Here is a 57,671-nt window from a genome sequence, read left to right as displayed (position 1 = left end):
TAATTTACATAAATTTAAAGTATAGTGGTTACAATGTATTAAAGTCAATAATATTATAATTATGTACGAAATATTAAACAATAGAGAGGTTATTAAAATAGCGGGTTCGGATTCGTTAAAGTTCCTGCAAAACCTTACAACTAATGATATCAATAAGAGTAATTATTGTTATACTTATTTACTTAATAATCAAGGTAGATATTTATTTGATTTCTTTGTATATATACATAACCTTGAAGAAATTTATATTGATATTGATGAGAAAAGTAAAACTGCCTTAATAGATCACTTAAATTTTTATAAGTTCCGCTCCAAAATAGAAATAATAGATTGTAAAGAGGAATATAAAATTGCTTATTCTCATCAGGAATTAAATATGGATTCGTTAGTCACAGCTCATGATCCACGATATAATTTATTAGGATTTCGTTCTATAACACTAAGCCCCTGCGTAGCTGGGAATCCAGATGAAAAATTATATTTGGAGGATAAATATAATTTTGCCATAGTAGACGGAGTAGATGATTTGGCTTCAGGTGAGTCAATTCCAGTTATTTATGGTGCTGAAGAATTGAACTCTATTAGTTATGATAAAGGTTGTTATGTAGGTCAAGAAGTTATATCAAGAGCTAAATATCAAGGTGTTATAAGAAGAAAAATATACAAAATTATAGCTGAGGAAGATTTATCATCCTTGATTAAAGATGAGGAAATACTTGCAGGAAATGATTCAATAGGCATAATATGTTCTAGCTATCAAAATAAAGCTATCGCCTTAATTAGAGAAGAGAAGTATTTGGCTAATAAGGGAGAAGATATTACTGCGGGGGGGATTAGGGTAGGCTTATCTCTTGCTCCTTGGTATGGTTAAGATTAAACCGTCATGAGTTACCCGAATTTTTGTGTTATTCCCGCGTAGGCGGGAATCCAGCATAAAGCGAGATACATCGAGCTTTTAATTTTAAAAACTTGTTGTATTTGTGTTTTTATTACTGGATTCCCGCCTACGCGGGAATGACATTATGGATGATGAGATGACACAATAATTAAAATATAAACATGAATAATAATTCTCCAAAAATATCAATAGTTTTACCAGTTTATAACAGAGAGAAGTTATTGCCGAGAGCTATTGAGAGCTGTCTTAATCAAATATTTAAAGATTTTGAGCTTATTATAATCGATGATTGCTCTAAAGATAAAAGCTTTGAAATAGCAAAGGAATATGCAAAGCAGGATCAGCGTATTAAAGTAATAAGAAATGAGCCTAATAAAAAATTGCCAGCTAGTCTTAATATTGCTTTTAAAGAGGCTAAGGGCCAGTATTTTACTTGGACTTCCGATGATAATTTTCTGCACGAAGATGCTTTAGCAAGAATGAATAATGTTTTAGATAATTCACTGGATATAGGGCTTGTTTATACCGATTATACTTTAATTGATGAGCAGGGCAAAATAGGGGCAAGGCTCTATCAAGAATCTCCGGAATTTTTGCCTATTCGTGATTGTGTTGGAGCATGCTTTTTATACAGAGCAGATATAGCAAAGAGAGTAGGTGGATATAACGAAAACATGTATTTAGTTGATGATTATGAATATTGGCTTCGGTTTGGGCTTGTTACGAAATTTGCTCATATACCAGAGTCGTTATATTTTTATATGGTGCATGATCAGAGTCTAACAACTGAACGTAAAGCAGAAGCACAAAAAGCTAAAAAAGCTTTAAAGGAATTATTTAAGGATAAATATATTATTCCCAATAAGATTAAGCCTATAGATGATTTATATAGCTGGTTTATTGAGGATAAAAATTTAAATTCTTATCTCAAATTATTAAAAATAATAATTTGTAATCCTATCATTACCCTTTCTTATATTCTAAAAAACCTTAAAAGAATTAGATAAATTTTTATTGATAAAAGCAAAAATGAGGGTATTATTCTATGGTGTCATTCCTGCGAAAGCAGGAATCCAGCATAAAGCGAGATACATCGAGCTTTTAATTTTAAAGGCTTACTGTTTTTATGTTTATTTTTTCTGGATTCCTGCTTTCGCAGGAATGACACTAAAAGCTTTGTTCAAGCCCTGGGATTGACACCCACACAACAAATATATCCATATATGCCAAATCAAGACTTCTTACATTCATTAAATGTGCAGCAACAAAAAGCAGTTCTTCATACCGAAGGACCGCTTCTTTTGCTTGCAGGGGCAGGAACTGGTAAGACGAAAGTACTAACCTCAAGAATTGCAAATATTATTCATCAAAATTTAGCATCCCCTCAAAATATTTTAGCTGTTACTTTTACGAATAAAGCAGCAAAAGAGATGCAGGAAAGAGTCCATAATTTGGTTAGCTCTTACGGTCTTAATATTGGTACTTTCCACTCAATGGCAGCAAGAATATTGCGTGATCAAATAGAGCATTTAAATCTCGGTTTAAATAGCAGATTCACTATTATTAGCCAAGATGATCAACTAAGATTGATTAAGGATATAGTAAAGCTCAAAAATATTGATACTAAAAAATATGCTCCTAAATTAATACATATCGTAATCTCACGTTGGAAAGATCAAGGTTTATTGCCAAATAAGCTTTCAAGCTCTGATACTAATTTACCGCTGCAACGTGTAGCAAAACTTGTTTATGAAGAATATCAGCAAAATTTACTTATCTCTAACGTAGTGGATTTTGGGGATTTACTACTTTATAATAATGAGCTTTTCATTAAAAACCCTGAGATATTAAAATATTATCAAGAAAAATATCGTTATATTTTAATTGATGAGTATCAAGATACTAATGTCGTGCAATATTTGTGGGCAAGAATGCTTGCGAGCTTAAGTAAAAATATCTGTTGTGTTGGTGATGATGATCAGTCTATTTATGGTTGGCGTGGTGCAGAAGTTGGTAATATATTACGTTTTGAAAAGGATTTTTTAAACGCCACAATTATTAAATTGGAGCAGAATTATAGATCAACTCTGCCAATTCTTGCGGCTGCTTCAAATGTTATTAATAACAATAAAAATCGTCATGGCAAAACCTTATGGACTGATAAGGAAAGCGGCGAAAAGATCAAAATTATATCTTGTTGGAACGATAAAGAGGAAGCAAGATATATTGCCTCCGAAATAGCTAGGTTAGTGCGAGAGGGAAGATATAGTGCAGGAAATATTGCTATATTAGTGCGAGCAGGCTTTCAAACTAGAAGCTTTGAAGAAGCCTTTATAAATAGTGCTATGCCTTATAAGATTATCGGAGGTCTTAGATTCTATGAACGTATGGAAATAAGAGACGTGCTTGCTTATATTCGTATTGCCTTAAATCAAAATGATAATTTAGCCCTTGAGCGTATTATTAATGTGCCGAAAAGAGCAATAGGGGCAGTGACTTTAAATAAAATTAAAGCATATGCTATAGAAAAAAATATTTCTAATTTTGTTGCTATTAAAGAAATGCTAGAGGATGGTGAGATAAAAACAAAATCCTATGAAACTTTGAAAGATTTAGTTACTAAAATCAGCAATTGGCATGAAAGGTTTAGTTTCGATGCTCCAATAAATGTAACTAAAGCAATACTCGATGATTCTGGATATTTAGAAATGCTTCAGGAAGAAAAAACTGAAGAAGCTTTAGGCAGGATTGAGAATATCAACGAAATGCTAAGAGCTATTGCTGAGTTTAACGATATTCATGATTTTATTGAGCATTCTAGCTTAGTTATGGAAAATGAAGTTTTAGAGACCAATTATGGTGGTTCTGTAACAATAATGACACTACACGGTGCTAAGGGTCTTGAATTTGATGTAGTATTTTTGCCAGGTTGGGAAGAGGGGGTGTTTCCGTCTCAAAGATCTTTAGATGAAGAGGGTGAAAAAGGTTTGGAAGAAGAACGCCGCATTGCTTATGTTGGTATTACTAGAGCTAAAAAAGAGCTTTATATTACCCATGCTGAAAGCCGTAAAATATTCTACGAAATAGTCAGATCATACCCATCAAGGTTCTTAGCTGAAATACCAGAGGAAATTATTATCCGCACATCTTCTATAAAAAAATATGATTCTTTTTACAAATTTTAACTATTTTTTTGTCTAGAATTTAAAATGGCACCGTCAAGTTAGGGTCTGTCAGATTTTTTGTGTAAGTACGATTTCTCCATTTTCCCAATTTTGTAAATTAGTATCACAAAGTATAGCAAATTGATTTAAAGCCATCGCCCAATTCTTAATAGGCATTGTCCATTTTTTAGAGGCATTTGTCAACGCCAAAAAGATTATTTTCTGAATCGATTTGTCATCTGGAAATACTCCTTTATTTTTAATAATTTTACGAATTTGACGGTTAGTGGATTCAATAGCATTAGTAGTGTAAATCGCCTTCCTAATGTCTTCCGGAAAGCTAAAAAATGGAGCTATGCCAGACCAATTTCGTTGCCATATGTCAAAAATAACTGGATATTTTTCATCCCATTTTTTGGCAAAGTTTTGTAATTCTCTTAATCCCTCTGCTTCATTTATTGCAGAATAAACTGCTTTTAAATCAGCTGTTACCGCTTTTAGATCTTTGTATGATACGTATTTTACAGAATTTCTTACCATATGAACAATACACAACTGCACTATCGTCTTTGGAAAAATGCTATTTATCGCCTCTGGAAAACCCTTAAGACCATCAACACATGCAACATATATTTGTGCAACTCCTCGATTCTTCAGTTCTGTTACTACCTGCATCCAAAATTTACACCCTTCATTCTTGCCTATCCAAATTCCTAATAGCTCTTTCTTGCCCTCCATATTCACTCCAATAGCTAGATAAACCGCTTTATTTATTATTACATGATTATCTCTTGCCTTAACATGAATACAATCTAAGTACATTATAGGATATACATTATCAAGTGCTCTATTCTGCCAAGCAGTTACTTCCTCTAAAATACCATCAGTTACCTTTGATATTAACTCAGATGATACCTTGGTGGCATATAGTTCTTCTAAGTGCCCTTGTATTTCCCTAATGGTCATTCCCCGAGCATATAAGGATATTACTTTATCATCAAATCCTTCAAATTTACGCACTCCTTTTGGAATTAGTTGAGGTTCAAATTCTCCATCCCGATCCCTTGGCACTTCTACTGTCAATTTACGACCTTCTGGATCTATTAGAGTCTTTTCATAATTACCATTACGTCTGTTATCTGAGTATTTCTCATTTTTAGAATGTTTCTCATAACCTATATGAGATTCCATTTCTTTCTCTAAAATCTTATTTACTATCTGCTTTTTAATTCCCTGAAATATCCCTTCTTTACCAAATATTTCAGATGGATCACTTTGTGATAGTATTTCTGATACTAATTTTTCTATAGCTGGATTTGATACTTTGTTATTGTTCTTCATATTAGCTCCATGTAAGTTGTTTATGTTATTTTTATTCTTAACTATTTTTACAACTTACACAAACTTCCTGACACCCTCTCAAGTTAAGTAAATTAGTGTCACAAAGTACTATATTTTTAGATTTCAGACAGCAAGAAGTCTTTGAGTAGCTTCATCCCAAATGGATTTAGCGGACGCAAATGCAATTCTTTGCTCAGATGCTGTTTTAGTATATCTTCCAACATTTACAGCAAATATATTTCTGACTTTTCCCATCAGTGATAATGTACATTGTGCTGAATTAGGATGCTTAAATTTAATCAGTATCTTCTCTTTTCTCCTAGTTGGCTGATGGGCATTCTCAATCCGATTATTTAGTCTTTTATCGGTACGATGCTTAGTCCTAGGACACATATACCTAACTGGTTTAATGTAGCTTTTTAGCTTATCAGTCACAATAACCCTTGGACATGGATAATTACCCAATAATCTTGATAAAAAGCGAATAGCTGATTTCTTGTTACGACGCTTCTGCAGTAATACTTCTAATTCATGTCCCTCAGAGTCAACAGCTCTCCATAATATGAATACTTCACCTTTGATCTTGATATTCATCTCATCCAAATGCCATTTATCAGTTGGCTTTCGCTCTCTCTTACTAATAACATCTTGAAAATAAACTACAAACTTATAACACCAAAACCTTACAGTCTCATGACTTAATATAATACCTCGATAAGCCATCTGCTCTTGAACATCTCGGTAACTATTATTAAAGCGATGATATAACCATACTGTATGGCTAATAATGCTTGCTGGAAAACGATGTCTATTCGGGGCTTGAGTAATATGCATAGCGGTAAAATCTAGGATAAATTGTTACTGCTATTCTATAAATCATTCCCTGTAATTGCTCAATACTTAATTTATACCTCCCTTAACTTGACGGTGCCTACGAGATTAATGTCCGATTTACTTTGCACTCGGATCAAAACAGACAAAAATACTAAAGCAGATATAGAAGCCAAGGTCGTCGATAGAATAGCAAATACCATAGTACCTTCTGGTTTTTCAGTTAAGTCACTATTAGGTGGTGCATCAACTCTTCTTAACGCAGGAAAAACAACAAACTTTGTTTTTGAGATTAAAGACTTAAATATAAATTATCTTAATGAAATTAATGCAATTTCAACAAGGTCAAAAGTTCAGGATAGAATTAAAGCAATTAAAGAACATGGTGGTACATTAATATTCAAAAATCTTCAAAGAAAAGAATTTGAATCAAATCTTAAAAAGATAGATACTGCCTTCCCTGTATTTATAGCCCAAATGTTATTTGATTTCTTTTCGTGTAAGGCTGCTAAAATTTCAGATTTAACAAGTCTTCTAAGTAAAAATAGAGATTTATGGGAACTGTATGGATTATCTTACTCGGACTACGAATTTAAGATTAAAAATTTCCTTCAATCCGCTGCTCTGGGAATGATACCAAGCAAAGTATGGGACGGTTTTACCAAGGTACATGGAGGTTATATTGTCGTACGCAATGACGGTGTCGTAATTTGTTACCACCTTTATAACAGAGATGAATTTCTTTCTTATCTATATGAAAATACAAAATTTGAAAGTGCAAGCACAAAGAGACATGAATATGGTAGTGTATATCTGAGTGGTAATAAGCTGCTCTTTAATTTAAATTTGCAAATAAGATTTATTAGGTAAGCTCTATTGCAATGGAGCTTACATCATGAGATCTTGGCGTAAAAAAATCATGCAACATTTATCAATGTTCATTATGGAGTTATCCGTAAGTTTATTGCAAAAAATGGTATTATAAGCAAGACTATGGTATTATAAGCAAGACTATAGAAATAGCAAAACCACTGTAGATATTTTATATAATCTATAGTCTTATAGTAAATATCCAATCAAGAAAAAACATATGACAGCATCAGTATTACTAGTATCAAAGGATCGTGAAAGAATTAGCTCGCTAGAGGCAAGATTGTATAAAGAGTATTATACGGTGCATATAGCAGAGAACTCTAGTCAGACCATAGAGCATATTGCTAAGTACAAAATTGATGTAATAATACTTGGAATTGATTTAGAGGAGGTAGACGGCATTAAGATTTGTACTAGATTAAAGCAGAATCCTTCTACTACTTATATACCTGTCGTCATGATAGCAGAAAAAGAAGATACTGATATAAGAATTCAAGCTTTTAATGCAGGTGCAGATGAATTAATAACATATCCAATAAATATTATAGTGTTATTAGTTAGATTAACAGCATTATCAAGAACCAAGAAGCTAATAGATGAGTTGATGATAAGAAATAGTAGCAATATAATTCTTGATATAGCTGCTATGAGTATGGAAGAGGAAGCTGAGAGGAGCATAGCAGTAATTGATGATCAAGGCAAAACAGAAAGAATTAGTGATATCCTTTATAATATCACTAAACATATATACAAATTTACTGGAGACGAAGAGGATATTAAGGCATCAGACAAAGATATTGACATAGTACTTATCAGCTCTCTTTTAGAACATCAAGATCCATTAAGGGTTGTATCCTATATTAGGAGTCATAAATTATATAAAGATAGCATAATCGTTATGCTTGTTGATAAAGTTGATGAGGAGCAAGTAACGCAGTGTATAGATATAGGGATAAATGATTTCTTCTTATATAATATTGAGGAGGTGGAATTAGTAATAAGAGTTAAAACATTATTACAAAGAAAACTATATAAAGATAATTTGAAGAGACAGCTACAGGAGCAAGTAGAATTATCTATAAAGGATGGACTTACTGGTATATTTAATAGACATTATTTTGATGTACATGCAATACAAGTAGTAAGAGAAACGCATGGGAATTTACTAATGTGCGATTTGGATGATTTTAAAAACGTAAACGATCAGTATGGGCATCAAGCAGGGGATGCAGTTTTAAAAACATTTGCAGAAATATTAAAAGATAATTTTTACGTAACGGACTTAGTAGCAAGGTATGGAGGTGAGGAGTTTGTGATATTGCTTGGTTGTGTTACATTAGATCAAGCAGAGCAGTTAGCAGAAAGGTTACGAAAAAAGGTAGAAGAAACAGAGTTCATAATACCATTAACAGATAAGATTCTTAAGAAAACAGTCAGTATTGGTGTTACAGAATATAAGCAAGGAGAGCCCATTGAGCAGTTTATAGCAAGAGCAGATAAAGCAATGTATATGGCAAAAAGGAATGGCAAAAATCAAGTGGTCAGGATTCAGGATTAGCAAAAAGCAACTCAATGCTAAAAAATGAGTCTATCATATATTTTGTGTAAGTTGTAAAGCAACAGAGAAAGAAATACTGTTAAAATACAACTAGAACAAAGGTAAAAAATATGGCTAAGAAAATAGAAGCTGGTGTTAGAAGTGCAGATATAAATAATAAGTTAGTAGAGGAAATATTATCCCAATCTAATCCTAAAGAGTTATTTGGAAAGGATGGATTGTTTTAGCAATTAAAGAAGAGGTTAGTAGAGAGAATACTAGAGGACGAGCTAAGTCATGAATTAGGTTATTCGAGGCATAGCAAGGCATCAAAGCAAGATAGCAATCGTTGTAATGGTACGAGCGAAAAGACAGTAATAGATGACAGTGGTCAAAAGATAGTACTTGATATTCCAAGAGATAGAGACAATAGTTTTGAGCCTCAATTAATTCCTAAGGGAGTTAGAAGATTCACTGGATTTGATGATAGCGTTATTTCACTTTATGCAAGAGGTATGACCATGAGTGAGATTCAATCCCATTTAGAGGAAATGTATCATACAGAAGTATCTAAGGAGCTTATCTCGACTATTACAGATGGAGTTATGGAAGAGGTAATAAGATGGCAAGCCCGAGCATTAGATAGAATATACCCAATTGTATATTTAGATTGCATCATGGTAAAAGCAAGAGATAATAATATAGTTATAAATAAGGCTGTTTACCTTGTTATTGGTATAAATATAGAAGGCAAGAAAGAGCTTTTGGGTATTTGGATTAGCAAGAATGAGGGTTCAAAGTTTTGGATGCAGGTTGTAAGCGAATTAAAGAACCGAGGTGTAGAACAAATTTATGTAGCATGTGTTGACGGTCTTAAAGGTTTTAGAGATGCAATAAACAGTGTTTTCCCAAATACCATAGTACAACTTTGTATAGTACATATGGTACGTAATTCTTTAAAGTACGTTTCTTACAAAAATCTTAAAGAAGTAGCAGCTGACTTAAAACAAATCTATACAGCAAATAATGAGAATATGGCTAATTTAGCATTAGAAGAGTTTGCTAAAAAATGGGATAGTAAATACCCAGTTATTTCTGATATATGGATACGTAATTGGAGTGGTATAGTACCTTTCTTTGCGTTCCCTAAAGATATTAGAAAGGTAATCTATACTACCAATACGATAGAATCGGTAAATAGACAAATCCGTAAAATTATCAAAAATAAAGGGGTTTTCCCAGATGATAAATCTATCACAAAAATTGTCTACTTAGCTCTTAAACATGCTGCAAAAAAGTGGACCATGCCTATTAAAGAATGGTCTCTTGCTTTGAATCAATTTGAGATACTATGTGGAAATTTTAAATATGAATTATTAGAAAAGAGGGTGTCAGGAAGTTTGTGTAAGTTGTAAAAATAGTTAAGAATAAAAATAACATAAACAACTTACATGGAGCTAATATGAAGAACAATAACAAAGTATCAAATCCAGCTATAGAAAAATTAGTATCAGAAATACTATCACAAAGTGATCCATCTGAAATATTTGGTAAAGAAGGGATATTTCAGGGAATTAAAAAGCAGATAGTAAATAAGATTTTAGAGAAAGAAATGGAATCTCATATAGGTTATGAGAAACATTCTAAAAATGAGAAATACTCAGATAACAGACGTAATGGTAATTATGAAAAGACTCTAATAGATCCAGAAGGTCGTAAATTGATAGTAGAAGTGCCAAGGGATCGGGATGGAGAATTTGAACCTCAACTAATTCCAAAAGGAGTGCGTAAATTTGAAGGATTTGATGATAAAGTAATATCCTTATATGCTCGGGGAATGACCATTAGGGAAATACAAGGGCACTTAGAAGAACTATATGCCACCAAGGTATCATCTGAGTTAATATCAAAGGTAACTGATGGTATTTTAGAGGAAGTAACTGCTTGGCAGAATAGAGCACTTGATAATGTATATCCTATAATGTACTTAGATTGTATTCATGTTAAGGCAAGAGATAATCATGTAATAATAAATAAAGCGGTTTATCTAGCTATTGGAGTGAATATGGAGGGCAAGAAAGAGCTATTAGGAATTTGGATAGGCAAGAATGAAGGGTGTAAATTTTGGATGCAGGTAGTAACAGAACTGAAGAATCGAGGAGTTGCACAAATATATGTTGCATGTGTTGATGGTCTTAAGGGTTTTCCAGAGGCGATAAATAGCATTTTTCCAAAGACGATAGTGCAGTTGTGTATTGTTCATATGGTAAGAAATTCTGTAAAATACGTATCATACAAAGATCTAAAAGCGGTAACAGCTGATTTAAAAGCAGTTTATTCTGCAATAAATGAAGCAGAGGGATTAAGAGAATTACAAAACTTTGCCAAAAAATGGGATGAAAAATATCCAGTTATTTTTGACATATGGCAACGAAATTGGTCTGGCATAGCTCCATTTTTTAGCTTTCCGGAAGACATTAGGAAGGCGATTTACACTACTAATGCTATTGAATCCACTAACCGTCAAATTCGTAAAATTATTAAAAATAAAGGAGTATTTCCAGATGACAAATCGATTCAGAAAATAATCTTTTTGGCGTTGACAAATGCCTCTAAAAAATGGACAATGCCTATTAAGAATTGGGCGATGGCTTTAAATCAATTTGCTATACTTTGTGATACTAATTTACAAAATTGGGCAAATGGAGAAATCGTACTTACACAAAAAATCTGACAGACCCAATCTGACAGACCCTTTGCGTCCGCTAAATCCATTTGGGATGAAACTACTCAAAGACTTCTTGCTGTCTGAAATCTAAAAATATAGTACTTTGTGACACTAATTTACTTAACTTGACGGTGCCTGTCAAATTTGTCAAATTGTATGGCTTTTTTGTGATTTTGGTTTATTTGTTATATTAGTAGGTTTTTGTAATAACATTTTTTCTTTTTCTGATAAATTTGGCATTTTAGACAATTTATTTAAAATTTCATCTACATCGCCTTTAATTACTGGTGATATTTGTGGCTTTCTATTTATATTAGATTTATTTTTAGTGATTCCTATTTTTTCTGGTACTTTGTTAATTATTGTCAATAAATTTTCTTCATTAAAATTTTTGAATTTGTTAAATATATTAAGCTTATTTATTTTAATTTTTTCCAATCCTTTGGTAATTATATCTGCTATTTTTTTGCTATTTATAACTAACGTCGGATAAAAATTCTTCTCTAGCTTATTGAGTAAACTATCATTTAATTGATTGGTTAATATTTTCGTTGCGTTTGTTTTAGTTGAATTATCTAAATTTAATTTGTTGTTATTTTCATATTGTTCTATGGCACTTAATACTATTTTTTCTGTAGTTATACCTAAATTATTACCGTAAATAGTAATAATATTATTAACTTTATCATTTGAAGATATATTTTTTTGTGGGTCTGAGTTGAATTTTACTTGTTTATGATTGATTGCATGTTGTGCAATATTAGAGTCACTTAACTGCTTAATATACTGACCTTTCATATCTTGCAATGCTATTTCAGTACTCATTTTAGTCTCATCGCTCCAATCTTGGTAAGTTTTTGTATCTCTTAAAAGAGAAGGATATAAAAGAAAGTTTATGCTTTGAGATACTAAACTATTGATATCATAATTAGATTTATTATTCTCTCTTACCTTAGTATCATTATAGAAATGTTTTTGTAATGTATTATAATGAGCTAAAATAGCATCAGGGATGTCCTGAGGCTTTAGGGGTTGTGCATTATTATTGTCATCAAATTTTATTTGCATACCCCTACGTTTAGCTTCCATTATTAGTAAGTCAGCAAAAACTTTCTCTTCTTGCGTCCTACATAAAAGATTCGGGGCGTCACTTAAAATGTTAGCATGCTTCATTACTACGGAGTTTAATGTATGTAGATCCTGATCTGTTAAAATTTCATCTAATGCTGCAAGAAAAGCTTTGCGTCCAGGGATATCGTTACCAAAAGCACTTTTTAGTGTTGCAACATCATCTTTTGTAACTTGTTGTGTTGCTATTCTATTTATTATTTCATGCATTATAATCATATTCGTTTCCTCCCCATTAGTAATTTGCCGTGCATTATCATACTTTATTTTAATATATTACAAGCTAAATTATTTGCTAGTGGTAAAAAAACCTTAACTTTTGAAATATTTTTATAAGAGGTTACATCTTTCCATCTTTTTCTTTTTGAACTTTTTTTCGTCTCTGTAAATTCTTTTTTAAAGCAGATGATAAATTGCTAAAATTAGGCTTTATCTTGGTTTTTGTAGTTTGTTCTTTGCTATCTTTGGTAGATGACATAAATAATTATCTTTTCACGCTAACATTATTATATTATACTACGGATATTTTGAAAAATAACAATTATAAATATCTATGAATCAAAGTAATATAATCTCCGCGGAGTTACTTGACGAGAAAAAAAATATTGCGAGGCAAGGGGGTGGTGAAGATAGAATTAATACCCAGCATAAGAAAGGTAAGTTAACAGCACGTGAGCGAATAGAGGTATTATTAGATCCTAATAGTTTCACCGAAACAGGAATGTTTGTAGCTCATAGATGCGAAAATTTTGGGATGGATGATAAGAAGTTTTTAGGTGATGGTGTTGTAACTGGTCATGGCACAATAAACGGAAGATTAGTTTTTATTTATAGCCAAGATTTTACAGTGCTTGGCGGTTCACTTGGTGAGTATCATGCTAAAAAGATCTGCGATATTCTAGATCAAGCTATAGCAACTGGTGCTCCCGTAATCGGCATTAATGATTCAGGTGGTGCAAGAATTCAGGAGGGTGTGGATGCTCTTGCTGGATATGGTGAGCTATTCCAGCGTAATGTTTTAGCATCAGGTGTTATTCCTCAGATTACTTTAATTATGGGTCCTTGTGCGGGCGGTGCTGTTTATTCGCCTGCTTTAACCGATTTTATATTCATGGTTAAAAATAGTTCCTATATGTTTGTAACCGGTCCTGATGTAGTAAAAACCGTTACTGGTGAGGAAGTAAGCCAAGAGAAACTTGGTGGTGCACGTATGCACACTACCAAAAGCGGTGTGGCTGATCTTGCATTTAATAATGATATAGAAGCATTGCTGGAAATTCGTAGGTTTTTTAATTTTCTGCCATCATCTAATCGTAGCCCACTCCCTATTCGTCCTACTGTTGACCCTGCTGATAGGGTTGATATGTCTCTAAGTACTCTAATCCCTAATACTCCCAATAAACCTTATGATATGAAAGAACTTGTCGAGCGTATTGTAGATGAGGGAGAGTTTTTTGAGTTACAACCAGATTTTGCTAAGAATATCATCATTGGTTTTGGCTATATGGAAGGTTATCCGGTAGGGTTTGTTGCGAATCAACCATTGCATTTAGCGGGGTGTTTAGATATTAATGCTTCGAGAAAAGCAGCAAGATTTATTAGGTTTTGTGATGCTTTCAATATTCCTATAGTAAGCCTTGTTGACGTGCCAGGGTTTTTGCCAGGTACTTCTCAAGAGCATGATGGTATTATCAAGCACGGTGCTAAACTTTTATATGCTTATGCTGAAGCAACAGTCCCTAAGATTACTGTAATTACTCGTAAAGCTTATGGCGGAGCTTATATAGTGATGAATTCTAAACATCTTAGAGGTGATATAAATTATGCTTGGTTTAATTCTGAAATCGCAGTTATGGGAGCAGAGGGAGCAGCTGAAATAATATTTAGGGAAGAATGCAAAGATCCGGAGGCTAAAAAACAAAAAATCGATGAATATACAAAAGTAGTGACATCACCTTTTGTTGCAGCATCTAGAGGCTATTTAGACGATATCATAAGACCACAAAATACAAGATGGCGAATATGTAAAGCCCTAAATTTCTTACGTACTAAAAAGGTAGAATTGCCTTGGAAGAAACATGATAATTTGCCGTTATAGCTGTCATCCTTGCGTAGGTAAGACGCATTTGATGTCATCCCATGGCCCCGCCACGGGATCCAGTAAATAAAAAAATTTTTAAAAGTAAAAGCTCGATTTATCTCGCTTTATGCTGGATGCCGTGGTCAAGCCACGGCATGACACCGAGGGTGCTTTTCGATCCACGTGGTGGGCCAAGCCTTAAGCGGGAATGACATAAAAATATAAATACAAATTCAAGAATAATAATATAATCGGAAACTAATTATGAAAACTTCACTATCACCTTTAATTATTGTACAACAAGAGGAATCGATATATATGGCACCTCCAACTCCAATAGATTATAATGGTAATAAAATAATTACTCCTTATGCAGTAACTAGGATTGCAAGAGATAAAAAAATATTTCTTCGGATGTACCAATGACTCTGGTAACACCTATGACTCCATATATGCCTTTCGTTAATTCTAGTTCGTTTTTTAATCATAAGGACAGTAAATATTTCTATAATTCAGCACATGCACTTGTAAGACCAATAAAAGATTTAGCCCTGGAAGAAGCACCACCTCCCATACCTGTTGAGTCCTATGATGGTATAACAAGTACATGTGCTTTATCTCTTACAGGTGAAACAATTTATGCTGAGCCACATATTGGTGGATAACTAAATAACTATTTTAATCAAAAAACTATGACTAAACCTTTATTTGATAAAATTTTAATCGCTAATCGTAGCGAAATTGCTGTTAGAATAATCCGTACTTTAAAAAAAATGGGGATAGGGTCGGTTGCTGTATATTCTGAAGCCGATACAAACTCAATGTATGTTCAGCATGCAGATGAAGCTTATTATATAGGTGATTCACCAGCAACCGAAAGCTATCTATCTATTAAAAATCTTGTTTCGGCAATTCGTGAAAGTGGTGCAAATGCCGTACATCCTGGCTATGGCTTTTTATCTGAAAACCCTAATTTTGCCAATGTTCTTAAAAGAGAGGGAGTAGTTTTAATAGGTCCTAATGCTGCTACTATAAAGAAAATGGGCGATAAAATTGAAGCAAAAAAGATAGCAATAGAAGCAGGAGTTAGTACTGTTCCTGGCTATATGGGAACTATAAATGATGTTAAGCAAGCAATAGATATTGCAAAAGAAATAGGTTTTCCGGTCATTGTAAAAGCGGCTGCCGGTGGTGGCGGGCGTGGTATGAGAGTGGTAAATAACCCTTCTGAAATGACAAATGCTTTTGAATCTGCAAAGCTTGAAGCCGGTAATAGTTTTAGTGATGATAGGTTGTTTATTGAAAAATTGATCCAAAGACCTCGTCATATCGAAATTCAATTGCTTGCTGATCAGTACGGCAATAGCGTATGTCTTGGGGAACGTGAGTGTTCAATACAGCGTCACCATCAAAAAGTAATTGAAGAAGCTCCAAGCTCATTCATTACCGAAGAAATAAGGCAGGAAATGTATAGGCAAGTAATATCTTTATCCAAAAAGGTAGGATATTATTCAGCAGGTACTGTTGAGTTTATAGTAGATAGTGAGAAAAATTTCTATTTTTTAGAAATGAATACGAGATTGCAGGTAGAACATCCTGTTACCGAATTAATAACTGGTATAGATATCGTTGAAGAAATGATAAAAATTGCTGCCGGTAAAAAATTATCATTTACGCAAGATGACGTAAAGTTAAAGGGCTGGGCGTTTGAGTCACGAATTTGTGCTGAAAATCCAAGTCGTGGTTTCTTGCCTTCAAGTGGTAGGATTACTGCATATTCTGAACCTGTAAAAAGCCCAAATATTCGTATAGATACGGGCATTGGACTTGGCGGTGAAGTTAGCATGTTCTACGATTCGATGATCGTAAAATTATGTACTTACGGCGAAACAAGAGAGCAGGCAATTGAGGTAATGCGTTCTGCTTTAAGTTCTTATATTATTAATGGTATTTCTCATAATATCAGCTTCTTAGAAGCAGTGATGCTTCATTCTCGTTTTGTTAGCGGTGATATTTCTACTGCCTTTATTCAAGAAGAATATCCAGATGGGTTTTCCGGTGCAAGTCTAACCTCAGAAGTAACGGGAGTATTTTTAGCAACCGCTATTTTTATTTATATATCTGAGCAAAGACGTGCCTCTTTAATTTCTGGAAATATCAATAACCAAGCTAATAAAATCGGTACAAGATGGGTGGTAACGATTGACGATAAGTTATTCCCTGTTCTAATTACGCCTGTTGAAAATGGCTATAATATACGTCATGAAAGTGACCGAATATATATTCGTAGTAACTGGAATTTAGGTAATGAGCTTTTTGTAGCCATAATTAATGGCAAAAAGACAAATATTAAAATTGAAAATATCAGAACTGGTTATTTACTATCACATGCCGGTATTAGCGTAAAAGCCTTTGTTCGCTCCCCTCGTATTTCAGAGCTTGAGGGGTTAATGGTTTCGAAAGTAGTAACAGAAGAAAATTCTGAAATGCAAGCACCTCTTAATGGTCAAATTGCCTCAATTAAAGTGAAAGAAGGACAAGAAGTAACAATAGGGCAGGAAATTATGATCTTAACCTCTATGAAAATGGAAAATATCATCTTAGCCGAACGTGACGGGAAAATAGCTAAAATTTTCGTAAGTGAAAAGGATAATGTGGTCAAAGGTCAGATGCTGCTTGAATTTAATGTCCCCCTTCGGGGATCAAAAATCCCTCGCCTTTAGGCGAAGGGAAGATATAATGAAATTGCTTTAGCAATGAATTTATATCAAGAAATGAGAAGTTATAGAAAGAATAGTCATAGTCAGTATGATTTAAAAGTGCATCTTATATGGATACCAAAATATAGGAAGAGAATATTGATAGGCAAAGTATCGGAAAGGACTAGAGATTTACTGAGGCAGATTTGTATGGAACATGAAGTACATATAATTTCAGGGAAAATATCATGTGATCACGTACATATGTTTATCTCATATAAGCCGCAAATATCTCTTAGCAAGTTAGTGGTGAACCTGTGAATGATGATCGATTTCTAATCGATTCCACTTTATAACCCCTCAGCTTATAGCTGAGGGTTGTTTAGTTAAATTACCATCTTCATTTATTAGAAAGCATAAAAGCTAGAAATAGTGGTATTTTAGCTTTTTTTGTTATTATAGTCAATGTTATTCCTGCGTGAGACTTGCTTGCGTGGATGGATAGTCGTCATTGCGAGGAAGAGGCGAAACCTCGACGTCGCAATCTTAGGAGTTCTGCTTCATGAGATTGCCACGCTTCCTTTGGTCGCTCGCAATGACGATTTACGAGCCATGCAATAACGCTAAATAACAAACGAATTAAGATTTTAAGATAGCAAGATGCCAAAATTAAAAATATTTTTATTTAAATATCTCTATAGTAAAAGATTTATAGGTATTTTAGTCGCAATAGCTATTATTTTCTCTTATTTCACTTATTACACAATATCTATCGGCACAAAAAATGGTGCAGTTAATTCTAGTAAAGTAATTTGGTTTTTACTAATTGATTTAATAATTTTCTTAATTCTTGGTATATTATTAACTCGTAAATTTTTCCAAAGTTTTTTCTTTAAAAATAGCGATCAAAATACTTCTAAGTTACAAAATCGTATAGTAGTTGCGTTTAGTTTAGCTGCTGCTATTCCGACTATAATCGTTTCAATATCTTCTGCTTATTTTTTAAACCTTAGTATTCAGGCTTGGTTTGATCGAAAAATTTCTGTTGTACTTGATCAATCTATAATGGTTGCTGATTCTTATATTGCTGAGCATAAATTGCAGTTACGAGCAACAGCACTCGCTGTTGCTGAAGATTTAAGTGATATGTATTATGATTTAATTCATAACCCCGCTTTGTTTACTAAGACATTAAACACCGAAGCAGAAATGAGATCGCTTGATGAAGCAATAGTGTTAAATAAGTCGACCAATACAATAATTGCTAATAGCTATTTAAGTTTTTCCCTGTCATTTGCAACTATTCCTCCACATTTAATTAAAAAAGCAGATTCTTGTGAGCCTGTAGAAGTAAAATCTGATCCAACTAAAATAAGAATGCTGATAAAATTGAAAGAATATAATGATGTATATTTATTAGTTGGTAGGTTAATTGATAATAAAATTATTGATCATATAGATGCAACTAATGGAGCGGCAGCGGAGTATCATCGTCTTAAAAATCAAATAGGAAATATACAAATAAAATTCTCAATTATTTTTATCTTTATTGCCTTACTACTTCTTTTAATAGCGATAAGTTTTGGGGTTATAGTTACTGCTAAGATAGTAAATCCCATTAAGAAGTTGGTTATTGCAACCGATAAAGTAAAAAGTGGTGACTTGACAGTGCAAGTTCCAGAGAATGAGGTAGATAAAGACGAAATAGGAACGCTTTATGCTGCATTTAATAGAATGATTAAGCAGCTTTCACGCCAGCAAAGAGATTTAGTGATAGCACAACGGGCATTAGCTTGGTCAGATGTAGCAAAAAAAGTAGCACATGAAATTAAAAATCCGTTAACACCTATTTTGCTTGCTTCTGAAAGATTGCTTAAAAAATTTAGTCCTGAAATTAAAGAAAGGGCAGAGTTCGAGAATTATTTAAAAATGATTATTCGCCATACTAATGATATTAAAAATATTGTATCTGAGTTTGTTCTTTTTGCTCGTCTTCCTGCCCCTAAATTTACCAATTGTGATTTGATTTATGTAATTAATAATATTGTAGAAGCACGTAAATTACTTAATGATAATATTTCCTATAGTTTTGAAACTAATATCGATCAATTTGATTTTACGTGTGATACTACTCAAATAAATCAAGTAATGATAAATTTGCTTAAAAATGCTGAAGAATCATTAGAGGGAAGTAATCAAGCAGCAATAAAAGTTAATGTAAATGCAAGTGAGCAATTTATTAATATTGCAGTCATAGATAACGGCAGAGGGTTCCCGCCTGAGCTAATAGGTAAAGCTACTGAAAGCTATGTAACCACTAGAAGTAAAGGTATGGGAGTAGGGCTTGCTATCGTTAAAAGAATAGTCGAAGAACATTGCGGTGTTTTAGATATTGCAAATAGAGAGACAGTCGGAGCTGTGATTGATATTAGGTTTAACCTTGAGGAGCTTAAGCTCAAGGTAAAACGTCATGAAATAGGTGTAATTAGTTAGGCTTTCTAAAACTCCAGAAAGCCTATAATTTAAGGCTTAACACTAGTTTAAGTGTCACTATAAAGATTTCCTCCAGTATTTACACTGAATAAATAATTTTATTTACAACAATCATTTAAAATAATTGTTAAAAAATTAATATCTATTAGCTTAGATTAAGATTTTATATTTATACTTATTAAGTATCATATAATTTTTTAATATAAATAAGTTAGTATATGTCTAAAGACTTTGAATCCAAAATAAAAACACAGGAAAAAGTAAAAAAAAGTACAAGAAGCACCACCTATATCGGGGCTAAAGGGACGCATGGCAGTAGGTTTTGAGTCTGAAATAAAAAAAGCACAAGAAGCAAAAAAAATACAAGAAGCTTCTAAAGATTCTACACTTAAACCTCTCATTAACATTATAGATAATGCAAATTTACAAAATCCTAATCAAGTAGAAGAACTAAAAAAGGTTTAAAAACAATTAGCAAATTGCTTTAAAGAAAATGGGTTAGCTGCTCATAATAAAGTAGATCAGTACTTAGACAGCAAAGCTTCTCAAGATCGTCAAGAAGCTATGAAAGATTCTAAATTGCCGTTTAAAGATAAAATATATAAGCTTATTGGAAAAATGTCAGGTGCTTTAGGTATATCTTCATTAAAAAATTATTGTCAAAAGAAACTTGATGAGCATGCTGTCCAAAGGCAAGAAAAGAAAAAAATGACAGATAAAAAAAGTCATGTGGATAGATTAAAAGAATCAACAGTAAAACGTGGCAATAAAGTAAATGAAAGATAATTATATCTGTGAATTTTTGAGTTTTGTTATAATTAAAGCAAAATAATTATAATTTTTAAAATAAATTTTAATACGTAATTAAAGATAAAAAACCTTTAAGAATCAGCTCTTAGGGCTTTTGAAATTAAATTTTATACCAGGTAGTAATAAGTTATAAAATAAAAATAAAAATAATTTCAAAATTGTAGTTGACAGGTTCGATTATATTGCTTATAACTACACCTATCGAGAGCGACAAATGAAAAAAATCGCAGCTGTTTTTAAAAGTAAATAATTAGATATAGATAGTGACAGTAAACACGTACATATCACAAAAGTGATAATTAAACTTGTCAATTTTTTAAAGTAAAACTGACAGAATCAAACTTGAGAGTTTGATCCTGGCTCAGAACGAACGCTATCGGTATGCTTAACACATGCAAGTCGAACGGACTAATTGGGGCTTGCTCCAATTAGTTAGTGGCAGACGGGTGAGTAACACGTGGGAATCTGCCCATCAGTACGGAATAACTTTTAGAAATAAAAGCTAATACCGTATATTCTCTACGGAGGAAAGATTTATCGCTGATGGATGAGCCCGCGTCAGATTAGGTAGTTGGTGAGGTAATGGCTTACCAAGCCTACGATCTGTAGCTGGTCTGAGAGGATGATCAGCCACACTGGGACTGAGACACGGCCCAGACTCCTACGGGAGGCAGCAGTGGGGAATATTGGACAATGGGCGAAAGCCTGATCCAGCAATACCGAGTGAGTGATGAAGGCCCTAGGGTTGTAAAGCTCTTTTAGCAAGGAAGATAATGACGTTACTTGCAGAAAAAGCCCCGGCTAACTCCGTGCCAGCAGCCGCGGTAAGACGGAGGGGGCTAGCGTTGTTCGGAATTACTGGGCGTAAAGAGTGCGTAGGCGGTTTAGTAAGTTGGAAGTGAAAGCCTGGGGCTTAACCTCGGAATTGCTTTCAAAACTACTAATCTAGAGTGTAGTAGGGGATGATGGAATTCCTAGTGTAGAGGTGAAATTCTTAGATATTAGGAGGAACACCAGTGGCGAAGGCGGTCATCTGGGCTACAACTGACGCTGATGCACGAAAGCGTGGGGAGCAAACAGGATTAGATACCCTGGTAGTCCACGCCGTAAACGATGAGTGCTAGATATTGGGATATTTTCTCTCGGTTTCGCAGCTAACGCATTAAGCACTCCGCCTGGGGAGTACGGTCGCAAGATTAAAACTCAAAGGAATTGACGGGGGCTCGCACAAGCGGTGGAGCATGCGGTTTAATTCGATGTTACGCGAAAAACCTTACCAACCCTTGACATGGTGGTCGCGGATCGCAGAGATGCTTTCCTTCAGTTCGGCTGGACCACACACAGGTGTTGCATGGCTGTCGTCAGCTCGTGTCGTGAGATGTTGGGTTAAGTCCCGCAACGAGCGCAACCCTCATTCTTATTTGCCAGCGGGTAATGCCAGGAACTATAAGAAAACTGCCAGTGATAAGCTGGAGGAAGGTGGGGACGACGTCAAGTCATCATGGCCCTTACGGGTTGGGCTACACGCGTGCTACAATGGTGTTTACAGAGGGAAGCAAGACGGCGACGTGGAGCAAATCCCTAAAAGACATCTCAGTTCGGATTGTTCTCTGCAACTCGAGAGCATGAAGTTGGAATCGCTAGTAATCGCGGATCAGCATGCCGCGGTGAATACGTTCTCGGGCCTTGTACACACTGCCCGTCACGCCATGGGAGTTGGTTTTACCTGAAGGTGGTGAGCTAACGCAAGAGGCAGCCAACCACGGTAAAATTAGCGACTGGGGTGAAGTCGTAACAAGGTAGCCGTAGGGGAACCTGCGGCTGGATTACCTCCTTAAAGACTAAATTTAAGTACATTACTTTAATAGTAATTACTTCAGTCCAAATATTTACTGTCACTATCTTTAACTAATTGTTTGCTTTTCAAAAAACTTTTCTTATCCTCACATTTATCTATCCTACTAATTTACATTAATCAAAATAATCCATTCCTGTTTGGTAAGCTTTTGAAATAATGATATAAGCTTTCTATTTTATAATAAGTAGTTTTTTAACAATAATAAATAAATTAATTGTTCTAATTTAATAAAATTCCTTAACTAAACAACCCTCAGCTTATAGCTGAGGGTTGTTTAGTTCCTTTTTCGGCTAAAAAAGCTCAAATAGAAGAAGCTATAGGTTCTTTTTTTGAATTCCTAAAACTTCCTGAGAATATAAAGCAGCATATAGATTTAAAAATTTCCCCTTTACATCGGAGAGGTGATATCGGTTTTAAGCATCGTAACCCTGAGGATGATATTTATAATGATAGTAAAGATTTTTTTCATTATCATCCAATTATTGAAAAACACTATTCTGAATTTATTAAAAAGCATGAAACGCTCAGAATATTTTTAAAAAACGCTGCTCTATTATGGGATATTGTTTATTATACTATTAAAGATATATTAGCTAATTTTGAAAAAGACTATCCAAATACTTTATCCAAAATATTTGATACTGATACACCCCACATATTATTAAGGTTTCTCAAATATGATTATTCAGTATCGGGTCAGTATCTTGCAAAGCCTCACTTCGATTCAGGATCATTTACTATCGCAATAGCAGAAAGTAGTCCTGGTCTTCGAATTGGAACAAATCCTGAAGATTTGGAAGTTGTCAGACATGAAGAAAATAAAGCTATTTTCTTTATTTCTAGTAATTTTGAAAAATAATTGATATGAGCTACTAAAACCTGCATGGCATGATGTAATTCAATTAGATAAATCTGAGATTGGCAAGTCTTTTTCAAGATGGGCGATTGTGGCGTTTATTGATGGGCATTCAGTTGAAGCCTTACCAAGAAGTGAAACCCATAAATTTTTTGTAAATATATGAATAAAACTAATATTTTTTATCTTTTAATCTCTTTATTAACTTTTTGTGGTCAAACTATGGGAAATAGTACTAAACAAATATACGATCCAAAAGATACTAAGTTTTTAAAGAGGCTGAAGGGAAAGAAGCTTTAAAATGGGCAAAGAAACGCACTGATAAGGCAAAAAAATCTTTTCAGGCTATGCCAAAATATAAGCCGATTGAAAAAGAAATAGAATCTATTTTTTATGATCAGAGGAAAACTCCATATGGATCTATCCGTAATGGTTACGTATATAATTTTTGGTCAGATGATAAAAACCCCCAAGGTTTATGGCGTAGGACATTAATTCAGGAATATTCCAAAGATGAACCAGAATGGGAAACTTTAATTGATTTTGATAAATTATCTAAAGAATTTGGAAAAAAAGTGATGTGTCGAGGTGGGGTGGAGTATCTTCAAAATCCTAATCTCTACCTTATTATTATGTCATTTGGCGGTAAAGATGAAACGTTTTTTGCAGAATGGAATTTAGAGAAGAAAGATTTTGTAAAGAATGGTTTCGAGCCAAAAACAAGCGATGGAAAATTATTAGAAGGAAAATTTACTGATGGTGTTTGGATAGATCAAGATACTATTATTTCTAATTTTGTTTTACATAAAGAAGATGTAACGAATTCACTATATCCTAACTCTTTATATATATGGAAACGAGGATAGCCGATTGAAAAAGCTAAGAAAATATTTGAAGTACCGAAAGAGTATATAGGTGTTTCATTTGGTAAACTTTTGTCTGATACTATTTCTTCATCTTTAATATTTATATCTGCTGGTAAGGATTTCTACAATTATGATAATTATATTTTAGATACTAAAGATCAGAATTTACAGTTACAAAAAATAAATATGCCGTCAGATACAACCCCTGCAGGTTCTTTTAAGGAATATGTATTTTGGCTTTTACGTTCTGATTGGCAATTTAATGATACTAATATAAAAGCAGGATCGCTTGTTGCTATTCATTGGCAAGATCTTTTAAAAGTAGATAGCGATAAAGCAAGCCTTAAAATATTATTTACCCCAACAGATAGGGAAGTATTTAATTATGTATCAGTAACTAAAGATACAGTATTTTTAGCTAGCTATGATAATGTTATTTCAAAAGTTGTTACATTTACTTTGGAAAATAATGAATGGACAAAACCGGTAACCTTGAAATTACCTTATGAAAAAGCAAGTTTTGGTATATCTGCCCATGATGAGGAAGAAGAGGCATTAATTAGAGTCAATCATAATTTTTGTGTAAATTGTTAAAAATCATTTTCTAAGGGTCTGTCAGATTTTTTGTGTAAGTACGATTTCTCCATTTGCCCAATTTTGTAAATTAGTATCACAAAGTATAGCAAATTGATTTAAAGCCATCGCCCAATTCTTAATAGGCATTGTCCATTTTTTAGAGGCATTTGTCAACGCCAAAAAGATTATTTTCTGAATCGATTTGTCATCTGGAAATACTCCTTTATTTTTAATAATTTTACGAATTTGACGGTTAGTGGATTCAATAGCATTAGTAGTGTAAATCGCCTTCCTAATGTCTTCCGGAAAGCTAAAAAATGGAGCTATGCCAGACCAATTTCGTTGCCATATGTCAAAAATAACTGGATATTTTTCATCCCATTTTTTGGCAAAGTTTTGTAATTCTCTTAATCCCTCTGCTTCATTTATTGCAGAATAAACTGCTTTTAAATCAGCTGTTACCGCTTTTAGATCTTTGTATGATACGTATTTTACAGAATTTCTTACCATATGAACAATACACAACTGCACTATCGTCTTTGGAAAAATGCTATTTATCGCCTCTGGAAAACCCTTAAGACCATCAACACATGCAACATATATTTGTGCAACTCCTCGATTCTTCAGTTCTGTTACTACCTGCATCCAAAATTTACACCCTTCATTCTTGCCTATCCAAATTCCTAATAGCTCTTTCTTGCCCTCCATATTCACTCCAATAGCTAGATAAACCGCTTTATTTATTATTACATGATTATCTCTTGCCTTAACATGAATACAATCTAAGTACATTATAGGATATACATTATCAAGTGCTCTATTCTGCCAAGCAGTTACTTCCTCTAAAATACCATCAGTTACCTTTGATATTAACTCAGATGATACCTTGGTGGCATATAGTTCTTCTAAGTGCCCTTGTATTTCCCTAATGGTCATTCCCCGAGCATATAAGGATATTACTTTATCATCAAATCCTTCAAATTTACGCACTCCTTTTGGAATTAGTTGAGGTTCAAATTCTCCATCCCGATCCCTTGGCACTTCTACTGTCAATTTACGACCTTCTGGATCTATTAGAGTCTTTTCATAATTACCATTACGTCTGTTATCTGAGTATTTCTCATTTTTAGAATGTTTCTCATAACCTATATGAGATTCCATTTCTTTCTCTAAAATCTTATTTACTATCTGCTTTTTAATTCCCTGAAATATCCCTTCTTTACCAAATATTTCAGATGGATCACTTTGTGATAGTATTTCTGATACTAATTTTTCTATAGCTGGATTTGATACTTTGTTATTGTTCTTCATATTAGCTCCATGTAAGTTGTTTATGTTATTTTTATTCTTAACTATTTTTACAACTTACACAAACTTCCTGACACCCTCAAAACTTGATTACCTGTATATTTTTGAATTTTTTCTTCTAAAAGTTTTGTTGTTTCATTACTAATCAAAGCCGAATTATTTTGCAAAAATTTGTTAAGAGCAAATAATTTTTTTATATGTTTATTTAAAAGAGATATATTACTTTTAATAAATTTAGGTATTTCAGCTTCTATTTTCCATTTTATAAAATCTTTGATATGTGGTTCTTTAATATAAGTTTTTTTAACAATTTTATCTAGTTCTTTATTACGATATAATTTTTCAAGCTCCAGTAAAGCTCTTAAAGCTACTACTTTTTTATCTTTTTTACTTCCTATCTTTTTTAATAAACCTACTGGTGTTTTACCTCTGTAATAACCATCGATAATTTCTAAAGTAATACTAGCACCGTATTCTAATGATAGCTTTATAGAACTGAGTTTATACGATGATATGATTGCTGAATGTAAAGGAGTAAAGCCAAAATAATCCCTAGCATTTATAAAAGCTCCATTTTCAAGAAGAATTTTCACAACAGTGGTATAACCATTTTTAGCTGCTATATGTAATGGTGTGTCAATACCTACTTCTATCTCTATTAGTTCACCGTTTTTTGATATAATCCAATGTAAAGATTTATATTCAATAGAATCATTTGGATGCGTTTCATTTGGACTAATACCATGCTCAAGCAAAAATTTAGTGCCTGCGATATTATTTTTTGCTACCGCTTTAAAAAGGGCTTTTGATGAGATTAACTTAGGTATTTTTTTATGTTTGATGCTTTTTAGTATGAACCACTTCTGTAACCCTTACCATTAAGTAATTTTTTTAAAGGTAGAAAGAGATTGTCAGGTAGTTTATCTAAAGCAAACCATTGCCAGCTTTCTACTTTATGGGGTTCTAGATTCTGTAATTCATGCTCATTCAAACAATGAGCTTTAAGGAAAATCGATATGTAATGTTTTTGCTCTTTTTCAAAAACATCATTAGTGACGGCTAAAAATTCAGGATCTTTAATGATCAAATTTGTCTCTTCTAAAACTTCTCTAATGATGCACTCTTCAAAAGTTTCACCAAATTCTAAATGCCCGCCCGGATTACCATAGGTAAATTCACCGTGTGAGTTAATACGCTTACCAAGCAAGATTTCATTTTTACTATTAAATAGGATAATCCCGACACCGATGCGAGGGTGATTAGTCATATAAAATCGTTTCCTTATCTATATAAAGAAAACTTTTTTGTTATTTGAGAAATCGTATCCCATTTTCCAAAAAGTACGGCTGCATAATAAATATGTTCTTCTTCTGTCTTTTTTGCAATATTTTCTATTTGTTCCAAATATGTTCCTCCGGTCATACTATCTGTAAATGCCAAATGCATAACTTCAGACTCTTTTGCATTAAGTATAGCTTTTTTTATCTCACTTGATTTGCCACGTAAAATAATATAAGGCATTCCTGAAATTTGCCAATTATTACCACTTGCATCAATATTCGGTTGTAAGAAACAAGTAGGCTTACCAAGTAAAGCTCCAGCCGCAAGAGAGCTATGTGCTACTGCATTCATAGCAACTCCAATCTCAATATCTTTATTTACAATTATCACTAATTTATTTTCAAAGCTCATGTTATTTCCTTTTCTGCTTATTAACTATTACTTGAAAATATATAACTTATATTCTCTATAAGGGCAATAATTTAATACTTATTTTATAATAAATCCACTTCCTTATAAATAGTGCGGTAGAGGTTGGAGGTTTTTAATAAATGAGCGTGCGTTCCCTCGGCTTCTACTGCTCCTTTATCTATTATCAAAATATTGTCGGCTGATTCTATGCTGCTGATGCGGTGGGCGATTGATATAACAATTCTTCCTTTCATTATATCCCTAATAGAGCTTAATAGTTTCTGCTCGCTTTGACTATCTAAAGCATTCATTGCTTCATCGAGAAGTAGAATCTGCGGTTTGCGTAGTAAAGCCCTTGCTAAGGCTATTCTTTGCTTCTGTCCGCCTGATAGCCTAACACCTTTTTCGCCAATTTTGGCATTAATCCCATCAGGAATTTTATCAGCAAAATCAGCTATACCGGTAATTTTTATTATTTCGGTTATTTCCTCTTCGCTAACGTTAATATTACAGCATGTTTCAGAAAGCTCTAGACAAGATGAATTTAAAGGTGAGTCTGCGGAGCGTATATTAATACGTGAGCAAAGGCGAATCCTGCAAAATTCGCTTGTATCGAGCTTTATGGAGTGTGCTGTACCAAACATAATATTTGATTTAATAGTACCAGAAAAAATACTAGCTTCTTGCGGAACATAAGCGATTAATTTACGGATTTCATTAGGATTTAAAAGAGCAATATCTTGGTTATTTACTAGAATTGTACCGCTTTCTTGGATATAAAAGCGTAATAGCAACTGCATTAAAGTACTTTTACCTGAGCCTGATCTGCCAACGATGCCAATAAACTTGGTAGAATCTATTTTAAAAGATATATTATTGAGGATTTTTAAATTAGGTCTTGATGGGTAGGAAAAATTTACGTTTTTAAACTCTAACGATATAGAATTAACGGGCTTTAAATCTGAATAATTATTATGATTAACTATAGGTGATTTATCAATGATGGTAACTATTCGCTCTAAAGCAGCAAGCGGCAAGTGCATTTCACTTAATAGCTCAAAAATACCGCCACTACTAAAGCCGACAATAATTGCATAATAAATAAATGATATAATTTGACCAGAGGATAAATTACCTTTTACTATATCCAAAGCCCCAATCCAAATAACCAGCGTAATCCCAAGAAATATAAAAGCCATTGAGAATGCAAAAAACAAAGCACGAATTTTTAAACGAGCTGCCGAATAGGTCAAATAATCTTGCAGCAGATTATTAAACTCAGTAATTTTAGCTGCCTGACCGCCAAAAGCATGAATGGTTTTAATATTGCTAAAGCTTTCGTTAATATCAGATGCTAAAAGTGATTGAGATTCTAAGGTTTTTTTGGATAAAGCTTTAACATGTTTACCAAATTTGATTATGGGAATTAGCAGCAAAGGAATGGTAATAATTACTATCGATGCTAGTTTAAAACTTTCAAAAAACATCAAAATAATGCTACCGACTAACATCACTGAATTGCGAATAAAAAAAGATAGGAAATTAACAATAAGCTTAGATATTTGATCTATATCACTCGTTAGACGTGAGATTATATCGCCAATTTTTAGTTCTTCAAATTCAGTAATTTCATAATTAATTAGATTGCTATAGGCTTCTTTTCTTATTTGACTTGAGACTTTTTCAGCAACATTATTAATAAAATATGAGCGGAAAAAACTAGCAATGCTTAAGATAATAATAAGTAGGCAGATATATAATATGGATTTATCAACTGCCGCAGTGCGATCTAAAACCAAACCCTGATCAACTAAATTTCTGAAAACATTTCCGATTAGTAATAACGCAAGCGATACGCTAAGAAGAGAGATTATAACGATGATCAAATCTTTTTTATAGAATCTTAAGTTTTTAGCCAGTCTATATAAAAGTTTAGTGTTCATAATACTATGTTAAAGCAAAAGAAATAATAGAAAATGCTTCAAAATAAAGTTATTTAAGCAGATTTATTTTTGTAAGCTTGCCACTCTTCCCAACAATTTTCAGGGTTGATATCTTTATATCCTGTAGATATTTCAAGCTTTCTAGCTCTATCTTTACTGACTAATATACCAGTCGCATTATCACAAATATTTAAAACTTCTTCTTCAGCTAAAGGTAATCCTTTATTATTTTCTGATGATATTAATAACTGTAGTAAAGGTGGAATAAAGACAACCTCAAGTTCTGAATCTGTCACCGTGTTTATGAAATTAATAAATATATATGGGGCGAGTGACGGGAATCGAACCCGCGACCCTCAGAACCACAACCTGATGCTCTAACCAACTGAGCTACACCCGCCATAAGTTATCAAAGTAACAGCGTGACTTTAAATTATTATCACTATTTAGTCAAGAATATTTAGGAGTAATTAAGGTTAATTTATAGAAAATAGATTTAATTAAAACTTGTTGCTTTAATAATGCATACAAATATAATAATTTGACTTGTATAATAATTTGACTTGCAATTTATAACTATATATAGTTACAATATGAATCAGCATATAAAACTTATAAGTAAAGCTAAGCAAAATCCTAAAGGGTTAAGTTTCTCAGAGTTTCATAATTTAATGATTGGGTGTGGTTGGATTAAAGATAGACAAAAAGGTAGCCATCAAATTTGGTATTCACCTAGAGGTGATAGGTTATCTGTTCAGACTGTTGGAAATATGGCGAAAGAATATCAAGTTCGACAATTTTTAAACTTTGAAAAAGGTAAAGAAGATGAAAAGTAATGATATATTTGACGGCTTTACTATAGAGCTTTTTAAAGATATTGATGGAGATTGGTTAGCAAAATTTGAAGAATTACCTAATGTATCGGCTTTTGGTGATTCACCTGAAAAGGCATTGCAGGAATTACAAGAAGCTTGGTTTTTAATGAAAGAAAGTTATGTAAGCCATAATCAACCTGTTCCTTTAGCACCATCTAGAAAAGAATATAGTGGACAATTTAATATTCGAGTAGATAAGCGTATACATAGAGCTTTAGCATTAGAAGCATTTAGAGCAAAAATTAGTTTAAATGCTTTAGTTGCCCAAAAATTAACTTTATCGGTAAGACAATGAAAAAAGCGGTTATTTTAGTTAGTGGTGGGGCGGATTCTGCTACTGTTCTTGCAATAATGAGAGAGCAAGGTTATGAGATTCATGCTATAAGTTTTAATTATGGGCAGCGTAATAATGCTGAACTACGGAAAGTTACGGAGCTAGTAAAAGAGTATAACGTCAAGCAACATAAAATTGTCAATATAGACTTAAGAGCTTTCGGTGGTTCTGCTCTTACCGATGATAATATAAAAGTTCCTCATTATCAGGATGGGAAAGAGCTACCTGAAGATATACCGGTTACCTATGTACCTGCCCGTAATACGATCTTTTTAAGTTACGCATTAGGGTTTGCCGAAATAATAGGTGCTAAGGATATTTTTATAGGCGTACATACTAGCGATTCAGCAAATTATCCTGATTGCCGTCCTGAATATATCAAATTTTTTGAAGCAATGGCAAACCTAGCAACCAATATAGGAGGTGTTACTATTCATACTCCTTTGATTAATATGACTAAAGATCAGATAATTAAAACAGGGCTTAGGCTTGGAGTAGATTATAAAAATACCATATCATGTTATGATCCTAGCGAAGATGATCTATCTTGCGGCACTTGCCTTGCTTGCACGATAAGGCTTGATGCTTTTAAAAAGAATAATGTACAAGACCCAATTAATTATAGATAATTTTAATAAACAAATAGTTGGTAGACGAAGCTCAATTTGGAAAAGAGCAAGGAGACTGTAAGACGAGGAGCGGCAGCAGTTAATTAATACGTGAGCCTCCGAGGATTTACAAAGACGACGACGCCAATTTTTCAAATTCAGCGAGTATACATGTATGATTGATAGAAAATATTTATACTCCCCCTTTCCTACGCTTGATTTAGATGATATAATTTTAAGAGAGCTAACGGATACAGATGCGGAAGACTATTTTAATTATATGAATAAGCCTGAAATGGCTATTTATATAACAGAAAGTAACAGACCAAAAACTTTAGAGGAAGCTAAGGAAGAAATTCGTTATTGGTCTAGTTTATATAAGAATCACAGAAGTTTTTACTGGGGTATTGCACTTAAAAGTGATAATAAACTTATTGGTACTGCTGGTTTTAATATAATAAATTTAGAGCATCACAAGGCAGAAATCAGTTATGATTTGGATTATAGCTTTTGGGGGCAGGGCATAATGTTAAAATCTATAAAAAATATTTTAAAAATTGCTGATCATATTGGAATTGTCAGAGTTCAAGCAACAGTAATTACAGATAATTTACGCTCAATTAATTTACTTGAAAGATGCGGGTTTGTACGTGAGGGAATACTTAAAAAATATGAAATAGTTGCAAACGAGCATAAAGATTACTATATGTATGGTAGGGTTTTGTAACAAAAACGTCATTGCGAGCTGGCGTTGTTGCATGGATCACTTATGTCATTCCTAGCAACGGCGGGAATCCAGCATAAAGCAAGAGAAATCGAGCTTTTAGTTTTAAAAATTTGCTGTATTTATAATTTTTTCTGGATTCCCGCCGTTGCTAGGAATGACATAAGTGATCCACGCAACAAAGCCTCCACAGGATGACAGAGTTAAGCCATGCAAGTACGTCATCATGATAGACAACTAAGTATATAAACATAAAAAAAGAAAAATTGATGGTAGTAGAAGCTAATAAAAAAGAATTAATTTGTTCATTCTGTAGCAAAAAGCAGCATGAGGTGAAAAAGTTAATAGCAGGTCCTGCAGTATTTATTTGCGATGAATGTATAAATTTATGCGTGGATATAATGGAAGAAGAGAGTAAAATTGCGTTAAAGCAGATTACTTCCACTATTCCAACTCCGCAAAAAATATGTTCAGTTTTAAATGATTATGTAGTTGGTCAAGAGCAAGCTAAAAAAATTCTAGCAGTAGCGGTATATAATCATTATAAAAGGCTTGAATATGTCCAATCAGGCAATAATGATGTTGAGCTTAATAAATCTAATATTTTGTTAATTGGTCCTACTGGTTCTGGTAAAACTTTACTTGCTCAAACACTTGCTAAAATTTTAGACGTACCTTTTACTATGGCTGATGCTACCTCTTTAACGGAAGCTGGTTATGTTGGTGAGGATGTTGAAAATATTTTACTTAGATTACTTCAGGCTGCCGAGTTTAATGTGGCTAAAGCACAAAAAGGTATAATCTATATTGATGAAGTTGACAAGATTGCTAGAAAATCTGAAAACCCTTCAATTACTAGAGATGTATCAGGGGAGGGCGTACAACAAGCACTACTTAAAATTATGGAAGGAACGGTTGCTTCTGTTCCTCCGCAAGGTGGTCGAAAACATCCACAGCAAGATTTTGTGCAGCTCGATACCTCAAATATTTTGTTTATTTGCGGTGGTGCTTTTATGGGAATTGATAGCATCATAACTTCTAGAACAAATAATAGCTCTATAGGTTTTGCAGCAAATGTAAATATTGACAAAGAAAAAATTAACAGAGAAATTCTTAAATCTTTAGAGATTGAGGATCTAACAAAATTTGGATTAATTCCTGAATTTATCGGAAGATTACCAATCGTTACAACCTTATATGATTTAGATAAAGAAGCTTTAGTTACAATTTTAACTAAGCCAAAAAATGCTATAGTAAAACAGTTTAAAAAACAATTTGAGCTTGATGAAGCTGAGTTAATAGTTGAGGATTCTGCATTAGAAGCTATCGCTGAAAAAGCTTTAGCTAAAAAAACTGGAGCAAGAGGTCTTCGTTCAATAATTGAGCATCTTTTACTTGATAGTATGTATAAAGTTGCTGAGCTGAAGAAACAGCGTGTCACTATTACAGAAGATGTAGTTAAAGGGCTAATAGAGCCAATAATTACTTCTATTATTACCCCAACAGCAAAAACAAGTAAAAAGCAAGCAGCTGTTGAAGACATACCGGCGTAGTATTTATCACCTAGTAGCTTGTATCTGCGTTTTTAACGCTTTGGGTGTCATACCGTGGCTTGGGAACTAGATCCAGAAAAATAACTAAAAATACTAATTTTATTAGTATTTTTAACTGGACCCCGTGAACAAGTCACGGGGTGACAGAGGGAAAATTGAGCCACACAAATAAATCTTATTTAACACTTCACTTTATGCCTTATTTAATACCTGTAATCATAACTATAATACTTATTTTACTAGTTATAATAATCTGGTTTTATATAAAAGTTAGAACTTTAAAAACAGAGCTACAATTCTTAACAGATCAAAATTTAGAAATCTCTAACAATAATCAGCTACTTAATCAAGAAAAAATAGCTTACTTACAAAAAATCGAGCAACTAAAGTGCAGAGTGGAGTATCAAGAACAATCTATTAAGGATTCTGAAAAAATACGTAATGAGTCCTTTTCTTCGGCTAAAGCTGCTTTATTTGATTTAGGCAAGGATTTATCCAAGCAACTTATCGAAATCCATAAAATGGAAAACACAGCAGCAAGAGAGTTAGCTGAGAAAAATATTGCTACTGCTTCTGGAAAGTTTAATAGTGAGTTTGAGCGTTTAATTACTATGATAGGGACACTTAATAAAGATATTGAGCAGTCTAAAAGCACAGTGGACTTAATCAAACAGTCGTTACTTTCGCCTATTGGGGCAGGGCTACTTGCTGAGATTACTCTCGAAAATATCTTAAAATCATCAGGATTACGTTCTAATTTAGATTTCATCATGCAATATGGCTTAACCACCTCAGATAGTACTAAATTAAGACCTGATGCACTTATTTTTCTGCCGTCCGGTAATTTGATGGTGATTGATTCAAAAGCTTCCAAATTTTTAGTTGATGAGCAGGATAATAGTGGGAATCTTAGCAAAACTATGAATTATCATTTAAAGTCACTAGCTAATAAAGATTATGCTGAAAATATTTTAGCTGACTTAAATAAAAAAGAGCAGAATTATAACAATGTTATTACTTTGATGTTTTTACCCACTGAACAAGCCGTTGAGAAAGTTATTGCAGCCGATCCTAATTTTTTACAAAAAGCTTGGGGTTGTAGTATTTTTCCAGTAGGCCCTAGTGGGCTTATGAATATGCTATCATTTGCAAAATTTCAAATTACCGATCATCGTCGTTCAGAAAATTATAAAATAATCATTGAAGAGGTAAGAAAGTTATTAAGCTCTATTGGTACTATAGCAGATTATTCTCAAAAAATTGGCAATAATCTACATAATATGGTTACTAATTATGATAAGTTTGCGGCTTCTTTTAATCGTAATTTTATGTCAAGAGTTAAGAATATACAAAAACTGGGTATTGATTCAGGAAATAAAACGCTACCTGCAAGTCTTGAACGCTATCAAATTGTTTCTTCCAAATCCGAAATTATTGAAGTAGAAGCAGAAAATTCTCAACCACAACAAATAGAAGAATAAATCGATAATTCAAATGTTAAAAAAATTTTTTATAATTTGCATATCAATATTATTAGTATTTGTCTGCACATATGGTATAGAAAATTTAAAGTCCAAAAAAAATGAAAATATTCTAAGAGTTAGTTTTATCAATATGTGGTCAGGATTTACAATATATGAACTGCCAATGATAAAAGAAATAATTGAAGAAAGTGGAAGAAAAATTCTTATAGATCATAAAAATTATGACCTTATAATTGAGAGTGTTTTCGGTCAGAAAAAAATTAGTAACAAGAATAATATAAAAATATTTTTTACTGGTGAATCTATTAGACCTAACCCTGATAATTATGATATAGCTATAGGTTTTGATTATATAGATCATCCGCATTAAGGATACCTCTATATTATATGTATTTTACTAATGAGATAAGCACAAATTATAAAAGACCTAAATGCAACCCGAATAAGCCGCATTTTGCTTGTTTTCTTGTTAGTGCACATATAGATGATACTGAAAAATTTGATGGTTGCGTTGCAAGAGATAAATTTTTTCACAAGCTATCATCATATAAAAGAATAAGAAGCGGAGGTAAATACTTAAATAACGAAGCTAGAGTAGTACCTAAAGAAAACACTAGAGAGTGGTTATCTGAATGCAAATTTGTAATTGCTTATGAAAATAAAACGTATGAAGGCTATGTTACTGAAAAACCTTTCCAAGCTTATCTAGCTGGAGCGGCGCCTATTTATTATGCAGATAAAAGCTATGTTAAAGACGTAAATCCTAAGGCAGTAATATTTGCTAAAGATTTTGCTTCAGAAGAAGATCTATATAACTATATTATTTCTGTTGATCAAAATGACGAAAAATATTGTGAAATATATAATAACTCAATTGTACCCAATTCTTTAAATAATTACCCCATAATAAAAGAGAAATTAAAAGGAAAACTTTTACCTTTGTTACCTTTACTAAATGAAAAATAAAATTTATCACATTAAAAAGTATTTTTTTATATTATTTATTATAATTAGCTGCCTATTAATATTTTGTAAGTTTGGATCAAATGAAATTTCTTTATTCTATATTACTTATCAGTTAAAAAATAATCCAATTAGTGAAAAAGATATTAAAATTTTTGTAATTAATCTAGATCATAGTACCAATAGATATAATAATATAAATAAACAATTTATTGATATTAATTTACCTTATGAAAGATTTAGAGCAGTAGATGGTTATGAATTATCTATAACAAACCAAAAAGGAGAAAAGTTTACTGGTTTAGATGTAAAGAATAATTCTTCCCTTTTAGATAATAATTATACTATTGTTTGTCCATCAGAGAATATAAATTATTATGCAAATAGCAAGATATTAAATCGCACTTTAACCGCGGGTGAATTTGGGTGTTATTGTAGCCATAGAGAAATTTGGCTTAAAATGGTTGAAGAAAATATTCCATATGCCTTAATTTTAGAAGACGATGCTATATTAGAAGAAAATTTTTATAAGAAATTCTCAACCATAATCAAATCTTTACCTAGTGATTGGGATCTAGTCTATTTATTTTTAATGCATCTACCGAGGCAAAAATTTTATAAAATTTATAATAATCCTTATCTTAAAAAAATTGGTAGCCAAAGGTATTTTTATACTTCTACAGGTTATTTAGTAAATTTAAAAGCTGCTACGAAGCTTCTTAAATATAGTAAAAGCTTTAGCGAGCCAATTGATGATAGTATAGCACAAGAAGTAGCTAATAATAGAATACAAGCTTATATTACCGTACCTTTTTTAATAAATACTGATTTTAAAGATTCAACTATTATTGAGATGGGAAGACCAAACTAGAAATATAGTAAAATGAATCTTACTAGCCGTGTCCTTAAGATACCGCAATCGAATCGCATTATGACATACTATTATTAGAGTTTTATCAAACCATTTTAGCTTTAGGTTGTTTAAAATTAGCTTGGTCAAAATCGTATATGAAGCTTTTAATAACAGGTACTATAAACTGTTTAAACTTACTGCCGCTAAATACGCCATAATGTCCTGCACCTTTTTGTAAATGATATTTCTTTATTGATTCGGGAATATTGGCACAAAGCTTTAAAGCAGCTTTGGTTTGACCAACTGCTGCAATGTCGTCAAGTTCTCCCTCTATACCAAGTAATGCACATTTAGTAATATTTTTTAAATCAATAGGACGTTGCTCTGAAACTAATTTGCCTCTTGCTAGTGAAAATTGTTGGAATACTTCATCGATAGTTTGTAGGTAAAATTCTGCCGGCATATCCATAGCAGCTAAATATTCATCATAAAATTTAATAGTATGATCAGCTTTTTGATAATCGCAATTTAATAAATTTTGCCATAATTCCAAATGCGAATCTATATGACGAAATAGATTTAAGCTTACAAAACCTGCAAGTTGTAAAAATCCTGGATATACTTTTCTACCATGACCAGGATAATTAGGTGGTACTTGCATTGTAACCATTTTGCAAAACCACTCCAAACTTTTGCTTAGAGCAAATTCATTTACTGCTGTTGGGTTTTTTCTAGCATCAATAGGACCGCCCATTAAAATCATTGAGCTTGGAACGTTTGGGCTATTATCTTTCGACATTAAACTAATAGCAGCAAGTAGAGGTACAGTCGGTTGACAAACAGCCATAGTATGAACATTTGGTCCTAGAAAATTAATAAACTCCATTACGTAATCAATGTAATCATCCATATCAAAAGAACCTGCTTCAAGCGGTACATAGCTTGCTTCCGTCCAGTCGGTAATATAGACATCCGTATATGGTAATAATTCCTGCACAGTTGAGCGGAGTAACGTAGCGTGGTGACCTGCCATAGGTGCTACTATCAACAATTTAGGTAGTGCATTTTTAAAACCTAATTTTTCAAAATGACGTAACTCACAAAAAGGCTTCTTCAATATAACTTTTTCATTGATCTTACAGGCTTTGTTATCAATAGTAGTTTCAAGGATATTAAATTCTGGCTTTTCATATTTTCTAGTCATACGCTCACAAAGCGTTAAGTAAGAATGCATGATTCTAGCAAAACCATTCTCCTCTAATGATTCACGCTCATATGCTTCTTTCAAAATCTTTATGCCTAAATGCATAGGGGCTATTTGTGCTCTTAACCCCTCCAGCACATAGTATGTATAATTAGTATTTAAATCATAGTTAATCATAATTTATTCTTGAATTTAATAATAACTAAACAACCCTCAGCTTATAGCTGAGGGTTGTTTAGTTTCTTCAGACGAAAACAACTTATTTTCAATTAAAGCAGGAACAATTTTATTGTGCAAAAATCCAAGTAGCTTATTGTGCATAAAGCTCGTAACTTTACTTTGTTCTTCGACGACTCCAGCTGCGGATAACCAACGTAGAGCGGTACATGTTATAAAATAATTTACAGTATTATTATTTAATAAATCAATAGGCTGTAATAGTAGATTTGCTGCATATCTAAAACAAATAACTACATTATTTATCAAATTATCAGAAAAGGTAGGAGTATTATCAAATAAAAATTTAATATCTTCAAAATGACTTTTATCGTTTGTTTTACTTTCTAATTCCTTAAACAGATTATAATTAATGATTTTGGTTTGTTTACTTGATAATACGGTACTCGGAAAAGATAATAAAAGTTGTAATATAGCAAGAATAGTAGTTGGTAAAGCACACAGCTCATATAGTGGTTCTTCTTCATCAAATACATATGAACGAAGTAATATTACTCCTGTTATAAGAGTACTATAAGTCAATGCTATTTTGCCAGAATGGCTGCTAATAGAATTGGATTTTTCTATTAGTCAAGAGTTAATTTTATGTTCCTCGTTAAATTGATCTTTAGCTTTTTCTAGCTTAAAGTAACTTTGCTTTAATGAACTAATATACCTTACAAAATTTAAATGTATCTCTTTTTCTTTGTTAAATTCTTCTGCATAATTCACGTTTGGCTTATATAATATTGCCTTAGCAACATATCGATATAGGAAATATTCTTTAGTGAGCGGATATGACGTATTAGAAATTTTTTCTGCTGATTCAAATAATTTTGCGTAATGCTCAAAATTATTCTCTAAAAACAACTGAACTTTATTACGTAACTCAATAAATTCTAGTGATTTTATATCTCCTATATATTTTAGAATTGCGTCAATAAGATTTTTATTTTCTATTCCTATTAATTTTTGTAATTTTATATGTAAAAAATGATCATAGTTATTTAGTTCGTTAAAAATATTTTGCCAATTTTTATCGGTAATATTTTCACCTTGATATTTTTTAGTTTTTGCTATGCTGCTTAATAGTGCTTGTAAATGTTCTGTGTAAACAAAATTTTTTGTTGTTGTGGGTAAATTATCAAAATTTTTATCATATCCCCATATTTTAAATAATTTACCAAAATCAAACCTTGCAAGTGCAGTAGTACTTTTCCATAAGCATGTTGAAAAAGCTGATATATTATTATAATAGTTTAATATTATTTCAAGCTTACTGCTCATAATTTTTCATAATAGTTAATTTAAATTAACCATTATGAGCTATAGCAATTTTAAATGCAATTATTCTTTTGTAAAATTTTTAAGCAAAATTAAAGCCTTTGCTGGTAAGAGGTAGTATTTCTTGAGAGATGATTTAACACATAAAGTTAGACCTGTGTTATAATCAACGTTTCCTTTTTGATCAAAATAATCTAATAATAATCCTATATCTGCATGATATTGCTCTACTATTTCTAATAATTCTAGTTTGTAGTATCATCTAGTAACGTTAGTTTACTCTATTTTTTAAGGGCTTAAGTGCTTTAGCCGGTTTTAATAATTTCGGCGTTAAGATGAATTTAGTTTTTCTCTCGATATTTGATAGAAAAAACAAATGAAAAGTGTGTGGATGATGTATCACCGCATATTTATCCCATTCAGGATATTGTCTATTTAAATTTTCCTTTGGGTTATAGGGACCATAAACTTCTATATCACCAAATTTATATTTTTTTAAAGGCAATAATTCATGATCATAAAAGAAATCATTAGGATATTGAGTGCGTGTTTTTAAGTTAGAATGAATAAATTTATTTTGGTTTTTTTGAAAAGTAAAAATATCAATACAGCCTTTTTGACATATTGCATAAGCTAAATCATGAGAAATAGAATAGCCTAGTTTTTGAAACTCAGGGAATATTTGTTGTAGCCTTATCTCATCTTCCTGCATTATGCCAATATCAAGATCATCATCATAAGGTATTATCCCTTGATGACGAACTGCCCCAAGTAAGGTGCCTCCGTCTATCCAATAATTAATATTGTGCTTAGTTAACAACTCATGAGTATCTTTCATAACTTGATAGAGTGAGAGAGTCGTATTCTCACTAATTCTATATTTTTTTACTTCTTCATCGGTTGGCACTTTATAATGCCAATCATGTTCAAGCACGTGAGTATAAAAAAATATACTGGCAAAAAGCAAGAGAATAGAACCTAAAATATTTTTAGGTGAGAATACTGACTTTAATTTCATTATTTGTTGGTTTGAATTTTATTTCTTTTGCTGATGTAACATTTTTTAAATCTAATGTCAATTCTTCGGATAATTCAATGCCGCTAACTTCAAGCAATTGTACTTCTGCTTTTATGGATAGATTCTTTTCAGCTTTAAATTTTCTAACATGATCTAAAATTTCAAGCAAGCCTTCTGCTTGTTCTGGTTCGACTTTATAGTTTAAATTACTATAATTAACCCAATTACCTTTAATGTGAATAGAATTTTCACTATATAATATTTGATACAACTCCTCGGTAATATGTGGCATAAATGGTGCAAATAGTTTAAGTAAGGTTTGCATAACGTGATAAAGCGTTAATATGCTACTATATTGTCCGCTAGGGTTTTTATTTTCTTCATTATAAGCACGTGTTTTACTGATTTCTAAATAATTATCACAAAATACTGACCAGAAAAATTTTTCCGTTAAATGCATAGCGTTAGCATATTCATAATTTTGCAACTCGTTTGTTGTATTATTTACTAGCTCTACTAGCTTATTAATTATCCACTGATCAAATTCATGAGTAATTTTTTCTTTCACATCTATAAGATTTGCTTTTTTGTCTTCATCAGATAATTTATCAAAATGCTGTGAAACAAATTTAGCAGCATTCCATAGCTTATTAACAAGCCTTTTGCCATTTTTCATTACGTCCTCTGAATAGGCAGTGTCAGCTCCTAATTTTGAATTAGCTGACCAATAACGTATAACATCAGAACCATATTGCTCTAGCAATTTTTCTGGTACTAATACATTCCCTTTAGATTTAGAAATTTTACTACGATCTTCACCCAAGCACCAACCACTTACCATGATATTTTTCCATGGTAGAGTATTTTGATGTAGATGAGCTTTTAAGATAGTATAAAATGCCCAAGTTCTAATAATCTCATGTGCTTGTGGTCTTAAATCCATTGGGAATAAGTTATCATGCCTATCCTTATTCACGGCAAACTCATCAGAAATACCCCATGTTGAAAGTTGCGGCGAAACAGAGCTAGTTGCCCAAGTATCCATAACGTCTAAGTCAGGCTCTACTTCATCTTTGCTATAGCCAGCAGGCAAATCTTTTAAAGGATCAACAGGCAATTGCGAAATATCAGCGTATAAAATTTTACCCTCTTCGCCGATTCTTTTAGAATACCAAACAGGAAATGGCACGCCAAAATAACGCTGCCTGCTTATACACCAGTCCCAAGATATGGCATTAATCCAGTTATCTAAACGAATTTTCATATTTTTAGGATGCCAATTTAGTTCGTTTGCTCTTTTTAATAGCTCATCTTTATGCGATATAGTTTTAACAAACCATTGTGGCACAGTCAGTACCTCAAGAGGTGCACCTGAACGCTCAGCACATTTAACAGTTTGGATAATCTCTTCTTGCTTAACAAGCAATTCTTGCTCTTTTAAAATATCTATTATCTTGCTTCTTGCTTCTTTTATTTTTAAGCCGTCTATTCCGATCTCATGAGGGAAATCTATCGTACCTTTTTTGGTAATAATAGTGTTCAAAGGCAGATTATGCGTTTTCCACCAAATAATATCAGTTTGATCACCAAATGTGCAGCACATAACAAGCCCTGTGCCTTTATCTTGCTGCACTAACGGGTCGGCTAAAAGCGGGACTTTAACATTAAGCAGCGGAGTAACGGCAAACTTTCCTGCTAAATGCTGATAACGCTTATCGTCTGGGTGATAGAATACGGCAACGCAAGAAGGTAATAGTTCAGGTCGGGTAGTTGCGATGGTAAATTCATCATTTGCTTCAGTTTTAAAAGTGATATAGTTCATGAATGAGGTTTTTTCCTTATCCTCAATATCAGCTTGAGCAAGGGCTGTGCCGTCTACTGGATCCCACAAAATTGGCTGATTATTACGATAAACCTCACCTTTTTTTACTAAATCAAGAAAAGACATTTGTGAGATTTTACGAGATAGCGGACTGATTGTTTGATATTCTAAATTCCAGTCTACCGATAAAGCGATTTGATTAAACAAACTTCTAAATTTTTCTTCTTCGCTTGCTACTACCTCATTACAAATATTTATGAATTCTTCTCTGCCCATATTATACGCCTTGACTTGTCTTTGCTTTTCAACAAGTCGCTCAGTCGGCAGTCCGTTATCGTCAAAGCCCATAGGATAGAAAATATTTTTTCCCATCATACGCTGAAACCGTACTATAAAATCGGTCTGTGTATAGCTATAAACATGCCCGATATGGAGCTGTCCCGAAACAGTCGGGGGAGGCGTATCTACAACAAATGTTTCATCTTTAGCGATATTCTCATTGTATGCATAAATTTGCTTTTCTTGCCAAATTTTTTGCCATTTTTTTTCGCTTTCGATAAAATTATAATTTTTCGGAAATTCTTTCATAAATGTTTTTGCTAGTTTGAATAACTAACATTATAAAGATTATATTTAATTATGACAATAACGCGTTGCTTTTTTTGAAGAGGATACCTTTAATACTTCAAGATTTGGTAAATACTAAGATAGAACTTCAAAAATTGGTAACAATGTTCTATAAGTACGCAGGTAGCCACGTATTAAGTAACTGCTGCCGCTCCTCGTCTTATAAACCGATTACTCTTTTTGTTTTGAAGTTGATCTTCGTATAAGCCAAATCTTGAAGTATTAAAGGTATATTTCCATAATCTTAGAGCATTCCAAAATCCACAGTTGATTGTGCTTCAATTAATATATACACAAATCCCTTGCCATCTTCTTTCGTTTCAATTCCATAAACTATATCACTGTATTTTTTACTTAGAGACTCTTCAATATAGCTTTCTTGTTCTACAGTTATTTTTGATAAATCTATCAGTTTTTTAAAATCCTTAGGTAAATAATATTCTAAAAATTCTTGTGCCGCTATTTTATCGGTCATTATTATTTTTACTCAGGAATCATGTTTTAATTTTTTGACCACAAAATCTAGTAGTTTTTTGCGGCGTATTTTATCCTAATTTGTATATGATGTCTATATTTATTTAAACTTAAAGTTTAATATTAATAATATAAAAATAAACTTTTATTTACATAAGGCTTTAGTAAAACTTAGGCGATGATAAGGGGATAAGCCATATTCTTTTATAGCCTGAGCATGCTCTTTTGTGCCGTAGCCTGAATTTTTATGCCATAAATATTGCGGGAATTCTTCACTTAATTTTAGCATTAATCGGTCTCTAGTAACTTTTGCTATAATAGAAGCTGCGGCAATCGATAGTGATAAATTATCACCGTCTATAATGCTGATAAATCTTTTATCGCTGAATTGCATGTTACCATCAACTAAAATTATTTCCAGCTTAGTACTAAGGTGTTCTGCAGCAAGAAGACAAGCTTTTTTCGTTGCTTCTAATATATTAATTTTATCTATCTCAGTATGTAAGATAATACCGGTTGCCCAAATGTAATTAGCAGTTATCTGTTCATATAATAATTCTCTCTTCTTTTTAGAAAGTTTTTTAGAATCATTAATGCCAGCTATAATATTGTTTTGATCCACTATTACAGCGGCAGCTACTACTGGTCCAGCTAGCGGTCCTCTGCCAGCTTCATCTATGCCAGCTAGAATAAAGTTTGGGTATTTTTTTTCAAAATGTAATATATCTATTTCCATAATTGTATTTTTTATATTTCTAATATATGATAAATCAGTTTATGAGTTACAAATAAAGTGCAAAATTATTTTGAATTACTAGGGTTAGAGCAAATTTATAATATTGATTTGAAGATATTAGAAAAGCAATATTTTGCTATGCAGATAAAATATCATCCTGATAAAGCCAAAAATTTGCAAGAAAAAGAGCAAAATCTTATTATAGCATCAAACCTAAATAAAGCTTATTCTACCCTTAAAGATAGTTTAAAGCGTGCTGAATATATGCTGCTTTTGTATGGCGTAAACTTAAATGATGAGAAAGTACGCAGTAAGCTTTCTGCTCTTGAGTTAAGTATATTCTGGGATGAAATGGAGCTTATAGAAAATACTAGCTCATATAAAAGTTTAGAAGAAATAAAAAGTAAATATGAATTAATGGAGAAAGCAGAAGTAAATTTTTTAGCTGAGTCTTTCAAAAAGCAAGATTTATCAGATGCGACTATCAAAACTAGTAAACTTAAATATATTCATACATTGCTGAGTAAGCTTCAGGAAAAAATGAAATTATGCAAATAATAGAAATTAGAGAACCAGGGCAAGCAGAATCTAAACAAGAAGCTAAAATAGCTGTGGGTATAGATTTTGGCACTACTAACTCGCTAATAGCTATTTCAGCTGGTAGAAAAGTTAAAATTATACAAACTGAAGATAATAAAGAATTAATCCCAACTACTATAGAATTTATAAATAGCAATATTATAGTAGGTAGTAATAAAGGTTTACGTTCAATTAAAAGGTTATTCGGCAAAACATTAAATGAAATTCTAAATACTCCTGCTCTTTTTTTTTTAGTTAAAGATTATATAGATCTACAAAGTAAAGAAGTTAAATTAAAATTTGCCAATAAACAAATGCGGATTGCTGAAATTGCAGCAGAAGTTTTTATATATTTAAAACAACAGGCAGAAAAAGAGCTTACAACCGAAGTAACCCAAGCTGTTGTTACTGTTCCAGCTCATTTTAATGATGCGGCGAGAGGGCAGGTGATGCGTGCAGCAAGGCTTGCAGGCTTAGAGGTTCTAAGGCTAATTGCAGAGCCTACTGCGGCTGCCTATGCTTATGGATTGAATAAAAATCATACAGGTTGTTATCTTGTATATGATTTAGGTGGTGGTACTTTTGACGTATCAATTCTAAATATTACAGAGGGAGTTTTTCAGGTTATAGCAACAAATGGTGATAATATGCTTGGCGGCGATGATATAGATAAAATCATTGCTGATTATTTTTGTAATAAATTTAACTTACCTGATAACACTGATACTCTAGAGTTTGCTAAAAAGGCAAAAGAAGCATTATCGAACCAAGATAATTTTGAGTTCAATAATATATCGCTTGATAAACAAACATTTGAACAGTTAATTACCCCTATAATAGGTCGTACAATCAATATAGCCAAAGAATGTTTGGAAATAGCAGGAAATCCAAACATAGAAGGCATTATTTTAGTAGGTGGTGTAACTCGTATTCCGTTAATCAAGGATGAATTATATAAAGCTTTTAAAGTAAATATTCTTTCAGATATTGATCCTAATAAAGCTATTGTATACGGGGCTGCACTGCAAGCAGAAAATCTAACAACACCGAACATCGATTCATTATTGATTGATGTAGTACCTTTATCTTTAGGTATGGAATTGTATGGCGGCATCGTTGAAAAAATTATCATGCGAAATACCCCAATTCCTATTTCTGTGATAAAAGAGTTCACAACTTATGCTGATAATCAAACTGGCATACAATTTCATATACTACAAGGTGAACGTGAAATGGTAGCAGACTGCCGTACTTTGGCTAGGTTTGAGCTAAATGGACTTCCTCCCATGAAAGCAGGAAGTATTAGAGCAGAAGTTACTTTTTCTATTGATGCTGATGGTATATTATCTGTTTCTGCTTACGAAAAAATAAGTAATACCTCGCATATCATAGAAGTGAAGCCGGATTATGGGATTGATGCAGGCAAAGTTGATAAGGTTTTAGAAAATGCTTATAAAAATGCTAAACTGGATCATGCTGCAAGATTATTACAAGAAACAGTTATTGAAGCTGAATCTTTGATTTTTAATATAGAACATGCTATTAAAGAATTAGTAGATTTGCTATCAGAAAACGAAAAGCATATAATCAGTAGTTTATTAAATAACATAAAGCATGCAATAGATGCACGAGATCGTGCTTTAATTAATAATGCTGTTAAAGATTTTAAATCTAAAACAAAAAAATCTTTAAATACAAAGATTAATATAGTAATTAGTGATTTGTTGAAAGGTAAAAATATCAATCAAATTAAATAACTTACTTCTAAAGGTAATTTGTACGTCAATCCGTTACTCGCATGCTTACATACGTTTATGTATGCTGCGTTCCGTGTTTCCTGCAAATTCCTATTTATAAGATAAGTTATATGAAAAATCTGAGGAAGAAAGAGGATAATGTCAAAAACAATAAAAGTTACATTTGTTATAAATAATGGGGAAGAGAAAATAATAGAAGCACCGCTAGGGCTTTCTATTTTAGAAGTTGCTCATAGTAATAGCATAGATCTTGAGGGTGCTTGTGAAGGTTCTCTTGCCTGTGCTACTTGTCATGTTATTTTAGAGGAAGAATTTTACAACAAATTAGAAAAACCTAAGGAAGAAGAAGAAGATATGCTTGACTTAGCCTTTGGTCTTACAGATACTTCTAGATTAGGGTGTCAGATTATTTTAACTGAAAAATTAGACGGTATAAAAGTACGTCTCCCTTCTGCTACTCGTAACATAAAATGATGGATTAAAAAAGTGATACGTAAAATACTTATTTTTGTTTTCTTAGCCTTTACTATAGTATGGTTTGCTGCTGCTTATACTTTGAAAAACAATGTAATAAATTTAATTAAAAATTCTGAATCGGATAATCTTAAAATATCCTATAATACAGTTAAATTTTCAGGATATCCGTTTCACTGGAAAATTACTATAACAGATCCAAAAGTAAAATTAATAGATCATGTAAATTCTAAAGAGCTTTCAAGTGAAAATATTGTTTTAAATATTAAGTTTAGTACTAAAAAAGCTACTTTAAATTTTGGACCGTTTATTAAAGAAGTAGATAATTACGGCGATAAAACCTTCATCTATGATATGCGTAGTAAAGAGGATATAAAAGGAATAGGGAAATTTAATAAACCTTTATATAAAATATCGAAAGATGATGATCTAAAAGAAGTAATAAAATCGATTCAGCTTAATAATAAATCATTATTAATATTCAAAGATGATGAAGAGATTTTTAAAATTAATAATTTAGCTTTCTTTATTTCTAAGAAAAATCTAGCAGATAGCGAAGATATTTCATTGATTTTAAATATGAATTATGATTCTGAAAAGAATATAGCTAATTTTAAAAATGCTACTTTAGATATTGCTGCTTTATTAAAATTTACCCCAGATGGTGAAAATTCTGCTATTTTACAAAATTTTAATATAGAAAAATTTGTTTTTAGTTGTGATCATAACTCTAAAATCAATCTAAATGGTGCTTTACAATTTTTTGCTAACAAATTACCACAAGGTAAGTTATCATTTGAGCTTGAAAACTATCACTCTATTATTGATAAGTTATTACCTAATAACATTATGTTTTCTAAAAAGTTTATTAAAACAGTTATAGCTAAAGCAGTTAATAAAGCTTCCGATGAAGCAGCTTTCATTGCTAATCAAAAAGAATCAGCTGGCTCAAATACTGATTATAATAATATAGAAAAAGCTAAGTTTGATGTTGAATTTTCTGAAAAAGGAATAAATATCGGCTCTATTAATTTACTTGAGTTAAAACTTGGTGATAGTAAAGAAGAACAGCAGCCTGAAAATCATGCGAATTAATTATATGAATAACCTTAAATTAGTATTATATAGCTTTGTTTTTAGTATAATTCTTACATGTAGTGATATTTATGCTGATCAAAAGCAAAAAGTTTTTAAGATTGGTACTGGCTCTATTTTGCAAGGTTATTATTCTATAGGTCTTGATTTATGCAAAACAATTATAGGAGATGAAAAAAATAACGAAAATATAGTATGCGAAGTTGTTGCAACAAATGGTAGTATTGAAAATTTAAAATTATTGCAACAAGGTAAAATCGATTTAGCTTTAGTGCAAGCAAATATTGCAGTAGAAGCATATGATGGAATAGGTTATTATAGCGATAAAGGAAAAATGCAAAATCTACGTCAGCTACTGAATTTGCATGATGAATTTTTTACAGTTATTGTAAAAGATGAGGATAAGATAAAGTTTTTTGCTGATATTGATGGAAAGAGAATAACTAGTGGTCCAGAATATTCCAGCAGCAATATTACTTATGATGCAATGTGTTCTCTATATAAATTTGCTAAAGAACCAATAAATACTGATATTAATTACGAAGATTCTATCGATAAATTCTGCCAAAAAGAAATAGATGCTATAATCATGATGGTTGGGCATCCAAACCCTTTAGTGAATTTAATTGCTAATAGATGTGAAATTGATTTTGTTTCAATTGAAAACGCTAAAATAGCAGAGTTAATACAACAAAATAGAGCTTTTCGCAAAGCGGAGCTTCATAAAGGCTTATATCCATGTATTACAGATGATCAAACAACTGTAAAAGTATCAGCAATTTTAGTAACTAGAAATGATGTAGATTCTAATATGTTAGATAAATTTATTGGTGCTTTTCATAGAAATGTTGCAAGTTTTAAATTTTCTAATTATTTATTGAACAATATTAACATTAACTATTTTGCCGATACTCAAAACTTTGTTTTACCAAAACATGACTCGGTAAGAAATAGAGAATAACTATTTATTAGAGTATTATATAGAAATACTATGTTTAAAAATATACTTATACCTATAGACTTAGCAGATAAAAAGTCTGTGAAAGCTCTTCTTTCTAAAGCTTTAATGTTTGCAACAGCTTCTCAAGCAAAGCTACATTTTATATATGTGATTTCTGATTTTGGGATGAAAATGGTCGAAGATTATTTACCTAAAAACTGGATTGCAGAAAAGAAAGCAAAATATCAAACTCAAGTAAAAGAGCTTATAAAACAATATGTACCGGATGAAATTGAAGCCGATTATTACATAGGTAGCGGTGCTGTTTATGATGAAATAATTAAGCGTTCCAATGATATCAAAGCTGATTTAATAATAATCTCAGCAGTTAGACCGCAGCTAAGAGATTATATGCTTGGTCCTAATGCCTCTAAAATCGTCCGTCATTCTAGTATATCAGTCTTAGTAGTAAGAGACGAGTAATTAAATCTCGTCTATTAACTCTTCATTTACCGAAAATATACTTTCTGTTTGCAAATAAGTAGCTAATTAGAAAATATAGTTGACATTTAGAAAAGTTAGCTAAAATCCTTTGCAAGGATAGCAGTAATGCTATCCTAGGGTATAGAAGCCCTTGATCACAGATGGTTAGCATCATCCATTTAAAAATGCTCCTCAACTTTGTCATGGTTGGGGAGATAGTAGCTATGTACAAGGTTTTAAACCTAAAGGCTGTTATAACTGTTCTGTGACGGTTCTTCTAACTCCCCAGCCACCAACGTTATGCTCTTTGGTGGTTAATTTGAGTAATTTAAACTTTGTACACAGAACCATTAACTGGTATGGTGCGGCATATTTTATTTGGAATAAAATAACTTCATCTAAGGTGAAGCCTGCTTATTACCTTAGATGTTCATTATTATCTAAAGCTTTTTTGGAAAAGAAGTACATATACCGCAAATACTTCAAAAGTTGGTAAGTCAAATAAGCGGTGAGTCTGCACAAGCGTAGATAAACTACGTGAGCAAAGACGAATCCCGAAATTTTGCTTATACGAAGATCAACTTCAAAAAGAGTAATCGGTTCATAAGACGAGGAGCGGCAGCAGTTACTTAATACGCGGCTACCTGCGTACTTATAGAACATTGTCACCAATTTTTGAAGTTCTATCTTAGTATTTACCAAATCTTGAAGTATTAAAGGTATACATTAATAAAACTAATTATTTTCTCATCTTAAACAATTCATATTACAAATCTTCATAGAACCTAGGAATATAATCCTTAAATATTGGATTTATTCGGAATATAATTATGATAAGCTGAAATATCGTTGCTTATTTGCAACTCACTATTAGGGGCGAACTATTATGGATATTTAGTTCAGAAAATGATATAATAAAAATATTAAATAGAATAATAAAAGAGATATGTACAAAGTTAATCCTAGAGTAGATTTAGCATTTAAAAAAATCTTCGGAGTGGAAGAGAATAAGGATTTATTGATATCACTTATTAATTCAATAGTTAGTGAAAAAGATCAAATTGTAGAAGTAACGCTGCTTAATCCGTATAATCCGAAAAATTTTGCAGCAGATAAATTATCTATTCTCGATGTAAAGGCTAAAAGTGAAACCGGTAAAATGTTCAATATCGAAATACAGGTGACCGATGAAGCTGACTATGATAAAAGAGCCTTATATTATTGGTCTAAATTATATGCAGAACAGCTAAAAGCCGGTGATGACTATTCAAAATTAAATAAAACAATAGGTATTCATATACTAAATTTTACTAGTATTCCGAATACTGCAAACTATCATAGTGCCTTTGAGCTAAGAGATAGAGTAACCAGCTTAGTATATTTTGAAGATATAGAGTTACATACAATAGAATTAAATAAATTTACTAATGCTAAAGAAGAGCTAACAGATATAGTAAAAAAGGTTAAAGATTCTCTTGATATATGGCTAGCTTTTTTAACTCGCCATGATTTATTAAACAAAGATAAGCTGCCAAAAAAACTAGATAATAAAGTTTTAAAGAAAGCCTTGACCGTACTTGAGGTTATGAATTTTAACGAAGAAGAGCGAAACACTTATGAAGACCGCTTAAAATGGCTTATGATCGAAGCTAATACGCTTAAAAAAGCTAAAAAAGAAAGTAAAGCCGAAGGTAAGGCTGAAAAAAGTATAGAAATGGCAAAGAAAATGCTTATAAAAAGAAAACCCGTGGGTGAGATTATGGAATTTACTGATTTAACAAAAGAACAAGTAGAAAAGCTAAAAGCAGAAATAGCAGAGTCTAATAAATAAATTGTATTTGGGATTATGAAATTTAAATGCTGGAAAGGCTAAAAGTAGAAATTTAGAAAGGATTATTTAACCCAAGTTTTCCATATGTTTCTGAATTATCTATGGCTTTTATTCCTTGTTTGATTAGGCGTAATATGTAATACATTCCTGCCCCGAAAACAATCATATATACTACTATAAAAGCCATCAAAGAAATAAATACATATTTGCCTAGCACCGGTGATGCCATATCGGCAGTTCTTAAAATATTATAGACAATATAAGGCTGTCTGCCTACTTCAGTGACAAACCAGCCGGCTAAAACTGCAATAAAGCCTGATGGTGACATTAACATATACCAATATTGAAACCATTTAGCATTATATAATCTTTTCTTTAAATAAAGATATAATCCGGCGATGCCAGTAAATACCATTAAAAAACCAATCCCGACCATGACACGAAAGCTATAAAATACTGTAGCAACCGGTGGACGTTCGTCTCTTGACCATTCTTTTAGTCCTTTTATTTCACCATCTAAGCTATGAGTTAAGATTAAGCTACTAGCATATGGTATTTGCACAGCATATTTTGTTTTTTCCTCTTCTTTATCAGGAAAGCCAATAATATTTAAAGCTGCCCCTTTTTCTGTGTCCCAAATTCCTTCCATAGCCGAAACTTTAACAGGCTGATATTTAAGAGTATTTAAGCCATGCTGATCACCAATAAATACTTGAACAGGAGCAACAAATAGTGCCATTAATACTGCCATAAAAAGCATAATTTTAGCATGTTCTTTATAGAGGTTATTTAGTAAATAAAAACTTCCTACACCGCCAATAACAAACGAAGTGGTTAGATAAGCTGCCGTAAGCATGTGAAGAAAACGATATGGGAAAGAAGGATTGAAGATAATCTCAAGCCAATTTAAAGGATAAAAAAGCCCATCATCCCTAATTTCAAAGCTGGTAGGGGTGTGCATCCAGCTAATAGCTGAAAGTATCCAAAAAGCTGAGATAACAGTACCGATAGCAACTATAAAAGTAGAAATAAAATGTACTTTTTTGCTGACTTTATTAAAGCCAAATAACATGATGCCGAGAAAGGAGGATTCTAAAAAGAAAGCAGTGAAAACTTCAAAGCCGAGTAATGGACCAAGTACGTTGCCCACCTTATCAGAAAAATTTGACCAATTAGTACCAAATTGATACGACATTACGACGCCAGAAACTACGCCTATACCGAAAGTAACTGCAAAAATCTTTACCCAAAATTTATATATTTCCTGATAAACAGTTTTTCCTGTTTTTAACCATAAGCCTTCAATAACTGCCAAAAAGCTTGCAAGACCTATAGTAAATGCGGGAAATATGATATGAAAGCTTATGGTAAAAGCAAACTGAATTCTTGATAATAATACTTGATCAAATTCCATATATTACAAAACCATAAATAATAAATTTCTGTATTTGATTTAATTAGCCGCCGTTGCTATTATCAAATTCTATCTGATTAGTTTTAATAAATTTTCCTTTTTCGGAGTTCCAATTATAATGAACATTTACTATTCTTACTTCTGTAACATTAACATCACCGTTTGGCAATTGCGTAACATCATATCCTTTACGGATAGAATCAGTAATTAATAGACTTGCTTGGCAAATATATTTTACATCGAAGAATGGAGAATTATCATCTTTCATGTCTTCTTGTTCTTCTAAAAAATTATTAGATAATTCTTTTTCTTGCATTTCTAATGATTTTGAGTTTATTTTCTGATTTTTGTAACACTATTTAAAGCAAGAAGCAAGAGTTTTCAATATATTTAATAGTTTTAGGTATATTTTTACAAAAAAATTAAGTTAAATACACTGCTTTTTTAAAATATGAGGTAACATTATAGTGGTAAAATATCCTACTTTATCCAAATCGACGCTTAGTTTAGGTATTTATTTTTTAAAATTCGATAAAGTTAAAATTCTTTTATTAACTGCTAGTTGTATTATATTTGGTATGATTCCGGCAGTTGATAGTATATTACTGCAAAAGATTATCGATTTAATTGAGTCATTCAGTGACGATAATGCACATAATCTTTTATCTTCAATGATTTATTGGGCAGTATTTTATGCTCTTTGGTGGGAGGGAATTAATATCGCTTACCGCTCATACGATTATTTATATTTAAAAACTATGCTGGTTATTAAAGGAAAGATATTAAATGAGCTTTATAATTATACCCAGTATCACAGCCATAAATTCTTTCAAGACAATTTAGCAGGGCATATTAGCAATAGAATTACTGAGACTGCTAGATCATTTGAAATGATAATTTCGATATTTGGCGAGAAAATTCTCCGTAAGCTTGCAATTATTGCTTTTGCATTAGTGGCTCTATATTCGGTACATTATATTTTTGCCACCATATTTATTATCTGGATTACAGTTTTCTTAGGGCTTAGCGTTTTATTTTCAGGTAACATTAATAGATATTCGCTAAATTATGCACGAAGCCAATCGCTTGTCGCTGGTAGTATTGTTGATGCAATTAGTAATATTAATGCGGTTAGAATGTTCACTTCTCATAAATTTGAGCGTCAACATTTGGAAACAAGGGTAGAAAATGCCGTAGCTGATGAACAAACCATGCAGTTTTTTATGTTCAAACTTCGTTATGCTCTTGGTACTTCTTGCTCGATAATGATTTTTGTCATGATTTACTACCTCTCAACACTTCGTAGTGAACTCGCTATAACCATAGGTGATTGTGTGCTGGTATTAACATTATGCATAAATGTGTCGGATAATATTTGGGACTTAACGCAAGAAATTGGTGATATGTTTGAACAGGTGGGGGCGTTTAACCAAGGTCTATCGCTAATGGGGCCACATATTATAACCGATATAGAAAACGCCTCTCCTTTAGATATAAAAGACGGCATTATTGAATTTAGAAATGTTACCTTTAATTATCATCACAATAGTAATTTATTCCGTAATAAATCAGTATTAATTCCTAGTAAGCAGAAAGTAGGATTAGTTGGTTTTTCTGGATCAGGTAAAACAACTTTCATTAGCTTAATTACCAGATTACACGACATCGAAGATGGTATGATTTTAATTGATGGTCAAAATATCAAAAATGTAACGCAAGATTCTTTAAGAAAAGCTATTAGCCTTATCCCACAAGAACCGATACTTTTCCATCGTACTATTTTAGAAAATATTAGATATGGTCGTAAAGAAGCATCATTTGAGGAGGTAGTTGAAGCAGCAAAAGCCGCTCATATACATGAGGTGATTAGTAAGTTACCAGAAGGGTACGATACTATGTGTGGCGAGCGTGGTAATAACCTCTCAGGTGGTCAGCGTCAGAGAGTTATTATAGCAAGGGCTATCTTAAAAAACGCACCTATCCTAATTCTTGATGAAGCAACAAGTAGTCTAGATAGCGAAACAGAAAGCTTAATTCAAGAATCAATGGAATATTTAATGCAAAATAAAACTGTGATAGTTATTGCTCATAGATTATCGACTTTGCTTAATATGGATAGAATTTTAGTTTTTGATAAAGGTAGTATCACTGAAGACGGTAGCCACTCAGAGCTGTTAAAAAATAGTAAGCTTTATCAAAAATTATGGAATTCACAAGTGAAAGGCTTAATAACCTAGATTTATGGGTAATGAATAGACCTCTTGCATAACCTATCTTATAAAGAGGAATTTGAAGGAGACACTTCACCTCGTACCGCAGCGTACAAAGAAGTACGTGAGGATCCGAGTACCGGATCGACGTACAAATTACCTTTAGAAGGAGGTTATGCAAGAGGTCTAATTTTTTTTGGTATTAAGCGTACTAAATCGTCATGAACTCGGCGAATAAAATGAGCATGGCAATCTTATGAAACAGTATGATACTCCTAAGATTGCCACGCTCACTCGTAAAGCATTGTTGCTTGGATCATTTTCCCCTGTTATCCCGTGATTTATGAACTAGAGCCAGCTAAAAAATACTAATAAAATTAGTATTTTTTATTATTTTCTGGATGCCGCAGGTATAAGCAACTAGATGACTACCTTAGGGCGTTTTCCGATCTACGCAGGCAATGCCCACTCGCAATGGCGTATTTGGTATTTACGTAACAAAATTACTAAAACCCGCTTAAGCTATTAGGACCAATAACAGCAGATGTAGCGTTAGTACTAAATATTCTAGCTGCTGTTTGTATTATATTCTCGGCTTTTATATTCATGATAATTTCCATAATCTCTTCAGGTGAGATATATTTACCGAAAACAGCATAATTTTTGCCTATTTCTTCCGATTTATAAGCTACTTTTTCTTGAGCCATTTGTAAATTACTGCGGATTTGTGTTCTAGCTCTTTCGATCTCTTCTTGTTTTACTTGCTTTGCCATTCTCTTTATTTCGTTCTTCAGCTCTGCGGCTAATAGCTCTAATTTATCATGTGCCGTACTTGCATAAATAGTAAATACTCCGCTATCAAAATATGGGCTATTATAACTACCTACTGCATATGCAAGCCCTAATTTTTCACGAATATGCTGGAATAATCTTGAAGACATCCCACCGCCAAATATTATAGCAAGTAGCTGAGTTTGATAAAGCCTTTCTAAATTAATGTAAGATGTTCCTTCAAAACCTAATATTAAAGTAGTTTGCTCTAAATCTTTATTTATAAAGCTATGACCGCCTATATATTTTGCAGGTGAAAAATTACTTTTCTCTCCTCGTGTTAAAGAAGAAAATAAACGCTCTGCTTCTTTTACTATTTCTTCATGGTCAACATTACCTGCAATCGATAAATAAAAATTCTCAGCATTATAGTGCTTACCTGTAAAGTTTAAGAAATGATCTCTATTAAAAGTCTCAAGCGTTTTACTTGTTCCAAGTATCGGTTTACCAAGTGGCTGATCTTTAAAAACACTATTATAAAATTTTTCATATACTAAATCATCAGGATTATCTTGAGCATGTGCTATTTCTTGCAAAATTACCTGATACTCCTTTGCTATTTCTTCTTCAGCAAAAGCAGAATTTTGTACTATATCAGCAATTATTGCTAGTGCTTTATTACAATTTTCAGATAATACTCTTGAATAATATACTGTCTTTTCATGACCAGTATAAGCATTAAAATGCCCGCCTATGGAATCAAATTCTTCAGCTATTTGTTTTGCTGTTCTGGTTTTAGTGCCTTTAAAGGCCATATGTTCAAGAAAATGAGATATCCCTTCTTCTTCAGGATTTTCATAACGGCTACCAACTTTGGCTATCAAATTTATTGCTACCGAATTAACATAAGGCATATTATATGTTAAAATCGTTAAACCATTCTTTAATTTACTAACGTTAAAATTTTCTTTCATAAGTTATTTATTACTTTTCTAAATTGTCATACAATATTGTCATCCTGTGGCCCCGCCACGGGATCTTGTATAACAAACTGTTTCTTGAGATCCCGCGATCGAGTCGCAGGATGACATAGAAGTGATGACTCCCTTAATTTCGCAAGCCGCAAAAATCTTGCAAAAGCAAAAATCATTGAATCTACAAAACCATTAAAGCCGAATACAAAATATCTTCTAATAAAAAATGCTTTGAAAAACCACCATATCATTTCGGTTGCTATTCGAATATTCGATGGTTTTTTACCCTGCTTAATTAAATCTTTTGCTTGCTCACTGGAATAAAAATTTGCTTTAGCTACTAGCTGTTCAATCGAAGTACCTGAATAGTGATAAGCAGCTTCATTTAATGTATAGATTTTATTTGCAAAATCAACATCCTTATTAAATACTACCGAATCATGAGTGGTGCTATTTATAGTATTTGCAAAACTAGCAAATTTTTTATTATACAATCTAGTGCATTTATTATAAGGAGCAAAAATTCTAGGGCGTATATCATTACGATGCATTATTAAAAGCTTTATTTGATAAGCCAAATAACGATCTTGATTTTGAGAGGCAAAAATATATTCTATTTCGTCTTGCAGCTCTTTAGAAAGTTCTTCATCAGCATCAATATTAAGAATCCAATCATTTTTACATAGA

General features: G+C 32.3%; 52 protein-coding genes, 1 tRNA gene, 1 rRNA gene and 3 pseudogenes (1 of these 57 only partly in view). 35 read left to right on the top strand and 22 right to left on the bottom strand.

What is annotated here, in order from left to right:
- Positions 1-61 precede the first annotated feature (61 nt).
- The 3 genes from BA173_RS00555 to pcrA all read left to right on the top strand — a co-directional run bounded on the left by BA173_RS00555 (position 62) and on the right by pcrA (position 4,083).
- On the top strand, positions 62-871 hold the full coding sequence (locus BA173_RS00555) for a YgfZ/GcvT domain-containing protein (RefSeq protein WP_016948157.1): 810 nt from the start codon (positions 62-64) through the stop codon (positions 869-871).
- 188 nt (positions 872-1,059) lie between these two features.
- Positions 1,060-1,905 (top strand): glycosyltransferase, encoded by an 846-nt coding sequence (locus BA173_RS00550; protein WP_068041801.1) that lies wholly within the window; start codon positions 1,060-1,062, stop codon positions 1,903-1,905.
- Positions 1,906-2,121: 216 nt separating this feature from the next.
- Positions 2,122-4,083, top strand: a complete 1,962-nt coding sequence (pcrA, locus tag BA173_RS00545; protein WP_068041798.1) for a DNA helicase PcrA — start codon at positions 2,122-2,124, stop codon at positions 4,081-4,083.
- 48 nt (positions 4,084-4,131) lie between these two features.
- Here pcrA and BA173_RS00540 read toward each other — a convergent pair whose 3' ends face one another.
- Together BA173_RS00540 and BA173_RS00535 are read right to left on the bottom strand one after the other, a co-directional pair.
- Positions 4,132-5,403: an IS256 family transposase gene (locus tag BA173_RS00540; RefSeq protein ID WP_157738025.1), complete on the bottom strand. Its 1,272-nt coding sequence runs from the start codon at positions 5,401-5,403 to the stop codon at positions 4,132-4,134.
- A 123-nt stretch (positions 5,404-5,526) separates the two neighbouring features.
- The gene (locus BA173_RS00535; protein WP_095568243.1) at positions 5,527-6,237 is read right to left on the bottom strand and encodes an IS6 family transposase; all 711 of its coding nucleotides are present in this window, start codon (positions 6,235-6,237) and stop codon (positions 5,527-5,529) included.
- A 21-nt stretch (positions 6,238-6,258) separates the two neighbouring features.
- Here BA173_RS00535 and BA173_RS00530 point away from each other — a divergent pair, with 21 nt between their 5' ends.
- From BA173_RS00530 to BA173_RS00515, 4 genes and pseudogenes are all read left to right on the top strand, one after another.
- The gene (locus tag BA173_RS00530; protein WP_157064485.1) at positions 6,259-7,104 is read left to right on the top strand and encodes an HpaII family restriction endonuclease; all 846 of its coding nucleotides are present in this window, start codon (positions 6,259-6,261) and stop codon (positions 7,102-7,104) included.
- 220 nt (positions 7,105-7,324) lie between these two features.
- Positions 7,325-8,665 (top strand): diguanylate cyclase domain-containing protein, encoded by a 1,341-nt coding sequence (locus BA173_RS00525; RefSeq protein ID WP_068042353.1) that lies wholly within the window; start codon positions 7,325-7,327, stop codon positions 8,663-8,665.
- Positions 8,666-8,775: 110 nt separating this feature from the next.
- Positions 8,776-10,059 (top strand): annotated as a pseudogene (locus BA173_RS00520) (IS256 family transposase).
- Positions 10,060-10,106: 47 nt separating this feature from the next.
- Positions 10,107-11,378 carry an IS256 family transposase gene (locus BA173_RS00515; RefSeq protein ID WP_157738023.1) on the top strand — a complete coding sequence of 424 codons (1,272 nt, stop codon included), beginning with the start codon at positions 10,107-10,109 and terminating at the stop codon, positions 11,376-11,378.
- Between the two features lie 141 nt (positions 11,379-11,519).
- Here BA173_RS00515 and BA173_RS00510 read toward each other — a convergent pair whose 3' ends face one another.
- Both BA173_RS00510 and BA173_RS08105 read right to left on the bottom strand, forming a co-directional pair.
- Positions 11,520-12,710 carry a DUF5410 family protein gene (locus BA173_RS00510; RefSeq protein WP_232505952.1) on the bottom strand — a complete coding sequence of 397 codons (1,191 nt, stop codon included), beginning with the start codon at positions 12,708-12,710 and terminating at the stop codon, positions 11,520-11,522.
- A gap of 130 nt (positions 12,711-12,840) precedes the next feature.
- On the bottom strand, positions 12,841-12,978 hold the full coding sequence (locus BA173_RS08105; RefSeq protein ID WP_016948489.1) for a hypothetical protein: 138 nt from the start codon (positions 12,976-12,978) through the stop codon (positions 12,841-12,843).
- Between the two features lie 75 nt (positions 12,979-13,053).
- Here BA173_RS08105 and BA173_RS00505 point away from each other — a divergent pair, with 75 nt between their 5' ends.
- The 10 genes and pseudogenes from BA173_RS00505 to BA173_RS08100 all read left to right on the top strand — a co-directional run.
- Entirely contained in the window at positions 13,054-14,598 is a 1,545-nt protein-coding gene (locus tag BA173_RS00505; RefSeq protein ID WP_068041890.1) for an acyl-CoA carboxylase subunit beta, read from the top strand.
- Between the two features lie 246 nt (positions 14,599-14,844).
- On the top strand, positions 14,845-15,006 hold the full coding sequence (locus tag BA173_RS07595; protein ID WP_157064472.1) for a hypothetical protein: 162 nt from the start codon (positions 14,845-14,847) through the stop codon (positions 15,004-15,006).
- Entirely contained in the window at positions 15,003-15,245 is a 243-nt protein-coding gene (locus BA173_RS00500) for a hypothetical protein (protein ID WP_068041887.1), read from the top strand. The genes BA173_RS07595 and BA173_RS00500 overlap by 4 nt, the downstream gene beginning before the upstream one ends.
- A gap of 27 nt (positions 15,246-15,272) precedes the next feature.
- A complete protein-coding gene (locus BA173_RS00495; RefSeq protein WP_068041883.1) occupies positions 15,273-17,303 on the top strand; it encodes an acetyl/propionyl/methylcrotonyl-CoA carboxylase subunit alpha in 2,031 nt (676 codons plus the stop codon).
- Positions 17,304-17,354: 51 nt separating this feature from the next.
- A complete protein-coding gene (gene tnpA / locus BA173_RS00490) occupies positions 17,355-17,600 on the top strand; it encodes an IS200/IS605 family transposase (protein ID WP_232505910.1) in 246 nt (81 codons plus the stop codon).
- A 339-nt stretch (positions 17,601-17,939) separates the two neighbouring features.
- Positions 17,940-19,772: a sensor histidine kinase NtrY-like gene (locus tag BA173_RS00485; RefSeq protein WP_016948492.1), complete on the top strand. Its 1,833-nt coding sequence runs from the start codon at positions 17,940-17,942 to the stop codon at positions 19,770-19,772.
- Between the two features lie 309 nt (positions 19,773-20,081).
- Complete coding sequence (locus tag BA173_RS08325) at positions 20,082-20,237, top strand: hypothetical protein (protein ID WP_232505951.1); 156 nt, start codon at positions 20,082-20,084, stop codon at positions 20,235-20,237.
- 99 nt (positions 20,238-20,336) lie between these two features.
- Positions 20,337-20,558 carry a hypothetical protein gene (locus tag BA173_RS08320; protein ID WP_232505950.1) on the top strand — a complete coding sequence of 74 codons (222 nt, stop codon included), beginning with the start codon at positions 20,337-20,339 and terminating at the stop codon, positions 20,556-20,558.
- Between the two features lie 362 nt (positions 20,559-20,920).
- Positions 20,921-22,419: ribosomal RNA gene (locus BA173_RS00475) — 16S ribosomal RNA — on the top strand.
- A gap of 1,039 nt (positions 22,420-23,458) precedes the next feature.
- Positions 23,459-24,735 (top strand): annotated as a pseudogene (locus tag BA173_RS08100) (peptidase S9); the annotation flags it as partial.
- A gap of 42 nt (positions 24,736-24,777) precedes the next feature.
- On the opposite strand, the gene BA173_RS00465 reads toward BA173_RS08100, so the two are convergent.
- The 7 genes from BA173_RS00465 to BA173_RS00435 form a co-directional block, all read right to left on the bottom strand.
- The gene (locus BA173_RS00465) at positions 24,778-26,049 is read right to left on the bottom strand and encodes an IS256 family transposase (protein WP_068042377.1); all 1,272 of its coding nucleotides are present in this window, start codon (positions 26,047-26,049) and stop codon (positions 24,778-24,780) included.
- A gap of 47 nt (positions 26,050-26,096) precedes the next feature.
- Entirely contained in the window at positions 26,097-26,801 is a 705-nt protein-coding gene (locus tag BA173_RS00460) for an ankyrin repeat domain-containing protein (RefSeq protein WP_016948641.1), read from the bottom strand.
- 92 nt (positions 26,802-26,893) lie between these two features.
- Complete coding sequence (locus BA173_RS00455) at positions 26,894-27,313, bottom strand: nucleotide triphosphate diphosphatase NUDT15 (protein WP_016948640.1); 420 nt, start codon at positions 27,311-27,313, stop codon at positions 26,894-26,896.
- A gap of 14 nt (positions 27,314-27,327) precedes the next feature.
- The gene (locus tag BA173_RS00450) at positions 27,328-27,738 is read right to left on the bottom strand and encodes a DUF2000 domain-containing protein (RefSeq protein WP_016948639.1); all 411 of its coding nucleotides are present in this window, start codon (positions 27,736-27,738) and stop codon (positions 27,328-27,330) included.
- An 83-nt stretch (positions 27,739-27,821) separates the two neighbouring features.
- Complete coding sequence (locus BA173_RS00445) at positions 27,822-29,681, bottom strand: ABC transporter ATP-binding protein (RefSeq protein WP_068041173.1); 1,860 nt, start codon at positions 29,679-29,681, stop codon at positions 27,822-27,824.
- 53 nt (positions 29,682-29,734) lie between these two features.
- On the bottom strand, positions 29,735-29,977 hold the full coding sequence (locus BA173_RS00440; protein ID WP_068041172.1) for a hypothetical protein: 243 nt from the start codon (positions 29,975-29,977) through the stop codon (positions 29,735-29,737).
- A gap of 27 nt (positions 29,978-30,004) precedes the next feature.
- A tRNA-His gene (locus tag BA173_RS00435) sits at positions 30,005-30,081 on the bottom strand.
- Between the two features lie 193 nt (positions 30,082-30,274).
- Here BA173_RS00435 and BA173_RS00430 point away from each other — a divergent pair.
- The 9 genes from BA173_RS00430 to BA173_RS00395 all read left to right on the top strand — a co-directional run bounded on the left by BA173_RS00430 (position 30,275) and on the right by BA173_RS00395 (position 37,093).
- Positions 30,275-30,517 (top strand): type II toxin-antitoxin system HicA family toxin, encoded by a 243-nt coding sequence (locus BA173_RS00430; RefSeq protein ID WP_068041165.1) that lies wholly within the window; start codon positions 30,275-30,277, stop codon positions 30,515-30,517.
- Positions 30,507-30,851 (top strand): toxin-antitoxin system HicB family antitoxin, encoded by a 345-nt coding sequence (locus BA173_RS00425; protein ID WP_016947752.1) that lies wholly within the window; start codon positions 30,507-30,509, stop codon positions 30,849-30,851. Before BA173_RS00430 ends, BA173_RS00425 begins: the two co-directional genes overlap by 11 nt.
- The gene (queC, locus tag BA173_RS00420) at positions 30,848-31,519 is read left to right on the top strand and encodes a 7-cyano-7-deazaguanine synthase QueC (protein WP_016947753.1); all 672 of its coding nucleotides are present in this window, start codon (positions 30,848-30,850) and stop codon (positions 31,517-31,519) included. The genes BA173_RS00425 and queC overlap by 4 nt, the downstream gene beginning before the upstream one ends.
- A gap of 154 nt (positions 31,520-31,673) precedes the next feature.
- Positions 31,674-32,225, top strand: coding sequence for a GNAT family N-acetyltransferase (locus BA173_RS00415; protein ID WP_016947754.1), 552 nt, complete (start codon positions 31,674-31,676; stop codon positions 32,223-32,225).
- Between the two features lie 266 nt (positions 32,226-32,491).
- The gene (clpX, locus tag BA173_RS00410; RefSeq protein ID WP_016947787.1) at positions 32,492-33,775 is read left to right on the top strand and encodes an ATP-dependent Clp protease ATP-binding subunit ClpX; all 1,284 of its coding nucleotides are present in this window, start codon (positions 32,492-32,494) and stop codon (positions 33,773-33,775) included.
- Positions 33,776-33,969: 194 nt separating this feature from the next.
- Positions 33,970-35,256 (top strand): DNA recombination protein RmuC, encoded by a 1,287-nt coding sequence (locus BA173_RS00405; protein ID WP_068041164.1) that lies wholly within the window; start codon positions 33,970-33,972, stop codon positions 35,254-35,256.
- Between the two features lie 13 nt (positions 35,257-35,269).
- Complete coding sequence (locus tag BA173_RS08315; protein WP_162267393.1) at positions 35,270-35,629, top strand: alpha-1,3-fucosyltransferase; 360 nt, start codon at positions 35,270-35,272, stop codon at positions 35,627-35,629.
- A 17-nt stretch (positions 35,630-35,646) separates the two neighbouring features.
- Entirely contained in the window at positions 35,647-36,225 is a 579-nt protein-coding gene (locus tag BA173_RS00400; protein WP_068041175.1) for a glycosyltransferase family 10 domain-containing protein, read from the top strand.
- On the top strand, positions 36,215-37,093 hold the full coding sequence (locus BA173_RS00395) for a glycosyltransferase family 25 protein (protein WP_016947639.1): 879 nt from the start codon (positions 36,215-36,217) through the stop codon (positions 37,091-37,093). Before BA173_RS00400 ends, BA173_RS00395 begins: the two co-directional genes overlap by 11 nt.
- Before the next feature lie 85 nt (positions 37,094-37,178).
- On the opposite strand, the gene phaZ is transcribed toward BA173_RS00395, so the two are convergent.
- The 7 genes from phaZ to BA173_RS00365 all read right to left on the bottom strand — a co-directional run bounded on the left by phaZ (position 37,179) and on the right by BA173_RS00365 (position 44,456).
- On the bottom strand, positions 37,179-38,456 hold the full coding sequence (gene phaZ, locus BA173_RS00390) for a polyhydroxyalkanoate depolymerase (RefSeq protein ID WP_016947638.1): 1,278 nt from the start codon (positions 38,454-38,456) through the stop codon (positions 37,179-37,181).
- 36 nt (positions 38,457-38,492) lie between these two features.
- Positions 38,493-39,038 carry a hypothetical protein gene (locus BA173_RS08310; RefSeq protein WP_016947637.1) on the bottom strand — a complete coding sequence of 182 codons (546 nt, stop codon included), beginning with the start codon at positions 39,036-39,038 and terminating at the stop codon, positions 38,493-38,495.
- A 48-nt stretch (positions 39,039-39,086) separates the two neighbouring features.
- Positions 39,087-39,782: a hypothetical protein gene (locus tag BA173_RS08305; RefSeq protein ID WP_016947636.1), complete on the bottom strand. Its 696-nt coding sequence runs from the start codon at positions 39,780-39,782 to the stop codon at positions 39,087-39,089.
- A gap of 268 nt (positions 39,783-40,050) precedes the next feature.
- Complete coding sequence (locus BA173_RS00380) at positions 40,051-40,800, bottom strand: LicD family protein (RefSeq protein WP_068041163.1); 750 nt, start codon at positions 40,798-40,800, stop codon at positions 40,051-40,053.
- Complete coding sequence (locus BA173_RS00375) at positions 40,769-43,207, bottom strand: valine--tRNA ligase (RefSeq protein WP_016947634.1); 2,439 nt, start codon at positions 43,205-43,207, stop codon at positions 40,769-40,771. The genes BA173_RS00380 and BA173_RS00375 overlap by 32 nt, the downstream gene beginning before the upstream one ends.
- Positions 43,208-43,490: 283 nt before the next feature.
- Positions 43,491-43,721: an Rpn family recombination-promoting nuclease/putative transposase gene (locus tag BA173_RS00370; RefSeq protein WP_016947633.1), complete on the bottom strand. Its 231-nt coding sequence runs from the start codon at positions 43,719-43,721 to the stop codon at positions 43,491-43,493.
- Positions 43,722-43,865: 144 nt separating this feature from the next.
- Positions 43,866-44,456 carry a ribonuclease HII gene (locus tag BA173_RS00365; RefSeq protein ID WP_016947632.1) on the bottom strand — a complete coding sequence of 197 codons (591 nt, stop codon included), beginning with the start codon at positions 44,454-44,456 and terminating at the stop codon, positions 43,866-43,868.
- Between the two features lie 57 nt (positions 44,457-44,513).
- Here BA173_RS00365 and hscB point away from each other — a divergent pair, with 57 nt between their 5' ends.
- From hscB to BA173_RS00325, 7 genes are all read left to right on the top strand, one after another.
- Entirely contained in the window at positions 44,514-45,014 is a 501-nt protein-coding gene (gene hscB / locus BA173_RS00360) for a Fe-S protein assembly co-chaperone HscB (RefSeq protein WP_012151757.1), read from the top strand.
- Positions 45,005-46,792, top strand: a complete 1,788-nt coding sequence (gene hscA, locus BA173_RS00355) for a Fe-S protein assembly chaperone HscA (RefSeq protein ID WP_016947631.1) — start codon at positions 45,005-45,007, stop codon at positions 46,790-46,792. Before hscB ends, hscA begins: the two co-directional genes overlap by 10 nt.
- 138 nt (positions 46,793-46,930) lie before the next feature.
- Positions 46,931-47,266: a ferredoxin family 2Fe-2S iron-sulfur cluster binding protein gene (locus tag BA173_RS00345; RefSeq protein ID WP_011477186.1), complete on the top strand. Its 336-nt coding sequence runs from the start codon at positions 46,931-46,933 to the stop codon at positions 47,264-47,266.
- A gap of 12 nt (positions 47,267-47,278) precedes the next feature.
- On the top strand, positions 47,279-48,361 hold the full coding sequence (locus BA173_RS00340) for a hypothetical protein (RefSeq protein WP_068041157.1): 1,083 nt from the start codon (positions 47,279-47,281) through the stop codon (positions 48,359-48,361).
- A gap of 4 nt (positions 48,362-48,365) precedes the next feature.
- Positions 48,366-49,322 (top strand): TAXI family TRAP transporter solute-binding subunit, encoded by a 957-nt coding sequence (locus tag BA173_RS00335; RefSeq protein ID WP_068041174.1) that lies wholly within the window; start codon positions 48,366-48,368, stop codon positions 49,320-49,322.
- Between the two features lie 30 nt (positions 49,323-49,352).
- On the top strand, positions 49,353-49,784 hold the full coding sequence (locus BA173_RS00330; RefSeq protein WP_016948239.1) for a universal stress protein: 432 nt from the start codon (positions 49,353-49,355) through the stop codon (positions 49,782-49,784).
- Between the two features lie 946 nt (positions 49,785-50,730).
- A complete protein-coding gene (locus tag BA173_RS00325) occupies positions 50,731-51,615 on the top strand; it encodes an Rpn family recombination-promoting nuclease/putative transposase (protein WP_016948240.1) in 885 nt (294 codons plus the stop codon).
- A gap of 52 nt (positions 51,616-51,667) precedes the next feature.
- Here the strand turns inward: BA173_RS00325 and BA173_RS00320 are convergent, their stop codons facing one another.
- Both BA173_RS00320 and BA173_RS00315 read right to left on the bottom strand, forming a co-directional pair.
- Entirely contained in the window at positions 51,668-53,029 is a 1,362-nt protein-coding gene (locus BA173_RS00320; protein WP_016948241.1) for a cytochrome ubiquinol oxidase subunit I, read from the bottom strand.
- A 43-nt stretch (positions 53,030-53,072) separates the two neighbouring features.
- The gene (locus tag BA173_RS00315; protein WP_016948242.1) at positions 53,073-53,345 is read right to left on the bottom strand and encodes a DUF2671 domain-containing protein; all 273 of its coding nucleotides are present in this window, start codon (positions 53,343-53,345) and stop codon (positions 53,073-53,075) included.
- 151 nt (positions 53,346-53,496) lie between these two features.
- On the opposite strand from BA173_RS00315, the gene BA173_RS00310 reads away from it, so the two are divergent.
- Positions 53,497-55,266, top strand: a complete 1,770-nt coding sequence (locus tag BA173_RS00310; RefSeq protein ID WP_068041154.1) for an ABC transporter ATP-binding protein — start codon at positions 53,497-53,499, stop codon at positions 55,264-55,266.
- Positions 55,267-55,281: 15 nt separating this feature from the next.
- A pseudogene (locus BA173_RS00305) lies at positions 55,282-55,422 on the top strand (palindromic element RPE1 domain-containing protein); the annotation flags it as partial.
- 323 nt (positions 55,423-55,745) lie between these two features.
- On the opposite strand, the gene BA173_RS00300 reads toward BA173_RS00305, so the two are convergent.
- Together BA173_RS00300 and BA173_RS00295 are read right to left on the bottom strand one after the other, a co-directional pair.
- Positions 55,746-56,984: a M16 family metallopeptidase gene (locus BA173_RS00300; RefSeq protein ID WP_068041145.1), complete on the bottom strand. Its 1,239-nt coding sequence runs from the start codon at positions 56,982-56,984 to the stop codon at positions 55,746-55,748.
- Positions 56,985-57,010: 26 nt separating this feature from the next.
- A protein-coding gene (locus tag BA173_RS00295) for a glycosyltransferase family 2 protein (RefSeq protein ID WP_016948245.1) crosses the window boundary here: on the bottom strand, positions 57,011-57,671 show its 3' portion. Its footprint extends 209 nt past the window's final position; 661 of the gene's 870 nt are visible here — the last part of the coding sequence; its start codon lies off the right edge, out of view — the gene reads right to left on this strand; the stop codon is at positions 57,011-57,013.

It is taken from the genome of Rickettsia sp. MEAM1 (Bemisia tabaci) (genome assembly GCF_002285905.1).
Classification (GTDB): Bacteria; Pseudomonadota; Alphaproteobacteria; order Rickettsiales; family Rickettsiaceae; genus Rickettsia.
This window is presented reverse-complemented; position numbering and strand designations above follow the sequence as displayed.

What these genes read in the sequence shown, in the direction of transcription:
- BA173_RS00555 (WP_016948157.1), top strand. Translation starts at nt 62, where the DNA reads ATGTACGAAATATTAAACAATAGAGAGGTTATTAAAATAGCGGGTTCG.
- BA173_RS00550 (WP_068041801.1), top strand. Translation starts at nt 1,060, where the DNA reads ATGAATAATAATTCTCCAAAAATATCAATAGTTTTACCAGTTTATAAC.
- pcrA (WP_068041798.1), top strand. Translation starts at nt 2,122, where the DNA reads ATGCCAAATCAAGACTTCTTACATTCATTAAATGTGCAGCAACAAAAA.
- BA173_RS00540 (WP_157738025.1), bottom strand. Translation starts at nt 5,403, where the DNA reads ATGAAGAACAATAACAAAGTATCAAATCCAGCTATAGAAAAATTAGTA.
- BA173_RS00535 (WP_095568243.1), bottom strand. Translation starts at nt 6,237, where the DNA reads ATGCATATTACTCAAGCCCCGAATAGACATCGTTTTCCAGCAAGCATT.
- BA173_RS00525 (WP_068042353.1), top strand. Translation starts at nt 7,325, where the DNA reads ATGACAGCATCAGTATTACTAGTATCAAAGGATCGTGAAAGAATTAGC.
- BA173_RS00515 (WP_157738023.1), top strand. Translation starts at nt 10,107, where the DNA reads ATGAAGAACAATAACAAAGTATCAAATCCAGCTATAGAAAAATTAGTA.
- BA173_RS00510 (WP_232505952.1), bottom strand. Translation starts at nt 12,710, where the DNA reads ATGCATGAAATAATAAATAGAATAGCAACACAACAAGTTACAAAAGAT.
- BA173_RS08105 (WP_016948489.1), bottom strand. Translation starts at nt 12,978, where the DNA reads ATGTCATCTACCAAAGATAGCAAAGAACAAACTACAAAAACCAAGATA.
- BA173_RS00505 (WP_068041890.1), top strand. Translation starts at nt 13,054, where the DNA reads ATGAATCAAAGTAATATAATCTCCGCGGAGTTACTTGACGAGAAAAAA.
- BA173_RS07595 (WP_157064472.1), top strand. Translation starts at nt 14,845, where the DNA reads ATGAAAACTTCACTATCACCTTTAATTATTGTACAACAAGAGGAATCG.
- BA173_RS00500 (WP_068041887.1), top strand. Translation starts at nt 15,003, where the DNA reads ATGACTCTGGTAACACCTATGACTCCATATATGCCTTTCGTTAATTCT.
- BA173_RS00495 (WP_068041883.1), top strand. Translation starts at nt 15,273, where the DNA reads ATGACTAAACCTTTATTTGATAAAATTTTAATCGCTAATCGTAGCGAA.
- tnpA (WP_232505910.1), top strand. Translation starts at nt 17,355, where the DNA reads ATGAGAAGTTATAGAAAGAATAGTCATAGTCAGTATGATTTAAAAGTG.
- BA173_RS00485 (WP_016948492.1), top strand. Translation starts at nt 17,940, where the DNA reads ATGCCAAAATTAAAAATATTTTTATTTAAATATCTCTATAGTAAAAGA.
- BA173_RS08325 (WP_232505951.1), top strand. Translation starts at nt 20,082, where the DNA reads ATGGCAGTAGGTTTTGAGTCTGAAATAAAAAAAGCACAAGAAGCAAAA.
- BA173_RS08320 (WP_232505950.1), top strand. Translation starts at nt 20,337, where the DNA reads ATGAAAGATTCTAAATTGCCGTTTAAAGATAAAATATATAAGCTTATT.
- BA173_RS00465 (WP_068042377.1), bottom strand. Translation starts at nt 26,049, where the DNA reads ATGAAGAACAATAACAAAGTATCAAATCCAGCTATAGAAAAATTAGTA.
- BA173_RS00455 (WP_016948640.1), bottom strand. Translation starts at nt 27,313, where the DNA reads ATGACTAATCACCCTCGCATCGGTGTCGGGATTATCCTATTTAATAGT.
- BA173_RS00450 (WP_016948639.1), bottom strand. Translation starts at nt 27,738, where the DNA reads ATGAGCTTTGAAAATAAATTAGTGATAATTGTAAATAAAGATATTGAG.
- BA173_RS00445 (WP_068041173.1), bottom strand. Translation starts at nt 29,681, where the DNA reads ATGAACACTAAACTTTTATATAGACTGGCTAAAAACTTAAGATTCTAT.
- BA173_RS00430 (WP_068041165.1), top strand. Translation starts at nt 30,275, where the DNA reads ATGAATCAGCATATAAAACTTATAAGTAAAGCTAAGCAAAATCCTAAA.
- BA173_RS00425 (WP_016947752.1), top strand. Translation starts at nt 30,507, where the DNA reads ATGAAAAGTAATGATATATTTGACGGCTTTACTATAGAGCTTTTTAAA.
- queC (WP_016947753.1), top strand. Translation starts at nt 30,848, where the DNA reads ATGAAAAAAGCGGTTATTTTAGTTAGTGGTGGGGCGGATTCTGCTACT.
- BA173_RS00415 (WP_016947754.1), top strand. Translation starts at nt 31,674, where the DNA reads ATGATTGATAGAAAATATTTATACTCCCCCTTTCCTACGCTTGATTTA.
- clpX (WP_016947787.1), top strand. Translation starts at nt 32,492, where the DNA reads ATGGTAGTAGAAGCTAATAAAAAAGAATTAATTTGTTCATTCTGTAGC.
- BA173_RS00405 (WP_068041164.1), top strand. Translation starts at nt 33,970, where the DNA reads ATGCCTTATTTAATACCTGTAATCATAACTATAATACTTATTTTACTA.
- BA173_RS08315 (WP_162267393.1), top strand. Translation starts at nt 35,270, where the DNA reads ATGTTAAAAAAATTTTTTATAATTTGCATATCAATATTATTAGTATTT.
- BA173_RS00400 (WP_068041175.1), top strand. Translation starts at nt 35,647, where the DNA reads ATGTATTTTACTAATGAGATAAGCACAAATTATAAAAGACCTAAATGC.
- BA173_RS00395 (WP_016947639.1), top strand. Translation starts at nt 36,215, where the DNA reads ATGAAAAATAAAATTTATCACATTAAAAAGTATTTTTTTATATTATTT.
- phaZ (WP_016947638.1), bottom strand. Translation starts at nt 38,456, where the DNA reads ATGATTAACTATGATTTAAATACTAATTATACATACTATGTGCTGGAG.
- BA173_RS08305 (WP_016947636.1), bottom strand. Translation starts at nt 39,782, where the DNA reads ATGAGCAGTAAGCTTGAAATAATATTAAACTATTATAATAATATATCA.
- BA173_RS00375 (WP_016947634.1), bottom strand. Translation starts at nt 43,207, where the DNA reads ATGAAAGAATTTCCGAAAAATTATAATTTTATCGAAAGCGAAAAAAAA.
- BA173_RS00370 (WP_016947633.1), bottom strand. Translation starts at nt 43,721, where the DNA reads ATGACCGATAAAATAGCGGCACAAGAATTTTTAGAATATTATTTACCT.
- BA173_RS00365 (WP_016947632.1), bottom strand. Translation starts at nt 44,456, where the DNA reads ATGGAAATAGATATATTACATTTTGAAAAAAAATACCCAAACTTTATT.
- hscA (WP_016947631.1), top strand. Translation starts at nt 45,005, where the DNA reads ATGCAAATAATAGAAATTAGAGAACCAGGGCAAGCAGAATCTAAACAA.
- BA173_RS00345 (WP_011477186.1), top strand. Translation starts at nt 46,931, where the DNA reads ATGTCAAAAACAATAAAAGTTACATTTGTTATAAATAATGGGGAAGAG.
- BA173_RS00335 (WP_068041174.1), top strand. Translation starts at nt 48,366, where the DNA reads ATGAATAACCTTAAATTAGTATTATATAGCTTTGTTTTTAGTATAATT.
- BA173_RS00330 (WP_016948239.1), top strand. Translation starts at nt 49,353, where the DNA reads ATGTTTAAAAATATACTTATACCTATAGACTTAGCAGATAAAAAGTCT.
- BA173_RS00325 (WP_016948240.1), top strand. Translation starts at nt 50,731, where the DNA reads ATGTACAAAGTTAATCCTAGAGTAGATTTAGCATTTAAAAAAATCTTC.
- BA173_RS00320 (WP_016948241.1), bottom strand. Translation starts at nt 53,029, where the DNA reads ATGGAATTTGATCAAGTATTATTATCAAGAATTCAGTTTGCTTTTACC.
- BA173_RS00315 (WP_016948242.1), bottom strand. Translation starts at nt 53,345, where the DNA reads ATGCAAGAAAAAGAATTATCTAATAATTTTTTAGAAGAACAAGAAGAC.
- BA173_RS00300 (WP_068041145.1), bottom strand. Translation starts at nt 56,984, where the DNA reads ATGAAAGAAAATTTTAACGTTAGTAAATTAAAGAATGGTTTAACGATT.